This is a genomic window from Pseudomonas sp. MT3, assembly GCF_054720805.1.
Map to the genome: position 1 here is coordinate 54,856 of NZ_JBTVPY010000018.1, position 57,233 is coordinate 112,088.

Annotated in this window: 51 protein-coding genes (2 of these 51 only partly in view); 25 read left to right on the plus strand and 26 right to left on the minus strand. The window is 64.5% G+C overall.

The features are described from left to right. The 3 genes from ACYCAX_RS18635 to betT form a co-directional block, all read left to right on the plus strand. On the plus strand, window positions 1-1,180 hold the 3' portion of the coding sequence (locus tag ACYCAX_RS18635; protein WP_015479520.1) for an aminotransferase-like domain-containing protein. Its footprint begins 269 nt before the window's first position; the window shows 1,180 of its 1,449 coding nt (coding positions 270-1,449); the start codon falls outside the window, past its left edge; the stop codon is at window positions 1,178-1,180. Window positions 1,181-1,289: 109 nt separating this feature from the next. Continuing rightward, window positions 1,290-2,093, plus strand: a complete 804-nt coding sequence (locus tag ACYCAX_RS18640) for a redoxin family protein (protein WP_460248570.1) — start codon at window positions 1,290-1,292, stop codon at window positions 2,091-2,093. A gap of 566 nt (window positions 2,094-2,659) precedes the next feature. Beyond that, window positions 2,660-4,636 (plus strand): choline BCCT transporter BetT, encoded by a 1,977-nt coding sequence (gene betT / locus ACYCAX_RS18645; protein WP_460248571.1) that lies wholly within the window; start codon window positions 2,660-2,662, stop codon window positions 4,634-4,636. 596 nt (window positions 4,637-5,232) lie between these two features. Here betT and ACYCAX_RS18650 read toward each other — a convergent pair. From ACYCAX_RS18650 to ACYCAX_RS18670, 5 genes are all read right to left on the minus strand, one after another. Continuing rightward, window positions 5,233-5,610 (minus strand): hypothetical protein, encoded by a 378-nt coding sequence (locus tag ACYCAX_RS18650; RefSeq protein WP_460248572.1) that lies wholly within the window; start codon window positions 5,608-5,610, stop codon window positions 5,233-5,235. A gap of 3 nt (window positions 5,611-5,613) precedes the next feature. Beyond that, entirely contained in the window at window positions 5,614-6,534 is a 921-nt protein-coding gene (locus ACYCAX_RS18655; RefSeq protein ID WP_460248573.1) for an RHS repeat domain-containing protein, read from the minus strand. A 15-nt stretch (window positions 6,535-6,549) separates the two neighbouring features. Continuing rightward, the gene (locus tag ACYCAX_RS18660; RefSeq protein ID WP_460248574.1) at window positions 6,550-10,200 is read right to left on the minus strand and encodes an RHS repeat protein; all 3,651 of its coding nucleotides are present in this window, start codon (window positions 10,198-10,200) and stop codon (window positions 6,550-6,552) included. 213 nt (window positions 10,201-10,413) lie between these two features. Continuing rightward, window positions 10,414-11,433, minus strand: coding sequence for an HAD family hydrolase (locus ACYCAX_RS18665; protein WP_294973685.1), 1,020 nt, complete (start codon window positions 11,431-11,433; stop codon window positions 10,414-10,416). Window positions 11,434-11,627: 194 nt separating this feature from the next. Beyond that, window positions 11,628-12,548: a LysR substrate-binding domain-containing protein gene (locus tag ACYCAX_RS18670; protein WP_460248586.1), complete on the minus strand. Its 921-nt coding sequence runs from the start codon at window positions 12,546-12,548 to the stop codon at window positions 11,628-11,630. A 148-nt stretch (window positions 12,549-12,696) separates the two neighbouring features. On the opposite strand from ACYCAX_RS18670, the gene ACYCAX_RS18675 reads away from it, so the two are divergent. After that, complete coding sequence (locus ACYCAX_RS18675) at window positions 12,697-14,082, plus strand: NorM family multidrug efflux MATE transporter (RefSeq protein WP_460248575.1); 1,386 nt, start codon at window positions 12,697-12,699, stop codon at window positions 14,080-14,082. A 157-nt stretch (window positions 14,083-14,239) separates the two neighbouring features. On the opposite strand, the gene ACYCAX_RS18680 is transcribed toward ACYCAX_RS18675, so the two are convergent. Next, window positions 14,240-15,919 carry a putative bifunctional diguanylate cyclase/phosphodiesterase gene (locus ACYCAX_RS18680; RefSeq protein ID WP_460248576.1) on the minus strand — a complete coding sequence of 560 codons (1,680 nt, stop codon included), beginning with the start codon at window positions 15,917-15,919 and terminating at the stop codon, window positions 14,240-14,242. A gap of 289 nt (window positions 15,920-16,208) precedes the next feature. Here ACYCAX_RS18680 and rep point away from each other — a divergent pair, with 289 nt between their 5' ends. Then, window positions 16,209-18,218 (plus strand): DNA helicase Rep, encoded by a 2,010-nt coding sequence (gene rep, locus ACYCAX_RS18685; RefSeq protein WP_460248577.1) that lies wholly within the window; start codon window positions 16,209-16,211, stop codon window positions 18,216-18,218. 241 nt (window positions 18,219-18,459) lie between these two features. Next, window positions 18,460-19,035: a xanthine phosphoribosyltransferase gene (locus ACYCAX_RS18690; protein ID WP_294973626.1), complete on the plus strand. Its 576-nt coding sequence runs from the start codon at window positions 18,460-18,462 to the stop codon at window positions 19,033-19,035. Between the two features lie 245 nt (window positions 19,036-19,280). Here the strand turns inward: ACYCAX_RS18690 and ACYCAX_RS18695 are convergent, their stop codons facing one another. The 8 genes from ACYCAX_RS18695 to ACYCAX_RS18730 all read right to left on the minus strand — a co-directional run bounded on the left by ACYCAX_RS18695 (window position 19,281) and on the right by ACYCAX_RS18730 (window position 26,869). Continuing rightward, on the minus strand, window positions 19,281-19,709 hold the full coding sequence (locus ACYCAX_RS18695) for a c-type cytochrome (protein ID WP_015479531.1): 429 nt from the start codon (window positions 19,707-19,709) through the stop codon (window positions 19,281-19,283). Window positions 19,710-19,885: 176 nt separating this feature from the next. Further along, window positions 19,886-20,434, minus strand: coding sequence for a cupin domain-containing protein (locus tag ACYCAX_RS18700; protein WP_015479532.1), 549 nt, complete (start codon window positions 20,432-20,434; stop codon window positions 19,886-19,888). A gap of 164 nt (window positions 20,435-20,598) precedes the next feature. Next, entirely contained in the window at window positions 20,599-21,678 is a 1,080-nt protein-coding gene (gene alr / locus ACYCAX_RS18705) for an alanine racemase (RefSeq protein WP_294973623.1), read from the minus strand. Window positions 21,679-21,757: 79 nt separating this feature from the next. Then, window positions 21,758-22,111, minus strand: coding sequence for a RidA family protein (locus ACYCAX_RS18710; RefSeq protein ID WP_294973621.1), 354 nt, complete (start codon window positions 22,109-22,111; stop codon window positions 21,758-21,760). Then, entirely contained in the window at window positions 22,086-23,381 is a 1,296-nt protein-coding gene (gene dadA, locus ACYCAX_RS18715; protein ID WP_015479535.1) for a D-amino acid dehydrogenase, read from the minus strand. The genes ACYCAX_RS18710 and dadA overlap by 26 nt, the downstream gene beginning before the upstream one ends. A 361-nt stretch (window positions 23,382-23,742) precedes the next feature. Beyond that, window positions 23,743-24,087 carry a YdbL family probable chaperone protein gene (locus tag ACYCAX_RS18720; RefSeq protein ID WP_015479536.1) on the minus strand — a complete coding sequence of 115 codons (345 nt, stop codon included), beginning with the start codon at window positions 24,085-24,087 and terminating at the stop codon, window positions 23,743-23,745. A 14-nt stretch (window positions 24,088-24,101) separates the two neighbouring features. Then, the gene (locus ACYCAX_RS18725; protein ID WP_015479537.1) at window positions 24,102-24,293 is read right to left on the minus strand and encodes a YnbE family lipoprotein; all 192 of its coding nucleotides are present in this window, start codon (window positions 24,291-24,293) and stop codon (window positions 24,102-24,104) included. A 17-nt stretch (window positions 24,294-24,310) separates the two neighbouring features. Then, complete coding sequence (locus tag ACYCAX_RS18730) at window positions 24,311-26,869, minus strand: intermembrane phospholipid transport YdbH family protein (RefSeq protein WP_294973617.1); 2,559 nt, start codon at window positions 26,867-26,869, stop codon at window positions 24,311-24,313. Window positions 26,870-27,029: 160 nt separating this feature from the next. On the opposite strand from ACYCAX_RS18730, the gene dadR reads away from it, so the two are divergent. The 3 genes from dadR (at window position 27,030) to ACYCAX_RS18745 (ending at window position 30,608) form a co-directional block, all read left to right on the plus strand. After that, window positions 27,030-27,518 (plus strand): transcriptional regulator DadR, encoded by a 489-nt coding sequence (gene dadR / locus ACYCAX_RS18735; RefSeq protein ID WP_015479539.1) that lies wholly within the window; start codon window positions 27,030-27,032, stop codon window positions 27,516-27,518. Window positions 27,519-27,665: 147 nt separating this feature from the next. Beyond that, window positions 27,666-28,985, plus strand: a complete 1,320-nt coding sequence (locus ACYCAX_RS18740) for an NAD(P)/FAD-dependent oxidoreductase (RefSeq protein WP_294973613.1) — start codon at window positions 27,666-27,668, stop codon at window positions 28,983-28,985. A 69-nt stretch (window positions 28,986-29,054) separates the two neighbouring features. Then, entirely contained in the window at window positions 29,055-30,608 is a 1,554-nt protein-coding gene (locus ACYCAX_RS18745; RefSeq protein WP_294973611.1) for a phospholipase D family protein, read from the plus strand. On the opposite strand, the gene ACYCAX_RS18750 is transcribed toward ACYCAX_RS18745, so the two are convergent. Then, the gene (locus ACYCAX_RS18750; protein ID WP_294973609.1) at window positions 30,605-31,774 is read right to left on the minus strand and encodes an MFS transporter; all 1,170 of its coding nucleotides are present in this window, start codon (window positions 31,772-31,774) and stop codon (window positions 30,605-30,607) included. The genes ACYCAX_RS18745 and ACYCAX_RS18750 overlap by 4 nt on opposite strands. Window positions 31,775-31,973: 199 nt before the next feature. Beyond that, the gene (locus ACYCAX_RS18755) at window positions 31,974-33,467 is read right to left on the minus strand and encodes an aldehyde dehydrogenase (protein ID WP_460248578.1); all 1,494 of its coding nucleotides are present in this window, start codon (window positions 33,465-33,467) and stop codon (window positions 31,974-31,976) included. A 304-nt stretch (window positions 33,468-33,771) separates the two neighbouring features. Between ACYCAX_RS18755 and ACYCAX_RS18760 the strand changes: the two genes are divergently transcribed. After that, window positions 33,772-34,134: a cupin domain-containing protein gene (locus tag ACYCAX_RS18760; protein ID WP_460248579.1), complete on the plus strand. Its 363-nt coding sequence runs from the start codon at window positions 33,772-33,774 to the stop codon at window positions 34,132-34,134. 344 nt (window positions 34,135-34,478) lie between these two features. On the opposite strand, the gene rpmG is transcribed toward ACYCAX_RS18760, so the two are convergent. Both rpmG and rpmB read right to left on the minus strand, forming a co-directional pair. After that, on the minus strand, window positions 34,479-34,634 hold the full coding sequence (gene rpmG / locus ACYCAX_RS18765) for a 50S ribosomal protein L33 (RefSeq protein WP_009614117.1): 156 nt from the start codon (window positions 34,632-34,634) through the stop codon (window positions 34,479-34,481). 12 nt (window positions 34,635-34,646) lie between these two features. Continuing rightward, window positions 34,647-34,883 (minus strand): 50S ribosomal protein L28, encoded by a 237-nt coding sequence (gene rpmB, locus ACYCAX_RS18770; RefSeq protein WP_015479545.1) that lies wholly within the window; start codon window positions 34,881-34,883, stop codon window positions 34,647-34,649. 365 nt (window positions 34,884-35,248) lie between these two features. On the opposite strand from rpmB, the gene ACYCAX_RS18775 reads away from it, so the two are divergent. Then, the gene (locus ACYCAX_RS18775; RefSeq protein WP_294981060.1) at window positions 35,249-36,820 is read left to right on the plus strand and encodes an ABC transporter substrate-binding protein; all 1,572 of its coding nucleotides are present in this window, start codon (window positions 35,249-35,251) and stop codon (window positions 36,818-36,820) included. A 21-nt stretch (window positions 36,821-36,841) separates the two neighbouring features. On the opposite strand, the gene radC is transcribed toward ACYCAX_RS18775, so the two are convergent. Beyond that, on the minus strand, window positions 36,842-37,516 hold the full coding sequence (gene radC / locus ACYCAX_RS18780) for a RadC family protein (protein WP_015479547.1): 675 nt from the start codon (window positions 37,514-37,516) through the stop codon (window positions 36,842-36,844). Window positions 37,517-37,658: 142 nt separating this feature from the next. On the opposite strand from radC, the gene coaBC reads away from it, so the two are divergent. The 5 genes from coaBC to ACYCAX_RS18805 all read left to right on the plus strand — a co-directional run bounded on the left by coaBC (window position 37,659) and on the right by ACYCAX_RS18805 (window position 43,470). Next, complete coding sequence (coaBC, locus tag ACYCAX_RS18785) at window positions 37,659-38,867, plus strand: bifunctional phosphopantothenoylcysteine decarboxylase/phosphopantothenate--cysteine ligase CoaBC (RefSeq protein ID WP_015479548.1); 1,209 nt, start codon at window positions 37,659-37,661, stop codon at window positions 38,865-38,867. A 7-nt stretch (window positions 38,868-38,874) separates the two neighbouring features. Next, window positions 38,875-39,330 carry a dUTP diphosphatase gene (gene dut / locus ACYCAX_RS18790; RefSeq protein WP_015479549.1) on the plus strand — a complete coding sequence of 152 codons (456 nt, stop codon included), beginning with the start codon at window positions 38,875-38,877 and terminating at the stop codon, window positions 39,328-39,330. Between the two features lie 1,264 nt (window positions 39,331-40,594). Beyond that, complete coding sequence (gene algC, locus ACYCAX_RS18795) at window positions 40,595-41,986, plus strand: phosphomannomutase/phosphoglucomutase (protein WP_460248587.1); 1,392 nt, start codon at window positions 40,595-40,597, stop codon at window positions 41,984-41,986. A gap of 20 nt (window positions 41,987-42,006) precedes the next feature. Beyond that, window positions 42,007-42,912, plus strand: coding sequence for an acetylglutamate kinase (argB, locus tag ACYCAX_RS18800; RefSeq protein ID WP_015479551.1), 906 nt, complete (start codon window positions 42,007-42,009; stop codon window positions 42,910-42,912). A 111-nt stretch (window positions 42,913-43,023) separates the two neighbouring features. Beyond that, window positions 43,024-43,470, plus strand: coding sequence for an acyl-CoA thioesterase (locus tag ACYCAX_RS18805; RefSeq protein ID WP_015479552.1), 447 nt, complete (start codon window positions 43,024-43,026; stop codon window positions 43,468-43,470). A gap of 9 nt (window positions 43,471-43,479) precedes the next feature. Here the strand turns inward: ACYCAX_RS18805 and ACYCAX_RS18810 are convergent, their stop codons facing one another. Both ACYCAX_RS18810 and pyrE read right to left on the minus strand, forming a co-directional pair. Next, complete coding sequence (locus ACYCAX_RS18810) at window positions 43,480-44,106, minus strand: hypothetical protein (RefSeq protein ID WP_041712264.1); 627 nt, start codon at window positions 44,104-44,106, stop codon at window positions 43,480-43,482. A 19-nt stretch (window positions 44,107-44,125) separates the two neighbouring features. After that, entirely contained in the window at window positions 44,126-44,767 is a 642-nt protein-coding gene (gene pyrE, locus ACYCAX_RS18815; RefSeq protein WP_015479554.1) for an orotate phosphoribosyltransferase, read from the minus strand. A gap of 81 nt (window positions 44,768-44,848) precedes the next feature. On the opposite strand from pyrE, the gene ACYCAX_RS18820 reads away from it, so the two are divergent. Then, window positions 44,849-45,628 (plus strand): exodeoxyribonuclease III, encoded by a 780-nt coding sequence (locus tag ACYCAX_RS18820; RefSeq protein WP_015479555.1) that lies wholly within the window; start codon window positions 44,849-44,851, stop codon window positions 45,626-45,628. Window positions 45,629-45,701: 73 nt separating this feature from the next. Here the strand turns inward: ACYCAX_RS18820 and ACYCAX_RS18825 are convergent, their stop codons facing one another. Both ACYCAX_RS18825 and rph read right to left on the minus strand, forming a co-directional pair. Further along, window positions 45,702-46,073, minus strand: a complete 372-nt coding sequence (locus ACYCAX_RS18825) for a DUF4870 domain-containing protein (protein WP_015479556.1) — start codon at window positions 46,071-46,073, stop codon at window positions 45,702-45,704. A gap of 49 nt (window positions 46,074-46,122) precedes the next feature. Further along, window positions 46,123-46,842 carry a ribonuclease PH gene (gene rph, locus ACYCAX_RS18830; protein ID WP_416751264.1) on the minus strand — a complete coding sequence of 240 codons (720 nt, stop codon included), beginning with the start codon at window positions 46,840-46,842 and terminating at the stop codon, window positions 46,123-46,125. Window positions 46,843-47,032: 190 nt separating this feature from the next. Here rph and ACYCAX_RS18835 point away from each other — a divergent pair, with 190 nt between their 5' ends. From ACYCAX_RS18835 to ACYCAX_RS18860, 6 genes are all read left to right on the plus strand, one after another. Continuing rightward, on the plus strand, window positions 47,033-47,896 hold the full coding sequence (locus tag ACYCAX_RS18835) for a YicC/YloC family endoribonuclease (RefSeq protein WP_015479558.1): 864 nt from the start codon (window positions 47,033-47,035) through the stop codon (window positions 47,894-47,896). A 51-nt stretch (window positions 47,897-47,947) separates the two neighbouring features. After that, window positions 47,948-48,559 (plus strand): guanylate kinase, encoded by a 612-nt coding sequence (gmk, locus tag ACYCAX_RS18840; RefSeq protein ID WP_015479559.1) that lies wholly within the window; start codon window positions 47,948-47,950, stop codon window positions 48,557-48,559. A gap of 100 nt (window positions 48,560-48,659) precedes the next feature. Next, window positions 48,660-48,926, plus strand: a complete 267-nt coding sequence (gene rpoZ / locus ACYCAX_RS18845; RefSeq protein WP_015479560.1) for a DNA-directed RNA polymerase subunit omega — start codon at window positions 48,660-48,662, stop codon at window positions 48,924-48,926. Between the two features lie 60 nt (window positions 48,927-48,986). Continuing rightward, complete coding sequence (gene spoT, locus ACYCAX_RS18850) at window positions 48,987-51,095, plus strand: bifunctional GTP diphosphokinase/guanosine-3',5'-bis pyrophosphate 3'-pyrophosphohydrolase (protein ID WP_015479561.1); 2,109 nt, start codon at window positions 48,987-48,989, stop codon at window positions 51,093-51,095. A 20-nt stretch (window positions 51,096-51,115) separates the two neighbouring features. After that, window positions 51,116-51,496, plus strand: a complete 381-nt coding sequence (locus ACYCAX_RS18855; RefSeq protein ID WP_015479562.1) for a RidA family protein — start codon at window positions 51,116-51,118, stop codon at window positions 51,494-51,496. A gap of 58 nt (window positions 51,497-51,554) precedes the next feature. After that, a complete protein-coding gene (locus ACYCAX_RS18860) occupies window positions 51,555-52,289 on the plus strand; it encodes a putative periplasmic lipoprotein (protein ID WP_015479563.1) in 735 nt (244 codons plus the stop codon). A gap of 37 nt (window positions 52,290-52,326) precedes the next feature. Here the strand turns inward: ACYCAX_RS18860 and ACYCAX_RS18865 are convergent, their stop codons facing one another. From ACYCAX_RS18865 to ACYCAX_RS18875, 3 genes are all read right to left on the minus strand, one after another. Continuing rightward, window positions 52,327-52,950 carry a LysE family translocator gene (locus ACYCAX_RS18865; RefSeq protein WP_015479564.1) on the minus strand — a complete coding sequence of 208 codons (624 nt, stop codon included), beginning with the start codon at window positions 52,948-52,950 and terminating at the stop codon, window positions 52,327-52,329. 66 nt (window positions 52,951-53,016) lie between these two features. After that, window positions 53,017-53,817 (minus strand): helix-turn-helix transcriptional regulator, encoded by an 801-nt coding sequence (locus tag ACYCAX_RS18870; protein WP_015479565.1) that lies wholly within the window; start codon window positions 53,815-53,817, stop codon window positions 53,017-53,019. A 1-nt stretch (window position 53,818) separates the two neighbouring features. Continuing rightward, complete coding sequence (locus tag ACYCAX_RS18875; protein WP_460248580.1) at window positions 53,819-54,688, minus strand: NAD-dependent epimerase/dehydratase family protein; 870 nt, start codon at window positions 54,686-54,688, stop codon at window positions 53,819-53,821. Window positions 54,689-54,780: 92 nt separating this feature from the next. Here ACYCAX_RS18875 and oxyR point away from each other — a divergent pair, with 92 nt between their 5' ends. Together oxyR and recG are read left to right on the plus strand one after the other, a co-directional pair. Further along, complete coding sequence (gene oxyR / locus ACYCAX_RS18880) at window positions 54,781-55,713, plus strand: oxidative stress transcriptional regulator OxyR (protein ID WP_015479567.1); 933 nt, start codon at window positions 54,781-54,783, stop codon at window positions 55,711-55,713. Continuing rightward, on the plus strand, window positions 55,710-57,233 hold the 5' portion of the coding sequence (recG, locus tag ACYCAX_RS18885; RefSeq protein WP_460248581.1) for an ATP-dependent DNA helicase RecG. Its footprint extends 552 nt past the window's final position; 1,524 of the gene's 2,076 nt are visible here — the first part of the coding sequence; the start codon lies at window positions 55,710-55,712; its stop codon lies off the right edge, out of view. The genes oxyR and recG overlap by 4 nt, the downstream gene beginning before the upstream one ends.

The window sequence follows — 57,233 nt, forward strand, 5'->3', positions numbered from 1 at the left end:
GTGGGATCAGGTACTGGAACAGGTACGGCGCGCGCCGGGCGGCGATTTCGTCCAGCTCGGACGCGGCACGCCGGATATCGCCAGCCCGTCGCTCAAACCGCTGCAGCGCGCAATGGTCCAGGCGGCCCGGCGCACCGATATGCACAGCCTCGGCTACGAAGGCATCCAGGGTTCGCTGGCGCTGCGCGAGCAGATCGCCCGACTGATGCTCGACTCCGGCTGCCAGGTACCGCCCAGCGAAATCGTCATCACCACCGGCTGCCAGGAAGCCCTGGCCATCACCCTGCGCGCCATCTGCCAGCCAGGGGACATCGTGGCCATCGACTCGCCGAGCTTCCACGGCGCCATGCAGGCGCTCAAGGCGTACGGGCTCAAGGCGCTGGAAATCCCCACCGACCCGGTCAACGGCGTCAGCCTGGAAGCGCTGGAGCTGGCGATGGAACAGTGGCCGGTGAGGCTGATCCTGCTCACCCCCAACTGCAACAACCCGCTGGGCTACATCATGCCCGACGCCCGCAAGCGCGCCCTGCTGTGCCTGGCGGCGCGCTACGACGTGCCGATCCTTGAGGACGACGTCTACGGCGAGCTGGCCTACGCCTACCCGCGGCCACGCAGCATCAAGTCCTTCGACACCGACGACCGCGTGCTGCTGGCCAGTTCCTTCTCCAAGACCGTGGCGCCCGGACTGCGTACCGGCTGGGTGGTGCCGGGGCGCTACCTGGACCGCATCCTGCACTTCAAGTACATCGCCAGCGGCACGTGCGCGCCACAGCCACAGATGGCCCTGGCCGAGTTCGTCGGCGGCGGTCACTACGAGCCGCACATCCGCCGCATGCGCGCGCAGTACCAGCGCCAGCGCGACCTGATGAGCGAATGGGTCGGCCGCTATTTCCCCGAAGGCACCCTGGCCAGCCGCCCACGCGGCGGCTTCATGCTCTGGGTGGAGCTGGACGCGCAGTTCGACAGCGTGCGGCTCAACCAGGAACTGCGCCGCGACAACGTGCAGGTGGCGGCGGGCAGCATCTTTTCCGCCTCGGGCAAGTACCGCAACTGCCTGCGCATGAACTACTCCAGTCGCGACCTGGCGCGTATCGAGGACGCCGTACGCAAGGTCGGCGCCTGCGCCACGCGGCTGACCACCGAGCTGCGCGCACAGGACGAGGCGCTGCTGCCGGCCTGAGACGAAACATTTATCCACAGCCTGGCGCTGCCGCGCGGCGCCGGGCTGCGGTACCTTGACGGTCCTTTGCCAAGCGCCGTCGTGCGCTCCCGACCCAAGGCGATTCGCGTTGACCAGTCTCACCCTCGGCTCCCTGGCCATTCCCCTGCCCCACGTCCTGCTCTACCTCGGCTTCTTCGCCGCGCTCTTTGCCGGCTGGCTGGCCGGGCGCAAACGTGGCGCCAACCCCGAAGGCGCGCTGTTCGCCATGTTCCTCGGCGGCCTGCTGGTGGCGCGGCTGGCCTTCGTCGCCCGCTATGCCGGACAGTACGGGGCCACGCCGCTGAGCATCGTGGATATCCGCGATGGCGGCTTTCTCGCCCTGCCGGGCATCCTGGCGGCGGTGCTGATCGGCGGGCTGCTGGCCTGGCGCAAGATCGCGCTGCGCCGGCCGCTGGCGGTCGCCGCGGTGGTGGGCGCCTGCGTCTGGGGTGGCGGCAATGCCGTGATTTCGGCGCTGGAACGCAGTCAGCAGATCCCGGAGCTGACGGTGCTGGACCTGGGCGGCCAACCGGTCGATCTGCGCGCGCTGGACGGTCGGCCAATGGTGGTCAATCTCTGGGCCAGTTGGTGCCCACCGTGTCGGCGCGAGATGCCGGTGCTGGAAGCCGCGCAGCAACACCGCAGCGACGTGCGCTTCCTGCTGGTCAACCAGGGGGAATCCGCCGAAGCCGTACGAGGCTTCCTGCGCGACCAGGGCCTGAGCGACGCGGCGATACTGCTCGACAGCGGCAACCGCCTGGGCCAGGCCACCGGTTCCTACGGCATGCCCACCACACTGTTCTACGACGCCCAGGGGCGCCTGAAGCACAGCCAGATGGGCGAACTCTCCGCCGCCAGCCTGGAATACGGCCTGGGCCGGCTCAAGGATTGATCCAGCCATACCCGCAGGGCGGATAACGTTCGACGTTATCCGCCCGACCTTCCCTACCCACCCCACACCTGTAGGAGCGAGCTTGCTCGCGAGCCCTGGTATTCCGCCGAGCCACCCGGCGTGCGCAGGTAGTCTTTCGCGAGCAAGCTCGCTCCTACAGGCAAAGCTACAGAGCGCTGTACAGCGGATAACGCTGCCAACCAGGATCGGGCGCTTCCACGGGTCGATGCGGGAGAAGCTCGCGGGCTGCTTGCCGGCCATCCCACTCACCGGTCTTGCGATCCGTCGCCGATGCTCTCGGGCTTCACGTTGTAGCCGTGCTTCGGATCGCCGGCAGCGCCGTTCCGGCCAGGAATTGCCGTCCCTCTCGCCGTGGTCTTGAGTAAAGGCAGCCACTGCTGGCACGCAGCCTGAACACAACCTCGAAAATATTCGAGATCGACTAATGAATACCAAAAAACTATCGAATCAATAATCTCAAATCAAAAAAGCTATCGATCTATGCTAGAATGCTGCGTCTTCCGCCCTCAGGGTGGCAATCCGATAACAAGGAGAGCTAGCTCAAGATGGAGACACCTTCCCGCCCCCGGAGCACCTTGAACCCTCCGGTTTTCTATACCTCCGCCATACTCATCCTCGCCCTCGTCGCCTTCGCGACGCTGCTGCCGGAGCAGGCCCAGTCACTCTTTGGCCTGGTGCAGAAATGGATCATCAGCAACGCCAGCTGGTTCTATGTCCTCACCGTGGCCCTGGTGCTGATCAGCGTGGTCTTCCTCGCCGTCAGCCGTTACGGCGACATCAAGCTCGGCCCTGACCACAGCCACCCCGATTACCGCAACACCACCTGGTTCGCCATGCTGTTTTCCGCCGGCATGGGCATCGGCCTGATGTTCTTCGGCGTCGCCGAACCGGTGATGCACTTCATCGCGCCCCCCGTCGGCGAGCCGCACACCGTGGAAGCGGCGCGCGAAGCGATGAAGCTGACCTTCTTCCACTGGGGCCTGCACGCCTGGGCGATCTATGCCATCGTCGCGCTGATCCTGGCGTTCTTCAGCTTCCGCCACGGTTTACCGCTGACCCTGCGCTCGGCGCTCTACCCGCTGATCGGCGAACGTATCTACGGCCCCATCGGCCATGCGGTGGATATCTTCGCGATCATCGGTACCGTATTCGGCGTGGCGACCTCGCTGGGCTACGGCGTGCTGCAGATCAACAGCGGCCTGCACTTCCTGTTCGGCTGGCCGGTGAACCAGACGGTGCAGGTGATCCTGATCGCCGTGACCTGCGGCCTGGCCACCCTCTCGGTCGCCAGCGGCCTCGACCGGGGTATCCGCATCCTCTCCGAGCTGAACCTGGGGCTGGCGGTCGTCCTGCTGCTCTTCGTGCTGGTCTTCGGCCCCACCGTGTTTCTGCTGCAGACCTACGTGCAGAACACCGGCGCCTACCTCTCGGATATCGTCAACAAGACCTTCAACCTGTACGCCTACCAGCCTACCGACTGGATCGGCGGCTGGACCCTGCTCTACTGGGGCTGGTGGCTGTCCTGGTCGCCCTTCGTCGGGCTGTTCATCGCGCGCATCTCGCGCGGCCGGACCATCCGCGAGTTCGTCTGCGGCGTGCTCTTCGTCCCGGCCGGCTTCACCCTGCTGTGGATGACCGTGTTCGGCGACAGCGCCATCCACATGATCCTGCAGGACGGCTTCACCCGACTGGCGGACGTGGTGAACCAGGACAGCTCGGTGGCGCTCTTCGCCTTCCTCGAACACTTCCCGCTGGGCAGCGTGATCTCGCTGGTCGCGGTGGCGATGGTGGTGGTGTTCTTCGTCACCTCGGCCGACTCCGGCGCACTGGTGGTGGACATGCTCGCCTCCTCCGGCCACGACCATTCGCCGCTGTGGCAGCGCGTCTTCTGGTCGGTGCTGATGGGCGTGGTGGCCATCGCGCTGTTGCTGACCGACGGCCTGAAAGCGCTGCAGACAGCGACCATCGCCAGCGCGCTGCCCTTCGCGATCATCCTGCTCGCCTCGATCTGGGGGCTGTTCAAGGCCCTGCGCCTGGACGCCACCAAGCGCGGCATCCGCTACCAGGCGCTGAGCTTCTCTCCCGCCCGCCACCGCAGCAGCGGCGAAGGCTGGCAGCGCCGCCTGCGCAACATCGCCATGTTCCCGCGGCGCAGCCACGTCAACCGCTTCATCGAAGAAGTGGCGCGCCCGGCCTGCGAGGATGTCGCGGCCGAACTGCGCAAGCAGGGCTACGACGTCGGCGTGACGACCGGCGACGACAGCCGGGTGCGACTGGAGGTCGGGCATGGCACCGAGGTCGACTTCATCTACGAGGTCCGTCCGCGCGCCTTCACCACCCCCAGCTTCGTCATGCGCGACACCGAGGACACCAGCGAATCCCGCAAGTACTTCCGCGCCGAGGTGCACCTCAAGGAAGGCGGCCAGGACTACGACGTCATGGGCTGGAGCCGCGACGGGGTGATCAGCGACATCCTCGACCAGTACGAACGGCACCTGCACTTCCTGCACGTGGTGCGCTGAATGAAAGAGGCCGGCAAATGCCGGCCTCTTCAACTTCAGGGTAACGGGATCGGCGTACTTCAGGCATTCACCCACAAGAACCCCAAATCATCAATTACGCTCCCCATCCAGTCGACAACCCACTCTTTATTACCAACCCCATCTACCACCATACAATTCATTTACTGGAAGTCTTCAGGTTTGAGCGGTCAGCGGCTGGCCCAGCGCAATTACTCGGCCCTGTATGTACTATATGGACCATTTGCCCCGTAATAATATCCATCCAAACCTTTAACTCCAAAAACAAGATAAACTCCCGCCACCTCACAGCATAGTGCCGCATCATTCTCCGACACACTACGAGCAGGAATAATCAACATAAAGCCTGCAAGGACTCGCAGAAGATACTTATTCACTCTCAAGCTCCGGAAAATGACGGAGATCGAAGCGGAGCGATCTGCAATTGCTGCCTCATCTTGCTTTCATTCAATACTCCGTCTCCCGTGCCGCCTCCAAGACAAAAAGCTTAACAAATGAGAACTTCACCCGGCTCGATCTAACCAGCAATTAAACCCCTTGACGCCTGACTGGAAGAGCTCTTTAATCCTTCCCACCCTCTAATCATTCTCTATAGGATAAACACCATACGGTCCATTTATTGGATAATAATCTCCAATTTTATTTCTAGCTAGAAACAACAAATAAACCTTTCCTTTTACACAACAAGCCGGAAGTTCTCCAAGCATGTTACTATTGAACGCAAAATTAATAAGCCTTCTCTCATCCCCCTTCAAGGTACTCATAACTCTTATTATTGCTCGATCATAAGGATAATCTGATTTTTCTATACCAACCACCCGACCAATTACTACCAAATCAGAGCCATGAACAATCTCTTCGAAAGATTGCCTTGTGATATTATTTGCACCAACATCCATCGAAAAGATCAAAATCAGAAGAACAGCAAAAGACCTTATACTCACTATACTCTTCATAGCTCACTCCACGTGATTAGGATTGGCTAAACGAGGAGCAAGACCTTTTATCTGTTTGAGAGCTTTATTTTCATTGGAAATTGCATTACCCGTGTCTGCGCCAACCATATGTGGAATTGCATGCCCAACGAGTTCATGCATCAAAGCCTCAGACGGATCATAGCCCGTCCATCCGCCCCCCTCCAAAGCAGCAGCAGAATTATCCTCACTCGCACTAACAGTCACAAACATTGTAGAGCTATCCCCACTCAACCCGCTAGTGACTGCACCGCCTTGCATGGATATATCCTCATCCTTTAAAGTTCCTCCATCAAAATATCTTTCGCCAACCCTTATATAGATCACACCTTCATTATTAATAGCCTTCTTAATTCGATCAGAATAATAACCAGATCCACTATTGTTTTTTCCACCAATATACTGCAATTGATTATTCCCATTAAAGCCGAATCTCACGGACGCATAATTATTAATCCAAGACGCAATTCTTCCATTATCTTTTGCATCAACTGACACAATCTGTCGCCCATCAGGATCAATATACGCATAAGGATTTCCGACTGCATATATATATCGATTTAAAGTCTTTGGCTTTCTCGCATCAACTCCGAATGGATCCACCGACAAAAACCGTCCAATTACCGGATCGTAATACCGCGCGCCCATATAAACCAATTCGTTGGACTGGCTCTGCAGGTGCCCGGTAAACCCTATCGAGCCATACCCCCGGTAAGCCGGCGTGTCCTGCCGTTCACCATAGGGACGGAAATGTTCTCGCCAGAGAACCTTGCCACTCTCATCGGTTGCCGCTACGGGCGAGCCGAGGAGATCGTTGTGGTAGTAGGTCACGAAGACTTCGGCGGAGTGAGCCGCGCCGCAGATCGACAGCAGACACAAGCCAAGCAATTTCATCCACTGATGCATGGTTGTTCTCCCTATTCAAAAAACGGTCCCAGAGCGTCCAGCAACTGGATATCGGCGCTCCTGGCAGTTGGAAACGCCATTGCCATTGCTATCAACGAACTCACACTGCATTCGCGAGGCGACTCGCTCGCCAGCCAGGTAGATGTGCTCGACGAACCCGCCATCGGCGGGGAAGTCCTCGCGCAGCAGGCGACCGTCCTGGCCATACAGAGCCAATTCCTGGATACCAGTGGCGAAGGTAGTGACGCTGCGGTAACCGCGAGGGTCGTAGATGTAGCTCTCGGTGGGAGACGGGCAGTCCCATTTCGGATCGATGCAGAACTGCATCATCTGGTTGGCACTGTTATAGGTGTAGCGCGAGCGCCCCTGGGTGGTGTTGCCACGGTTGTTGTAGGTCAGCGCGAAATTGAGCGTACCGCCTATGGATGCCAGGCGCCCCTGGCTGTCATAGCCGTAGTTCAACTGCCGCCCGCCGATATTCTGGGCGGTCAAGTCATTGCGGTTGTTATAGGCGAAAATAGCGTTACCCCAGATGCCACTGGAGCCGGTCAAACGATCGAGCCCGTCATAGCTCATTACCTGGTTGTAGCGGCCATCCACTTCGTCCACCTGCTGCGTCAGGTTTCCAGCGCCGTCATGGAGGTAGCGCTGCGCCATGGGGACGGGAAGCTGCGTGAGGCCACCGACTCGCCGATCGGTTGGATGCAGTCGCTGTGGATCCTGCCCGACCGTCAATGTCCGCCCACTGGCAAAGGTCAGGGACTTCAGTGCACCGTTTGGGTAGTACGCTACGGTGCTGGCAAAACTACCGGCCTGGGTGGGTCGACCATAGATGTCGGGGTTGTAGAACACCTGCAGCCCGCTGGGATAGGTGATGGTGTGCAACTGGTCCAGGGAGTTGTAGCCATAACCGATGCTGAAACTGCGGCGGGGAGTGGATAGCGTCAGGGTTTCCTGGATGATCTGGTCATGGGCGTTATAGGTGAAGTCCCACACGGTCCCCTGATAAGAGGTTTGCCTCAGCAACCGGCCGCCGAGATCGTACGAGAATGCGAAGATCTGGCCTCCCGCGAGGTTTCTGGCGGTTAGGCGGTTCATCGCGTCATAGGCGAAGTAGTCCGCATCCGCGGCGCCCACCTTCTGGCTCGTGCGGTTGCCTACCGCATCGTAGCCATAGGTTGTGGTTTGCGTTTCCGGATTGAATTCACTCGCCAGGAAGCCTCGCGAGTCATAGGTATAGGTACGCTTCAGACCGCCTTGCTCAAGGGCAGTGACGCGCCCCAGATGGTCGCGGGTGATGATCGTGGTGACACTCGCCGGTTGCTCGATCCGAATGAGTCCACGCTCCACTGGGTCACCATAGGAAGCATAGGTTCGGCGGGTCTGATTGCCTCGTTCATCAACAGAGGTTTCTGAGTTGCTCCCGTAGGAAACCGAGACACTCGTCCCATCCGCATGCCGGGTGAGCTTGCGACGTCCCAGGCCGTCGTATTCGAAACGCTCACCATTGCTGCTGGCAGCGCCGTATCCAGGCAGGGAAAGGAAAACTTTCTGCCCATCCGCCTGGTAGGTCGCATTGCTCACGATGGGAGACGGACCACCCTGCTCCTTCTGGCTGATCAGATGCCCCAGGGAGTTGTACTGACGGACCCGGGTGTAACCCACTCGCGTCGCCGTCTCCGTGACGCCAGTGGAGGTAAAGTTGTAGCCGATGTCGTAACGAGTAACGCTGCTCTTGGGGAGCTGGATCATGGTGACGCGGTTCATCGCATCGTAGGCATAGCTGGTGACTCGCCCCAGGGGATCGGTCAGCGAAGCCAGGGTACCCGTTGCATTGACCGCACGCCCAATGATGCCGCCATCAGGCTGTACCGTCCGCTTCGCAATGCCCCTGTAGTAATCGGAATGCTGGGCGACTCGACCATTGGCGTCGGTCTCGCTGGCCAGATCGCCTTTGGGGGTATAGGTATATCGAGTGGCGACACCATACCGGGAGGTATGAGATAGACGACCGGAGTTCGTATAGCTGTTGCTGATCGAGCCCGGAATACCGGATACGGTCTTGTTTGCCACCTTGCCGAGCATCCATAGCCCGCCCGGCCGAGTGTAGGTATAGCTGGTAGTGCGACTACCCTGGCCCTGCTCCGAGACCGTCAACGGCTGTCCGTAACGGTCGTAGGTGTAACCCGTGATATAGGTGCTGCCATCCTGAGTAATCACACGTTGCTTGAGGATTGGCGCCCGCGTGCTGTTCTCGACCAGCAGGTTGTAGCGCCGCATTTCCTTCTGCCCGGAGATATCCTGGCGATCCCAGGTGTAAGTCTCTGTTCGCAGGGCAGCGCCACATCCTCGCGCTGCAACACTCTTGCGAACCAGATTACCCACCTTCCAGAGCCCTTGGTCCACCCCGGATGCACCATTGGCTATGGTATTGGTACCAACGTGTTCGTAAGTGATGCATTGCAGTGGTCCGCGTTCTACTGTCTGATCATTTCCGGGTGAATAACCCTTGGTGTACGTGTACTCCCATACCAGGTTGCCAGGCTGTACACCGGTTACACCCGACAGTGTCCGGCGCTTGATGACGTTGAGCTTTTCCGCCACATCCACACCCAACTGCAGGACGTCATAGTCATAGCTCGTCTTCAATCCGGCGGGACTGGTCATGGCAGTCATGGAAAAACGCCCCGGGACAGTTCCCACAATCGAGTTCGAGTTGTTGTAACTGTAGGTCCAGCGCGTACCATCCGGGTATTTGACAGCCGACAAGTAGTGTGGCTTTGCCCCCTGGCCCCAGTTCGCATCGACATAATCGAAATCTATGTAGCGACCATTGGCGGAAATCCTGCTCAGGGTCGCGCGCGTCCCACTTTCATCGGAATACGAAAAGCTGACCGTACGGCCATCCGAAGCGCTGATTCGTTTGAGTAGATGATGCGGCGCCAGTTGGTTTGAGGAGGTGATGTTGTAGCTGAAGTCCAGGGCATTGCCATCCGCATCCTCGATACGGGTGACGAAGTAGCTGCGCAGTTGCTGATCGGGAGAGACCGTTCCTTTCAGGTTGAAGATATATTTTCGCCCGTCAGGTGAAAACACCAACAGACCGCCATCGCCCTTGTTCTGACTAGTCGGCAAACAGCGACCGATCCAGCGCGACTTGGTAATGAACGCATAATCGTTACCGTCACCGTTGGCCAGTACTTGCCGCGAGCCATCCGGCAATTCGAGAATCGGATTAAGACTGGAGGAGATTTCAGATATCTGACAGCCGTGGTTGGTATCTGCCTGGTTGAGATAGTTGTATTTCTGCGAAACCCAGATCCGGCCGAAATGCAAATCCCATCCGGTACCAAAAGGTGTACGAGCCGCATACCCGTTGCTGTATGGACCAACGCTATTCGTCACACTCTGGTAGTTACGCAGTATCTCGATATCCATGCCGCCGTTGCCGGGAATCACCAGATCCCGAACCTGGATCTTGAGTGCGCCGCTGAACGGGTCGACACTGTCTACCTGGCCATCGCTGGCATAGTTTCGGTCTGCATTGAAACCTGGGTCCTGGTATGACCCCACTGCCGCACTATTGAACTCTTCAGCTGCAGCCAGGTATTGGGAGCCGGCAAGGCACACCATCCATGTGACAGCGATTGCACGTTTACTGACCATAGGTTTCTCCTTGATTCCGCACGCCCGGTCAGCTCTCGCAGCCAGGCATATCAAGGTCAAACCTATATAAAAGTTCCCAGGAACATGGATGGGAACGCCTCAGCCAATTTCCCACTTTTGCAGTGGAATTAGTCGTCCGTCAGACTATGTCCCCAATTACGTCTGTCAGTAGGCGCGCATGGAATGCGCGCCTGCTTGAGCCATATCGCAGAATTACTGGATCTGCTCGGGCGTCACGATCACCCAGTTCTTGTCGGCGGTGACCGGCAGGCCAAGTTTGGCCTGGGCAGCCGCGTTCTGCTTGATCATCCCGTTGAGCTGGTCCATGTACTTGGGCTTGCGGTTGATCCACAGATGGATGCCGTTGTCGGCGGTGCCGTTGAACAGCATGTAGCCGTCGCTGCTGGGGGTATCGCCGCCGACCAGGATCGGGCGCTTCCACGGGTCGATGTAGGTGAGGATCGCGGCCTGCTTGCCGGCCATCCAGGTCGCCGGGGTCCACAGGTAGGGGGTGACCTCCAGGTCCAGATTGGCTTCGGGATCGTACTTTCCGGCGCTGATCTGCTTGCGTGCGGTGGTCAGCTCGCCGGTCTTGCGGTTCTTCAGCAGGGTGGTGACGCCGATGACGTTCTCCGGCTTCACGTTGTAGCCGTACTTCGGATCGGAGGCGACCATGCGCACCAGTTCTTCATGGGCGGCGGTCATCACGTAGACCTCGATACCGTTCTCCATCAGCTTGTTGTACAGCTCGGCCTGCCCGGTGAAGACTTTCGGCGGGTTGATCTCGATGGCCTTCACCGCGTCCCCCTCGTAGTAGGTGCTGGGGACCGGCTTGCCGTAGGCCATCAGCTCATCGACGTAGCCCTTGAGCTCCTTGAGGGTGAAGCCGGAGAACACCTGGGCGACCCAGGGGTAGCAGACCAGGTCGTCGATCTCGCACAGGCGGTAGTAGTAGCTGTTGAGACTTTCCTTGTGGCCGTTGACGTCCTTGAACGGGATCAGCTTGAGCGACGGGTCGAGCTTCTCGCGGGTCAGCACGCCCTTCATTTCCAGGAACGGCAGCAGCGACTCTTCCAGATCGTACCGGTAGCTGGTGTTGTCCATGTCGAAGACCGCGAAGGCGCCCTGGTTGGCGTTGGCGGCGATCAGGGCGTCGAGCTGCTTGGCGGCGGCTTCCGGCCAGTGCTTGAGCTCGGTGGCGGCGAAGGCGGTGCTGGCGAGGCCGCCGAGCATCAGGCCGGCGATCAGGGAGCGGAAGGGCTTCATGGGGTTCCCCCGGTGGTGGTCTGGAAGGTTGGGGAAGTCCGCCTCGCGGCCCTTCCCTGGACTAGTCCACCTCTGACCCTAGCAAAGCCCTGTTTCAACTCGACGACCGAAGCCGACACGGAACGTCGTGTCCGCGCCAGGACATGTCTGTTCGCGGCGCCCTAGTCGAGCAGCTCGACCGCCGGCAACTGCATGGCCTGGACCTCGGCCTGGAGGAAGTCGCGCAGCCGACGCAGGCGCTCCTGATGCCGGCGCGCCCGTGGCCAGACCAGGTAATAGCTCTCGCCGCTGGCCACCGCGCTGGGCCAGGGCAGCGCCAGGCGGCCCTGGTTGGCATCCTCGGCGACCATCACCAGGTCGCCGATGGACACGCCGTAGCCGCGAGTCGCGGCGACGATGCCCAGTTCCAGGGTGTCGAAGACCTGGCCGCCCTTGAGCGAAACCTGCTCGCTCAGCCCCATGCGCTGCAACCAGCGACGCCAATCGCGGCGGTCCGGCGTCGGATGCAGCAGCTCGGCGCCGGCCAGGCGTTCGGCGTCCCAGGGGCCGTCCGCCAGCAAGGCGGGCGAGCCCACCGGAATCAGGTACTCGGGGAACAACAGCGTGGCCTCCCAATCCGGCGGGAAATGCCCGGCGCTGAGCAGCACGGCGCAGTCGAAGGGCTCGTGAACGAAATCCACCCGGTCCACGTCCATCCAGGCGCTGGTCAACTGCACTTCGACATCGCTGTTGCGCATGCGGAAGTTGCTCAACCGCGCCAGCAGCCAGCGCATGGTCAGAGTCGAGGGCGCCTTCAGACGCAGAACACCTTCCTCCGCGCGCAGGCTGGAACAGGCGCGCTCCAACGCATCGAAGCCGTCGCGCAGGCCGGGCAGCAGCAGGTGCGCCGGCTCGGTCAGCTCCAGTTGCCGGCCGCGCCGCTGGAACAGGCGGCAGGCGAAGTGCTCTTCCAGGGTCTTGATGTGCCGGCTCACCGCGCTCTGGGTGATCGCCAGTTCCTCGGCGGCGCGGGTGAAGGAGGCATGCCGGGCGGCGGCCTCGAAGGCGCGCAGGGCATAGAGGGGCGGCAACTGACGGTTCATCGCGGACTCCAGGGACAACCAGACATGAGTATGACTCATGAATGGCATCGTTTTTTTCCTTTTGTGCCCACCCGTACAGACACCGGAAAATGAGGAACTTTCCATTCGGACGGCCCCACTGCGGGCTACTGCTGACTGAGCCTGACTCATGAAACGCCTGTACCGTGACGAACTCGCCGCCATCCTCCGCCTGGCCGGCCCGCTGATCGCCGCTCAGCTGGCCTACGTGGCCATGGTGTTCACCGACACGGTGATGATGGGCAAGCTCGGCCGCGAGGCCCTGGCCAGCGGCGGCCTGGGCGCGTCCAGCTATGCGCTGGTCTCCACCTTCTGCGTCGGCGTGGTGGCCGCCACCGGCAACCTGGTCGCCATTCGTCACGGGGCGCGGGACACATCTGGAGTAGTCCAGGCCACCCAGGCCGGCCTGTGGATCGGCCTCGCGCTGTCGCTGCTGGCGGGGCTGCTGCTGTGGAACCTGGGGCCGATCCTGCTGACGTTCGGCCAGGCGCCGGAAACCGTCACCGGTACCCTGAGCTTCCTGCGCAGCATCGTCTTCGCCCTGCCCGGCTACATGGTCTTCATGGTGCTGCGCGGCTTCACCAGCGCCATCGAGCGTACCGGCCCGGTCATGGCGATCAGCGTGATCGGCGCGCTGGCCAACTTCGCCCTCAACTACGCCTTCATCGAAGGCCTGTTCGGCCTGCCGCGCCTGGGGCTGGCGGGGATCGGCCTGGTCACCGCCGTGGTGATGAACGCCCTGCCGGTGATCCTCGCGCTGTACCTGCGCTGGCACCCGGCCTACAGCGCCTATCCGCTGCTGCGCGGGCTGTCGCGGCCGGACTTCAAAGTGATCGGCGAGTCCCTGCGCCTGGGCCTGTCCATCGGCGGTACCTACGCGGTGGAGTCGGGGATGTTCACCGTCGCCACGCTGTGCATGGGCGCCATCGGCAGCACCGCGCTGGCCGCGCACCAGATCGCCATCCAGTCGGTGTACGTGGCCTTCATGGTGCCGGTGGGGATTTCCTACGCGGTGACCTTCCGCATCGGCCAGCACTACGGCGCCGGTCGACTGGTCGAGGCGCGCCGGGCCGGACGGCTGGGAATCAGCTTCGGCGCCAGTTGCATGTTCGCCTTCGCCGCACTGTTCTGGCTGGCGCCGGAAGTGGTCATCGGCCTGTTCCTCGACCATGACGACCCAGCCAACCAGGAGGTGGTGAAACTGGCCGTCAGCCTGCTGGCCATCGCCGCCTGGTTCGAGCTGTTCGACGGCACCCAGAGCATCGCTATGGGCGCGATTCGCGGCCTGAAGGATGCGCGCACCACCTTCCTGGTCGGGCTGGCCGGCTACTGGCTGGTGGGTGTGCCGATGGCGCTGCTGCTCGCCTTCCCGCTTGGCTGGGGACCTGGCGGCGTGTGGTGGGGACTGGCATCGGGGCTGGCGTGCGCGGCGATCGGCCTGTGCCTGGCGTTCGAAGCCAAGACCGCCCGGCTGCTGCGGCCGCAGGCGGCGGGCAACGCCCTCGGCACCTGCTAGTGACCTGTACGGTTAATTCGGCAATTGAAGTTCGAGTGCCAGGGTTTGCCAGACAAGGCGCCGCGACGAGTCGTAGCAGGGCTACGGTGAGGAGCGGCAACGCAGTATGGCGAAGCCTGGCGCCGAAATTGATTAGTCGAATTAGCCACACAGGCCACTAGCTACTGATCGGATCCTGCAGGCGCAAGGCGCGATTGGCGCCGAACACCAGGAAACGCGTCAACTCCGCCAGGGGCAGCGGGCGGCTGATCCAGTAGCCCTGGGCCTGGTCGCAACCGAACTGGTTCAGTTGGTTCTGCTGCTCGATGGTCTCGACCCCCTCGGCCACCACCTCGAGGTTCAGGTTGTGCGCCAGGTTGATCATCGCCCGCACCAGTTGCAAGTTCTCGGGGCGCTCGTGCATGCCGCCGACGAAGCTCTTGTCGATCTTCAGCAGAGTGATCGGCAGGCTGTTGAGGTGCACGAAGGACGAGAAACCGGTGCCAAAGTCATCCAGCGAGAAGCGCACACCCAGCCGGCCGAGAACCTGCATGGTCTGCAGCACCTGGTCGCTGCGGCGCATCACGGCGGTTTCGGTGAGCTCGAACTCCAGCCACCGGGCGTCGACGCCGCGCTCGCGGATCAGGCGCTCCAAGGTCGGCAGCAACTGGCTGTCCTGGAACTGGCGGAACGACAGGTTGATCGCCATGTGCAGCGGCGGCAGGCCGCGCCCGCGCAGCCACTGCATGTCGCGCAGGGCGCGGGAGATCACCCAGTAGCCGAGCGGCACGATCAGCCCGCTCTCCTCCGCCAGCGGTACGAAGTCCCCCGGCGTAAGCAGGCCACGGTCGGGGTGGCGCCAGCGCACCAGCGCCTCCAGGCCGACGATGCGGCCATCGTGCAGGTCCAGGCGCGGCTGGTAGTGCAGCTCCAGCTCGTCGCGCCGCAGGGCTCGGCGCAGTTCGCTCTCCAGGTCCGCAAGGCTGCGCGCGCCGCGGTTGATGCGGTCATCGAACACATGGAAGGTACAGCCCTGGCGAGACTTGGCCTGCTGCATGGCGATGTGCGCGTGCCACATCAACGGGTCGGCGCTGTCGCCGGCGCGGGCGTTGGCCATGCCCAGGCTGCAACCCAGCAGCAGGCTTTCGCCCTCGACCCAGTAGGGCTCGCCCAGGACCTCGATGATGTGTTCGGCGATCTTCTCCACCCGTTCCGGGTCACGGCGGGTATCCAGCAGCAGGGCGAACTCGTCGCTGCCCAGGCGGGCAATCTGGTCACCGTTGTCCAACTGCGCCTTGAGACGGCCGACCACCTGCAGGATCAGCCGGTCGCCGGCCTGGTGGCCGAGGGCATCGTTGACGTGGCGGAAGTTGTCCAGGTCCAGATGCCCCAGCGCCAGGCCACGGCCGCCGCACTCGCTGAGGCGGGCGGCGAGCAGGGTCTGGAAGCCCTGGCGGTTGGCGATGCCGGTCAGTGGGTCCTGTTCGGCCAGGCTCTGCAGGGTGTGTTGCAGCGAGGTGCGCTCGCGCACGTAGCGCAGGCAACGGCGCAGTACTTCGGCATTGAGACTTTCGGCAGCCAGCCAGTCGGCGACGCCCACCGGATCCTCCGAGGGCTCGCGTTCGAGCAGCAGGACCATCGGCAGGTGACACTGGTGTGGACACGGCAGCTTGCCAGGCGTGGCCAGGACCAGGCCGACCTGTTCCTCATCGAACAGGCTGCTGGCGGCCTCCCAGGAGGGCGCGGTGATCAGCGAATAGCCCTGTCCCAACGCGGCCAGGTGCCCGCGAAGTAGCTGGGCCCACTGCGGCGTTTCCGCCAACAGGAGCAGGCGCGCTGGTTCGACCGACGCTACCAAGCGACCCCCATGTCCATGCGATGGGAAGAAACATGGCGCCGTCCCTGTGCCTGCCCTCCCGGTTTTGAAGCCTCCGTCGTATCCGGCTCCCCCGATACGGACGCGGCTTCCGAGAAACTCTTAAGAGTTTTCTTCAACTATTGCCTTCACAAGCCTAATACAAGTACGGATTTATCCAAAACCAGGAAGCACGATCCCGTCACAGATCGCCGCTATTCCGAGCGGCACCCCGGCGCCCGGCATGGCCTGCTAGAATACGCGCCCGCTCCACTACAGACCCCCGCCTTTCATGTCCCGACTCAATCCCCGGCAGCAAGAGGCCGTGAACTACGTCGGCGGCCCGCTCCTGGTGCTGGCCGGCGCCGGCTCCGGCAAGACCAGCGTGATCACCCGCAAGATCGCCTACCTGGTGCAGCAGTGCGGCATCCGCGCCCAGTACATCGTCGCGGTGACCTTCACCAACAAGGCCGCCCGCGAGATGAAGGAGCGCGTCAGCACCCTGTTGCGTCCCGGCGAGGGCAAGGGCCTGACCGTCTCGACCTTCCACAACCTGGGCCTGAACATCATCCGCAAGGAACACGCGGCCCTGGGCTACAAGCCCGGCTTCTCGATCTTCGACGAGAGCGATGTGAAGGCGCTGATGACCGACATCATGCAGAAGGAGTATTCCGGCGATGACGGTCTGGACGAGATCAAGGGCCTGATCGGCAGTTGGAAAAACGACCTGATCCTTCCGGAAGAAGCCCTGGAAAAGGCACGCAATCCCAAGGAACAGACCGCTGCAATGGTCTACCTGCACTACCAGCGCACGCTCAAGGCGTACAACGCGGTGGACTTCGACGATCTCATCCTGCAGCCGGTGAAGCTGTTCCAGGAGCACCCGGAGATCCTCGACAAGTGGCGCAACCGCGTGCGCTACATGCTGGTGGACGAATACCAGGACACCAACGCCAGCCAGTACCTGCTGGTGAAGATGCTGGTGCAGCAGCGCGCGCACTTCACCGTGGTGGGCGACGACGACCAGTCGATCTACGCCTGGCGCGGCGCGCGCCCGGAAAACCTGATGCAGTTGAAGGAAGACTTCCCGTCGCTGAAGGTGGTGATGCTGGAGCAGAACTACCGCTCCACCAGCCGCATCCTCAAATGCGCCAACATCCTCATCGCCAACAATCCCCACGTGTTCGAGAAGCAACTGTGGAGCGAGATGGGCGAAGGCGACCCGATCCGGGTGATCCGCTGCCGCAACGAGGAGTCCGAGGCCGAGCGGGTGGCGATGGAGATCCTCACCATCCACCTGAAGACGCAGCGACCCTATAGCGAATTCGCCATCCTCTACCGGGGCAACTACCAGGCGAAACTGATCGAACTGAAACTTCAGCACCACCAGATTCCCTATCACCTGTCAGGCGGCACCAGCTTCTTCGGACGCCAGGAAGTGAAGGACCTGATGTCCTATTTCCGCCTGCTGGTGAACCCGGACGATGACAACGCCTTCCTCCGGGTGATCAACGTGCCGCGTCGGGAAATCGGCTCCGCCACCCTGGAAAAGCTCGGCAACTACGCCACCGAGCGCGGTTCCTCGATGTTCAACGCCATCGAGGAAATGGGCCTGGCCGAGCATCTGGATGCCCGCTACGTCGAGCGCCTGCAGCGCTTCAAGCGCTTCATCGACAAGGTCCGCGAGCAGTGCGCCGGCAATGATCCGATCGGCGCGCTGCGCAGCATGGTGATGGACATCGACTACGAGAACTGGCTGCGGCAGAACGCCTCCAGCGACAAGGTCGCCGATTTCCGCATGGGCAACGTGTGGTTCCTCATCGACGCGCTGAAGAACACCCTGGAGCGCGACGAAGAAGGCGACATGACCATCGAACAGGCCATCGCCAAGCTGGTATTGCGCGACATGCTGGAGCGCCAGCAGGAAGAGGAAGAAGGCGCCGACGGCGTGCAGATGATGACCCTGCACGCGTCCAAGGGTCTGGAATTCCCCTACGTGTTCATTCTCGGCGTGGAAGAGGAAATCCTCCCGCACCGCTCCAGCATCGAAGCCGACACCATCGAGGAAGAGCGGCGCCTGGCCTACGTGGGCATTACCCGGGCGAAAAAGAACCTGGCCATGACCTTCGCCGCCAAGCGCAAGCAGTACGGCGAGATCATCGACTGCTCGCCCAGCCGCTTCCTCGACGAGCTGCCGCCCGAGGACCTGGTCTGGGAAGGCCAGGAAGACGCGCCGCCGGAGGTCAAGGTGGCCAAGGGCAACTCCGCGCTGGCGGATATCCGGGCGATGCTCAAGCGCTGATCTAATTACCTGTAGGAGCGAGCTTGCTCGCGAACAGGATTTTCCGGCAGCTCCGACGCCGACCGGGTTCGCGGGCAAGCGCGCCCTTACAGAAAGGCAGCGCACCGGGATCACGCGCGGCCGCCCATCGAAAAACTGTCCATTAGATCAGCAATTGCACTGGTCGGAACGTCGCGCAGAACCCCGCCGGCATTGTAGAATTACGCGCTTCATCAGCGACAGCCGCTCCGGAAGCACCCCCGTGAACACTCTCAAAGACAAAATTCGCAGCGAAGGCATCGTTCTTTCCGAACAGGTCCTCAAGGTAGACGCCTTCCTCAACCACCAGATCGACCCGGCGCTGATGAAGCAGATCGGCCACGAGTTCGCCGAACGCTTCAAGAACCAGGGCATCACCAAGATCGTCACCATCGAGGCCTCGGGTATCGCCCCGGCGGTCATGGCCGGCCTCGAACTGGGCATCCCAGTGATCTTCGCCCGCAAGTTCCAGTCGCTGACGCTGAAGAACGATCTGCTGATCTCCAAGGTCTTCTCCTTCACCAAGCAGACCGAAAGCACCATCGCCATCTCCGCCAAGCACCTGACCAGCGCCGACCACGTGCTGGTGGTGGACGACTTCCTCGCCAACGGCCACGCCGCCAAGGCGCTGATCGATCTGATCCAGCAGGCGGGCGCCAGTATCGCCGGCTTAGGGATAGTCATCGAGAAGTCCTTCCAGGAAGGCCGCGCCCTGCTGGAAAGCGAAGGCTACCGCGTAGAATCCCTGGCCCGGGTGAAGTCCCTGGTCAATGGTCAGGTCGAGTTCCTCGAAGACTGATCGCCCCACGCGTATAGAAGGCGGGTACCGCAAGGGCCCGCCTTTTTTCATGCCCGTGTCCCGGCGGATCTTGTCCGCGATCCGCCGGCAGACGGCCGTGCGGTTCGCGCGCAAGCTCGCTCGTTCCGTACTGACCGTCAGCCCCGCCAGCAGCAGGCGCTGGAGCGGTTTCGCCGCGCAGTGCTGCACAGATCGCAGGCATGAAAAAGCCGCCCGGAGGCGGCTCTTTCGGCACAGGCCGGCGCTTACAGGCCAGACATGTTATGAATCGCGGCTTTCAGCTCGTCATCCGAGCAGTCGGCACAGGTGCCTTTCGGCGGCATGGCGTTGAAGCCGGAGATGGCCTTGGCCAGCAGGCCATCGATACCACCCTGCTCCTTCGCACGCTTGTCCCATTCAGCCTTGTCGCCCACTTTCGGCGCGCCCAGCAAGCCGGTGCCGTGGCAGTTGGTGCAGACCTTGCCGACGATCTCTTCACCCGAACGCGGAGCACCGCCGCCACCGGCCGATGCGACGGCGCCAACGCCTTCGCATTCCTGACCCTGTACGCAGACTTTCCCCACTGGTTCGAGACGCTTGGCAATGGCGTCATCGTTGGTCGCGGCCTGAGCGCTTACAGCCCACAGGGCCAGCACGGCAGCTTGGGCTGCCAGCATTTTTTTAATCAGGTTCACCCTTTCACCCTCATCGTGGCTTATCACACCCAGGCGCGGTAGCAGTCATCACAGTCTCGGGCCGCGCGGGCGGGCGCAAGTATAACGGCAAAGCCGGCAAGCTCGAAACAATTGCACTACCTTGTCGGGCCTTGCGGCATTAGGTCGCAGCTGGTCTGGCCGGTCCTACCGGCTGTTCAAAAATTTGCCGGTGTGGTGGCGCTGATCAGCCGCGCCGGGGCATCGAATGGATTGCGGAAACGGTGGGGCTTGGTGCTATCGAAATAGTAGCTGTCGCCGCGTTCGAGCACGAAGATCTCATCGCCGACAGTCAGCTCCAGGCGGCCTTCGACCAGTACGCCAGTCTCTTCGCCTTCGTGGGCGTACATGTCGTCGCCAGTGTCGGAGCCCGGCGGATAAGTCTCGTCGAGGAGGGTGATGGCGCGACTGGGATAGTCCTTGCCGACCAGCTTCATGATGATCGAGCCGCTGGACAGGTCGCTGAGTTCGTCTGCCTTGTAGACCACCGGGGTATTGCTGTTCTGTTCCAGATCCAGGGAGAAGAACTCGACCAGGGACATCGGAATACCACCCAGCACTTTCTTCAGCGAGCTGATGGAGGGGCTGACGCTGTTCTTCTCGATCATCGAGATCGTGCTGTTGGTCACACCCGCCCGTTTGGCGAGTTCGCGCTGGGACAAACCTTTGAGCTTACGGATGGCTTGCAGACGAGCACCGACGTCCAAGGGTGGGGTCCTCCTTATTCTTGTGTTCAGGCAGGCTCTGAAAGGCAGAACCCGCAAACGGCTTGAGCCGAGCGGGTTCCAAGTGCCACGTATCATGGCAACACCGTTCAGTATTTACAACAGATCGACTGTCGATCCTGCGCAAACTTTACGGACGGTCCCCGTCACTCGCCGCTATAGACCCTCGGCACGCGCTTGAGGTTGCAGAACAGCTGGTAGGGAATACTGCCGCAGAGTGCAGCGAGCTGGCTGGCGGGAACGTTCGGCCCCCAGAGCTCGACGCGACTGCCCAGGCCGGCGGCCGGCAGGTCGGTCAGATCGACGGTGAGCATGTCCATCGACACCCGGCCGATGATGCGGCTGGGCTTGTCGTCGATGAACACCGGCGTGCCATCCGGCGCATGGCGCGGATAGCCGTCGGCGTACCCCATCGCCACCACGCCGACGCGTACCGGACGGTCGGCGACGAAGCGCGCGCCGTAGCCCACCGGCTCGCCGGCCGGCAGTTCGCGGAGGCTGATGATCTTGGATTCCAGGGTCATCACCGGGCGCAGCTGGTCGGCCAGCGGGTGCGCCTGTTCGAACGGGGTGGCGCCGTAGAGCATGATGCCGGGGCGCACCCAGTCGCTGGGCACTTCGGACCAGCCGAGGATGCCGGGGGAATTGCGCAGGCTGACTTCATGGCCCTGGCCCACGGCTTCGCGCACTGCCTGGAAGGCCGCGACCTGCTCCTGGGTACGCACGCAGCCCAGTTCGTCGGCGCGGGCGAAGTGGCTCATCAGTACCACCTTGGCCACATGGGGCAGCGCCTTCAGGCGCGCCAGGGCGGCAGCGTAGTCCTGCGGGAAGAAGCCGACGCGGTGCATGCCCGAGTCCATCTTCAGCCAGAGGGTCAGCGGCTTGTCCGGACGGGCGCGCTCGATGGCCTCCAGTTGCCAGGCCGAGTGCACCACGCACCACAGGTCATGCGCTTCGATCAGTTCCAGCTCGCTGGCTTCGAAGAAGCCTTCGAGCAGCAGGATCGGCGCGCGGATGCCGGCGTCGCGCAACTCCAGCGCTTCCTCGATGCAGGCTACGGCGAAACCGTCGGCCTCGGCTTCCAGAGCGCGGGCACAGACCACGGCACCGTGGCCGTAGGCATCGGCCTTGACCACCGCCAGCGCTCGCGCGCCGCTGACTTCACGGGCCAGACGGTAGTTGTGGCGCAGGGCGGCAAGATCGATCAGGGCACGGGCGGGACGCATGGCGAGGCTCTCTTGTGGGGTGGATCAAGAACAGAAGGCGAAAAAAACCCGGCACTGCGGCCGGGCCACGCAAAAACAATCAGGGCAGGGCGGCGATGACCGAGATCTCGACCCGGATCTCCGGGTAGCACAGCCGGGCCTCGACGGTGGCGCGGGCCGGGCCGGCACCCTGCGGCAGCCACTGGTCCCAGACGCTGTTCATCCCGGCGAAATCCACGGCGACGTTCTTCAGGTAGATGGTCGCCGAGAGGATCCGCGAGGTATCGGTGCCGGCCTCTTCGAGCAGACGCTCGATACTGGCCAGGACCTCGCGGGTCTGCTGCTCGACGTCACCGGAAAGATCGTCCGCCACCTGTCCGGCGAGGTACACCGTGCCGTTGTGGACAACGGCCTGGCTCATCCGCTGATTAGTGTGCAGGCGCTGGATGGCCATTCTGAGCCTCCGAGGCGGAACCGTAGCGGGAGATGTCCAGACCTTCGGTGCTGATCTGCGGACGCTTCTTCGCCATCAGGTCGGCGAGGTAGCGACCCGAGCCGCACGCCATCGTCCAGCCCAGGGTGCCGTGGCCGGTGTTGAGGAACAGGTTGCGGTAGCGGGTGGCGCCGACGATCGGGGTGCCATCCGGGGTCGCCGGGCGCAGGCCGGTCCAGAACTCCGCCCGGCTGACGTCGCCGCCTTCCGGGTAGAGGTCGGTGGTGATCATTTCCAGGGTGGCGCGGCGGCGCGGGTTCAGCGACAGGTCGAAGCCGGCGATTTCCGCCATACCGCCCACGCGGATGCGCTGGTCGAAGCGGGTGATCGCGACCTTGTAGGTCTCGTCAAGGATGGTCGAGGTCGGTGCCATGTCCGGGTTGGTGATCGGCACGGTCAACGAGTAGCCCTTGAGCGGGTAGACCGGGGCGTCGATGCCCAGCGGCTTGAGCATCTGCGGCGAGTAGCTGCCCAGCGCCAGCACGTAGCGGTCGGCGGTGACCAGTTCGCCATCGACCCAGACGCCGTTGATGCGGTCGCCGGCGAAGTCCAGGCGCTGGATGTCCTGGCCGAAGCGGAACTCCACACCCAGGGCCTTGGCCATCTCGGCCAGCTTGGTGGTGAACATCTGGCAGTCGCCGGTCTGGTCGTTGGGCAGGCGCAGGGCGCCGACCAGCTTGTCGGCCACCTTGGCCAGGGCCGGCTCGACGCGGGCGATGCCGGCGCGATCGAGCACTTCATAGGGAACGCCGGTGCTTTCCAGGACGGCGATGTCCTTGGCGGCGGAATCCAGCTGGGCCTGGGTGCGGAACAGCTGGGTGGTGCCCAGGGAGCGGCCTTCGTAGGTGATACCGGTCTCGGCGCGCAGTTCGTCGAGGCAGTCGCGGCTGTACTCGGACAGGCGCACCATGCGCTCCTTGTTCACCGCGTAGCTCTTGGCGTTGCAGTTGCGCAGCATCTGCCACATCCAGGCGTACTGGCTGGGGTCGCCGGTCAGCTTGATGGCCAGCGGGGCGTGGGTCTGCATCAGCCACTTCATGGCCTTGAGCGGAATGCCCGGGGCGGCCCAGGGCGAGGCATAGCCAGGGGACACCTGGCCGGCGTTGGCGAAGCTGGTTTCCAGGGCCGGGCCGGGCTGGCGGTCGACGACGACCACTTCGAAGCCGGCACGGGCGAGATAGTAAGCACTGGCGGTACCGATCACACCGCTGCCGAGCACCAGAACACGCATTCTTTGCCTCCCACGCCGCGTCAGAACGCGGACGTTTTTTATTCTGAACGTAGATGCGCGCAGTATAGGAAGACAGCGTCAGTGATATTCACTATTTAACAATTGGTATTTGTCGAAAAATCCTGGCAAAAGCCGCAATTGTGGAGGGACATCCACCAGGATAAAGCGCTTTTCACCTGAGACCGAATGGTCGAGGATCTGGCGAAATTTTCGCCAGATCAGGAAGAAATATCGAACGACGATCAATCTGCCGGAACTTCTCTCGCCAGAGCCCGACCAGGCACGACTTACCTGCCTCCGATGGCCCTCTCCCCGCCCTCCGCCACGGGCGACGGCGGGCAGGGAAATTCCCTTGGAAGGCCTACTTGCGCACCCACTGACCATTGACCTGCACGTACTGCCCCGAAGGCGTGCGCTCGATGGCCTTCTTCCCGGCCAGGGTTTCCACGTCCTTGAGGGTGGCGCCGCTCTGGCTGGCGACCTTCTGGTACTCGGCACGGCGCGCGGCGTTGATCTGCGCGGCGATGTCGGCGGCCTGGCCGCTGTTGCTGACGACGCCCAGGTAGCCGTCGGCCTGCTCGCCGACCAGTCCCTGGGACTTGGCGCCGCCGAGGGCGGACATGGCCTGCTCCAGGCTCATCGCCATGACCGGCAGGCTGAGGCAGAGGGCAACCAGCGCGGTACCCAGTTTGCGGTGCAATTTCATGAAAAGGCTCCTTCTCAGAACAGGCCGCTGTTCTCGTTGATGATGCCGTCGAGCGCCTTGTCGACCTTGATATAGATCTCGTGCTCGATCTTCACGTTGAGGTTGATGTTGATCGGCTCCTTCGGGGCGGCCAGTTGCACGGTGGGCGTGCAGCCCTGGGCGAGGCCGGCCAGGAGCAGGAATGGGAGTAAGGCGCGAAGGCGCATTGGGGTTCTCCTTGCGGTCATGGCGCGGCGGCCGGGTCGTTGCGCAGGCGCTCCTGCACGCGCTGGCGAATGGTGTCGCTGACCCGCTCGCTCAGTTGCAGGCTGGTGAGCAGCTTGGGCACGTTCTCCTCCAGGTTGACGTTGAGGTTGATCGGCCGGCCCTGCTCCAGCGCGGGGTTGTGCCCGCTCAGGCTCAGGGCGAGCAGCAGCTTGCCGGTGTCATCATAATCCACTGTGCTGGACAGCTTGTCGTAGCGGAAATCGTCGATGGCGGTCGCCAGCAATTGCATGGCCGGGTTGCTCCGTCCCAGGGAGCGGATCTTCTCCGAACGGAACTGCAGCACCCCCGGCTCGCGTGCGGCGACCTGGCCGCCGCGAATATTCAACTTCCCCTTCTCCAGACGCAGCGGCAGCGTGCCGTCGAGGATTCCCGTGCCGGTCAGTCCTTCCGCCGGATAGGCCTTGAGGATCGCCTCCAGCGACAGGCCTTCGAGCTTGAGCATCTGACCCTGGCCCGGTGCGGAAAGATCCACCGCGCCAGCCGGCAGCCAGGCGCGCCCGTCGAACAGCGCCAGCTCCGCCTGGCGCCAATCGATACGGCCAGCCAAGGGTGCCGCCAATGCGGCCTTGTAGTTGCCCTGCAGGATCAGCGGGCCGAGTGTCACACCGGGGTTGAGCGTGGCGATCTTCAGCTGCGGCAACTGCAGCTCCAGCTGCGTGCCTTTCAGGCCGAGCTTCGCCTGCAGGTCGAGCCCGTGAACTTCGCTGCGGTCATAGACGCCTTCCAGCCCCTGCCCGCGCAGTTGCAGATCGAGGTTCTGCGGCGCGCTGCCCGGTGGTAGACGCCAGTTCAGCGCGAGACTCGCCTTGCCGTTGTTCAGGCTGAGCAGCGGCGGCCAGTCAGCCAGGGACTTCTCCAGCGGGTTGCCGGTACGCAGGAAAAACTCCGGCAGCCGCGCGTCGAGACTCAGCCCCGTGTTCGCCGCGTTGCTCAGATCGACCGTGGCGTTCAGCCCGCCGCCGTTCTGCAACCGCCCCTTGAACTGCTGGACATCGAGGCTGACGGACAACTCACCCTTGGCACTCCAGGCCAGCGGCTTGACGCGGGGTTGGCGCAGTTCGCCCAGTGCCAGTTGCAGTGGCGCGGCCAGTTGCAGGCCCAGTGGGGCATCGGCGGGATAGGCCAGGTTGAAGGCGCCCTTGCCGAGGATGGCGCTGAGCTTGCTGATCCTGAGCGCTGCCGGCCCGCTCAGGGTACCGACCTGCACGTGCGGGCCGGCAGCGAAGGCCAGGGTCGCCGACTGCCTGTCCACCCGGCCGTCGAAGCGCATATCGAGACGGCTGTTGGCCGCGCGCAGGCCAGCCACGTCCAGGTGCGGAACCTTGCCCTCCAGTCGCGCCTCATTCAATTGCAGCGCCAGAGGGGTCGCTTCCAGCAGCGCCACCCGCGAGCGCAGGCGCAGGTCGGCGGCGCCGATGGCGCGCAGGTCGGCCCGCACGCTGCCGGCCTCGTCGTCCACGCCGGGCTCCAGGCGCAATGTCAGGCGCGCCGGGCGCAGGCCGACCGGCAGCGCCTGCAGCCAGTCGCCGTAGAGATCGGACAGGCGCAGGTCGCCGCCGATCACCGAGGGCCGCCAGCCCGTTTCACCGGCGCTGGCGACCAGCCGCAGGTCCCCCTGCAGGTTACCCAGGCCGGGCAGTGGCCAAGGCTGGGGGAGTTGCAGGGCAAGATCGACGCTGCCGCGGCCATCGCGCAGCCCCGGCCAGTCCGGCCAGGCGGCATCACCGGCCAGGGTGGCGTCCCAGCTCAGGCGCAGGCGGCCGGCTTCGGGAATCGGCAGCGGCAGGTTCGGCGTGGGCAGCCACATGCCGAACCAGTTGCGCACCGCCTGGACCGGTGGCACCGCGGGGCTGGCCAGGGTTCCGGCAAGCTGGCGGCTAGCCGGCGCCCAGCTCGATTGCAGGGACAGCAGTGGCTCGTTATCCAGATAGCTGTCCAGTTGCAGGCGCCATTGTCCCTCGCCGGGCTGCAGCAACCCGTTGAAGGCCATTTGCTGGCCGCCCTGGCGCAACTCGCCACCCAATGCGGCGGCGCCACCCGGCAGTTGCTCCCAGTGCGCGCTGCCGTTCAGCGAGCAGCGCTGCTCGCGGGCGCAGGGCAGTTCGACGCTCACCCGCTCCAGGGCCAGACGGCCGGGCAACAACGCCAGCCAGCGCCCCAGTTGCTCTGGCGCCGGCAGTGCGCCCGAGCTTTCCACCGCGTCCGGCCACTGCCGCACGTCCAGAGTCTGCGCCGACACTTCCGCCAACCGCCAACGACCATCCGCATACTGCGGCCAGCCCACCCGCAGTCGTTCGAGGCGAACCGCGAGCCGGCCGCCCTCCGGGGTCTGGCGCTGCAGCGCGAGGTGCTCCAGCCGCAGTCCGGTGCGCGAAACACCCAGGCCCTGCCACTGCTCGATGCTCACGCCGGCGCCGGCCAGCAGCCGCGGGACCGCCAGCCACACGCCGCCCGCCGCCAGCGCCAGGATCAGCAACAGCAGCAACAGGGCAGTGCGCAGACGCGGTAACGACATGCCGGGCTCCAGGGGAAAAACGTCTGGCTCCGACCTTACAGTGGGAGCATGGGTCTACAGGCTGGCCAACGACCGCCGGAAGTTCAAGCGCAACCAGTGATATTCCCTGCACAACCGACTATATTGCCGACATTCCCCCAAAGCCGACGCCGGTCCCCCGATGAGAACCCAACACCAAAGCCGCCGCGAACTGGACAAGATCGACCGCAATATCCTGCGCATCCTGCAGGAAGAAGGCCGAATCTCCTTCACCGAACTGGGCGAACGGGTCGGCCTTTCCACCACGCCCTGTACCGAGCGTGTACGGCGGCTGGAGCGCGAAGGGATCATCATGGGCTACAACGCCCGCCTCAACCCGCAGTACCTCAAGGCCAGCCTGCTGGTATTCGTCGAGATCAGCCTGGACTACAAGTCCGGCGATACCTTCGAGGACTTCCGCCGTTCGGTGCTCAAGCTGCCCCACGTGCTGGAATGCCACCTCGTCTCGGGCCACTTCGACTACCTGGTGAAGGCGCGCATCTCGGAGATGGCCTCCTACCGCAAGCTGCTGGGCGACATCCTGCTCAAGCTGCCGCACGTGCGCGAATCCAAGAGCTACATCGTCATGGAAGAAGTAAAGGAAAGCCTGACTTTACCCATCCCGGATTGAGAGCGGATTGAATTCCGGCTGATCGCGGCAACCTGCCAGACTTTTACAACTTTCCAGCTCTTTTTACGGCTCCGGCTATTGGCGTGGCGGGAAGTCGGCGTTTATCCTGCGTAAAATTTTAACAACATAAAAATCAGGATATCGCACATGAACGCCCGCGTTCACCAGCCGGTGCACACCGACCATCACGCCCCTTCCTACTACGCCGCAAGCGTCAATCGACGCCTCGAAGTGCCTCCCCTGGCCGGTGAGGAAAAGGCTGACGTGTGCATCATCGGCGGTGGCTTCTCCGGGTTGAGCACCGCTATCGAACTGGCCGAGCGCGGCCTCTCGGTGGTGCTGCTCGAGGCCCACCGGATCGGCTGGGGCGCCAGCGGGCGCAACGGCGGCCAACTGATTCGCGGGGTCGGCCACGGCGTCGAGCAGTTCGAACCGGTGATCGGTGCCGACGGCGTGCGCGAACTCAAGCTGATGGGCCTGGAAGCCGTGGAGATCGTCCGCCGCCGCGTCGAACAGTACTCCATCGACTGCGATCTGATCTGGGGCTACTGCGACCTGGCCAACAAGTCGTCGGACGTCGAAGGCTTCCAGGAAGATTTCGACGAACTGAAAAGCCTCGGCTACCGCCACGAACTGCGTATGGTCCCGAAAGAGGAAATGCGCTCCATCGTCGGCTCCGACCAGTACGTCGGCGGCATGGTGGACATGGGCTCCGGCCACCTGCACCCGCTCAACCTCGCCCTGGGCGAAGCCGCCGCAGCGCAGAGCCTGGGCGTGCGCCTGTTCGAAAATTCGAAGGTCACGGCGATCGACTACGGCAGCGAAGTGCGCGTGCGCACCGCCGGCGGCAGCGTACGCGCCAAGACCCTGGTGATCGCCTGCAACGCCTACCAGAATGGCCTGAATCACTACCTCGACGGCAAGGTGCTGCCGGCCGGCAGCTACGTGATCGCCACCGAGCCGCTGTCCGCCGAGCAGGCCCACGCCCTGTTGCCGCAGAACATGGCGGTGTGCGACCAGCGCGTAGCGCTGGACTACTACCGACTCTCCGCCGACAACCGCCTGCTGTTCGGCGGCGCCTGTCACTATTCGGGCCGCGATCCGGCGGACATCGCCGCCTACATGCGGCCGAAGATGCTCAAGGTGTTCCCTCACCTGGCGAACGTCCGCATCGACTACCAGTGGGGCGGCATGATCGGCATCGGCGCCAACCGCCTGCCGCAGATCGGCCGCCTGCCGAACCAACCCAACGTGTACTTCGCCCAGGCCTACGCCGGCCACGGGGTGAATGCCACGCACCTGGCCGGCAGGCTGCTCGCCGAAGCCATCGCCGGCCAGCACGGCAGCGGTTTCGAACTGTTCGCCAAGGTGCCGCACATCACCTTCCCCGGCGGCAAGCTGCTGCGCTCGCCGCTGCTGGCCTTAGGGATGGCCTGGTACCGCTTCAAGGAAACCCTCGGCGGCTGACCGCCCACGCGATCCAGCGGCTAGAATCTTCCGCAGCCCGTCACCGGCGGGCTTGTCGGAGACTTCTCATTGCTTCATCGCCTGCTCCTGCCGATCCTGCTGGTCCTGGGGGGTTGCGCCAGTGCGCCACCGCCCGAGCCTTCGCACGTGCTGCCGGTGCAGGGCACCCGGCTGGACAACCAGATCAGCGAGCAGGCCGCGGCCCATCCCGGCCAGTCCGGCTTCCACCTGCTGGCCTCCAGCATCGACGCCTTCCTCGCCCGCGCCGAACTGATCCGCAAGGCCCAGCGCAGCCTCGACATCCAGTACTACATCGTCCACGACGGCCTCACCACCCGCGCCGTGATCCGCGAGTTGCTGCGCGCCGCCGACCGGGGCGTGCGCGTACGCGTGCTGATCGACGACACCAGCAGCGACGGCTGGGACTACGAGCTGGGCACCCTCGCCGCCCACCCGAACATCCAGATCCGCCTGTTCAACCCGCTGCACCTGGGCCGCAGCACCGGTTTCACCCGCAACATGGGGCGCCTGTTCAACCTCTCCGAGCAGCACCGGCGCATGCACAACAAGCTGTGGCTGGCGGACGACAGCGTGGCCATTGTCGGCGGCCGCAACCTGGGCGACGAGTACTTCGGCGCCAAGGCCGAGATGAATTTCAGCGACCTCGACCTGCTCGGCGTCGGGCCGGTCGCCCAGTCCCTCGGGGTGAGCTTCGACCAGTACTGGAACAGCACCCTGAGCCGCCCCATCGAGGACTACCTCTGGAGCCGGCCGGGCAAGAAGGAGCTGGACGGCGTCCGGCGCCGCCTCGACCGCTACCTGGAGCGTGCGCGGGTCAAGCGCTCGGGCTATATCGCACGGCTCAACCTCAGCAGCAACCGGCCGCACCTGGACAACTGGCTGGACGACCTGGTGTGGGCGCCCGCCCACGCCATCTGGGACGCTCCGCTGAAAGTGCTCGACCAGGGCGACTCCCGGCCCGAGCAACTGCTGAGCACCCAACTCGCCCCGCTGTTCGACGGGGTTTCCCATGAGCTGATCCTGGTTTCGGCCTACTTCGTACCGACCCGCGCCGGGGTCGACTACCTGACCCGGCGCGCCGACCAGGGCGTCAGCGTGCGCCTGCTGACCAACTCGCTGGAGGCAACCGACGTACCGGCCGTCCACGCCGGCTACGCGCCGTACCGCATGGCCCTGCTGGAGCACGGAGTGAAACTCTTCGAACTGCGCGCCGAACCGGACCAGCGCATCGCCGGCGCCCCCTGGATGGTGCGCGGCTCCAGCAGCGCCAGCCTGCACAGCAAGGCGGCGGTGTTCGACCGCCGGCAGGTGTTCGTCGGCTCGCTGAACTTCGACCCGCGCTCGGTGCTGTGGAACACCGAAGTCGGGGTCATCGTCGACAGCCCGGAACTGGCCGAACAGGTTCGCCGCCTGGCACTGACCGGCATGTCGCCCAACGTCAGCTACCAGGTGAAGATCGACCGCAGCGGCGCGCGGCCCCGGTTGGTCTGGATCGACGAGCGCGACGGCCAACGCCACACGCGGCACCATGAACCGGGCAACCTCTGGCGCCGCTTCAATGCCTGGGTCGCCGGTGCCATCGGGCTGGAGAAGATGCTTTAGAAACGCTCCCGCTGCAGCTCGGCGTCGGTCGCCTGCATGGCCGGCGGCAGGCCGCGGTAGGACACCAGCACGACGAAGCCCGCCGCGCCCAGCGCCATTACCATCGGCAATGCATGACCGCTGATCCACTGGCTCGCGGCGCCCGTGGCCAGCGGACCGATCAGGCAGCCGATCCCCCAAAGCTGGGCGATGTGCGCATTGGCACGAACCAGGGCATCGTCCCGGTAACGCTCTCCGATGAGGATCAGCGACAGGGTGAACAGCCCGCCCGCGCTGGCGCCGAACAGTACCAGCACCGGCCAGATCACCGGACCGTGCAGCAATGGCGGAATGCCCAGGCTGCTCGCCAGCAGCACCAGGCCGCAGCCCTTGAACAGCGTCTGCCGGGAGATGCGATCCGCCAGCCAGCCGATGGGCAGTTGCAGCAGCGCATCGCCGATGACCACCGTGCTGACCATCGCCAGCGCCACTGCCTGGGTGAAGCCCTGTTGCACGCCGTAGACCGGCAGCAGGGTGAGGATCATCGCCTCGAAACCGGCGAACAGCACCACCGCCCAAGCGATCGCCGGCAACTGCGCGCAGAAGCCGAACAGCCCGCGCCCGGAAGCGCTGTGCGGATCGACCTTGGGCGCGCCGCCACGGCCGAGCAGCAGCAGCGAACCGCCGATCAGCAGGCACCCGCTGAACCAGAAGCCACGGTCATCGGCAGTGCCGATGAAGGTCAGCAGCACCGGGCCGGACAACTGGCTCAGCGCATAGCCGGTGCCATACAGCGCCACCAGGCGACCACGCCATTTCTCGATGGCCAGCTGGTTGATCCAGCTTTCACCGAGGATGAACACCACGGTCAGTTGCACGCCGATCAGCAGGCGCAGCAGCAGCCAGACCGGATAACTCTGCAGCAACGCCAGCAGGCCGACCGAGAAGGCCCCCGAAATCAGGCACAGCTGCATCAGCCGCGGCGTACCGATACGCGCCGCGAGCCGGCCGGCCAGTGCGGCCCCCAGCAGCACACCCACCGCGGGCGTCGCCGCCATGACGCCAATGGCGAAGCTGCCATAGCCCCAGCTTTCGAGGCGCAGCGACACCAGCGGCATGGTCAGCCCGAGGGCCAGGCCGATACTGATGACCGACAGGCAGACCGCAGAATAGGCACCCCAACGCATTGTCTTTCTCCCGTTCCATCCGGAGCGCACGCCGGGCCCGTCAGGTTGCCCGATGCGCAATGCACAACGGCCGGGCTTCCCAGAGGGAAACCCGGCCGCAGGTTTGGCTCTTGTCAGAGCGACCCCTGAACGGGGCCGACCTGGCCAGGCCTGGATCGATAAGGTCGTTACGGAGGGAGCGAGCTCCCCCGCGCCGTCCTTAGAGTTTGATCCAAGTGGCCTTCAGCTCGGTGTACTTGTCGAACGCGTGCAGCGACTTGTCGCGGCCGTTGCCGGACTGCTTGAAGCCACCGAACGGTGCGGTCATGTCTCCGCCGTCGTACTGGTTCACCCACACGCTGCCGGCGCGCAGCGCCTTGGCGGTCAGGTGCGCCTTGGACAGGTCGCTGGTCCATACCGCAGCGGCCAGGCCGTACGGAGTGTCGTTGGCGATGCGGACGGCTTCCTCGGCATCGGTGAACTCGATGACCGACAGCACCGGGCCGAAGATCTCTTCACGGGCGATGCGCATGGCGTTGGTCACGCCGTCGAAGATGGTCGGCTCGACGTAGGTGCCGCCGGTCTCTTCCAGGGTGCGCTTGCCGCCGGCCACCAGCCTGGCGCCGTCGTCGTGGCCCGCCTGGATGTAGCTCAGCACGTTGTTCATCTGGGTGGTGTCGACCAGCGCACCGACGTTGGTTTCCGGGTCCAGCGGGTTGCCCGGCTTCCAGGCCTTGATGGCTTCGACGACCAGCGGCACGAACTCGGCCTTGATCGACTTTTCCACCAGCAGGCGCGAGCCGGCGGTGCAGACTTCGCCCTGGTTGAAGGCGATGGCACTGGCGGCGGCTTCGGCGGCGGCCTTCAGGTCCGGCGCGTCAGCGAAGACGATGTTCGGGCTCTTGCCGCCGGCTTCCAGCCAGACGCGCTTCATGTTCGATTCGCCGGCGTAGACCATCAGCTGCTTGGCGATCTTGGTCGAACCGGTGAACACCAGAGTGTCGACGTCCATGTGCAGGGCCAGGGCCTTGCCCACGGTGTGGCCGAAGCCCGGCAGGACGTTGAACACGCCTTTCGGGATGCCGGCCTCGATGGCCAGCTGGGCGATGCGGATGCCGGTCAGCGGGGACTTCTCGGAGGGCTTCAAGATCACCGAGTTACCGGTGGACAGCGCCGGGCCGAGTTTCCAGCAGGTCATCAGCAGGGGGAAGTTCCACGGCACGATGGCAGCAACCACGCCTACCGGCTCGCGGGTCACCAGACCCAGTTCGTTGTGGGCGGTGGCGGCGACTTCGTCGTAGATCTTGTCGATCGCTTCACCGCTCCAGCGCAGGCTGTTGGCGGCGCTGTTCACGTCGATGCTCAGCGAGTCGCTGATCGGCTTGCCCATGTCCAGGGTTTCCAGCAGGGCCAGCTCTTCGGCGTTTTCCAGCAGCAGCTCGGAGAAGCGGATCATGACCTTCTTGCGCTGGGCCGGGGCCATGCGCGACCACACCCCGGAGTCGAAGGTGGCACGGGCGACCTGCACGGCACGCTCGGCATCGGCGAGGTCGCAGCTGGCGACCTTGGCCAGGAAGCGGCCATCCACGGGGCTGATGCAATCGAAGGTGGCGCCGGATACGGCGTCGACGTATTCACCGTTGACGAAGGCGCGGCCTTCGATCTTCAGATCCTTGGCGCGAGCTTCCCAATCGGCGCGAGTGAGGGTACCCATGACAACGTGTCCTCTTATTAATGTACTTATCTAAGGTCCAGGCGCCCGGTGCGGGCGCGCTGTCAAATATTCCGCAAGGCGGAGCAAACGCATGCTGTCCGCCACCCTAAACCGGAGCCTGGCAATTTTCAATATTTTTTACACTATGCGGCCAAATTGCCTTGTCACGTTCGTTTTATTAAACATAGACTGCCTTGATTCATCGGCTGATGGTTTTCCGACAGCCGTATCGGAGTAAATATCCAACAGCGCTGCGCGTGCCCGCACGCACTCTCGCCAACAACTCTAAAGAACCGAGACCGCCATGAACGTCGAGCAGATCGTCGATTTCGCCCAGGCCACCACCGCCCCCGAACACTACCGCCCCGCCCCGGACCGCATCATCAAGGGCGACCCGGCGCAGAGCGTGCGCAACCACTACACCAGCGACTGCGGCCAGTTCAACGTGGGCATCTGGGAAGGCGAGCCGGGCCACTGGAACGTCAGCTACACCGAGCACGAGTACTGCGAGATCCTCCAGGGCGTATCGGTGATCCGTGATGCCAACGGCGGCGCCAAGACCGTGCGCGTCGGCGACCGCTTCGTCATCCCGGCCGGCTTCAGCGGCACCTGGGAAGTGCTGGAGCCTTGCCGCAAGGTCTACGTGATCTTCGAGCAGAAGGCCTGATCGCCCGACCATGAAAAAGCCCGTCGATTGGCGTAATGCTGTTCACTTAAGCATTTAGTGGACAATCGCGAGCTCTGATATACCGATACCAGGTGCTCTGGTATCGGTTTTTTGTTCCTTTTTCAGAGCCACAGAGGGAACAACCCATTCAAAATCTCCGCTTGAGGCGACCTGCGGAGCAAAGAAACGCCGCGATCCTGGCAAAGGAGTCGCGGCGTTTTTCTTAAGTGAACAGCATTACGTCGATTGGCGGGCTTTTTTGTACCTGCCGCGTCACGCGGGAAACGGCAGGCAAGAAAAAACCCGCCACGAGGGGCGGGTTTCTTCACAAGGGCGAAGATCAATTACTTGATCTTGGCTTCCTTGTAGATCACGTGCTTGCGAACAACCGGATCGAATTTCTTGATCTCGATTTTCTCAGGCTTGGTGCGCTTGTTCTTGTCGGTGGTGTAGAAGTGGCCGGTACCGGCGCTGGACACCAAACGGATCAGTTCACGCATGACTGCAGCTCCTTAGAATTTTTCGCCGCGGGTGCGCAGGTCGTTCAGAACGGCCTCGATACCACGCTTGTCGATGATACGCATGCCTTTGGCGGAAACGCGCAGACGTACGAAACGCTTCTCGGATTCTACCCAGAAACGGTGGTGCTGCAGGTTCGGCAGGAAACGGCGACGGGTTTTGTTGTGTGCGTGGGAAATGTTGTTCCCGGTAACCGGACCCTTACCGGTCACTTGGCAAACTCTCGACATGGCTCAGCCCTCTGTAAACCACATGCCAAACCCGGCATGGGTTGGCTGCTTAACTCAATTGGATTCTCAGTTTCACCAGGGTCTTAACTGCCACATCGCCGCGAACGGGTCGCAAGATCAGAGCAGGGCCCCAGAAAAGAGCGCAGCTTTATATCAGAAAGACACTCCGCGCTGCAAGGGCGGGCGCCACTCCGGGAACGCAACGCCAGCCCCCGTGGGGCGTGGCACTCGTGCCGTTCGTCGCCTGTCATCGTTGTCGCTGCGGGCATGTTGGTCTAGGGTAGCGCCTTCGAGGCTGCCAACAGCCTTGCATGACTCGCCCAACCCCGCGGATGGGCATCTTGCCACCCTGTACGGAGTCCGTCATGCGTCTCGCCCTGCTCGCCCTCCTGATCTCCCCGGCGCTCGCCAGCGCCGCCTCGCTGAGCGTCTGCACCGAAGCCAGCCCCGAAGGCTTCGACGTGGTCCAGTACAACTCGCTGACCACCACCAACGCCTCGGCCGACGTGCTCATGAACCGCCTGGTGGACTTCGACGCCACACGCGGCGAGCTGGTCCCCAGCCTGGCCGAGCGCTGGACGGTATCCGCCGATGGCCTGACCTACGATTTCCAGCTGCGCGATGCGGTGAAGTTCCACCGCACCGACTATTTCAACCCCAATCGCGCGCTCGACGCCGACGACGTGGTGTTCAGCTTCCAGCGCATGCTCGACCCCGCGCAGCCCTGGCACAAGGTGGCGCAGAGCGGCTTCCCCCACGCCCAGTCGATGCAACTGCCGAGCCTGGTGAAGTCGGTGGAGAAGATCGGCGCCCACCAGGTGCGCTTCACCCTGAACCACCCGGACGCCACGTTCCTGCCGATGCTGAGCATGGGTTTCGCTTCTATTTATTCCGCCGAATACGCCGACCAGTTGATGAAGGCCGGCACCCCGGAAAAGCTCAACGCCCAGCCGATCGGCACCGGCCCCTTCGTCTTCAAGCGCTTCCAGAAGGACGCCGTGGTGCGCTACACCGCCAACCCCGACTACTTCGGCGGCAAACCGGCGGTGGACAACCTGGTGTTCGCCATCACCCCGGACGCCAGCGTGCGCATCCAGAAGCTCAAGCGCGGCGAGTGCCAGATCGCCCTGTCGCCCAAGCCGGTGGACGTGGAGACCGCTGCCAAGGCCGCCGACCTCAAGGTCGAGCAGACTCCCACCTTCATGACCGCGTTCGTCGGCATCAACAGCCAGCACGCGCCGCTGGACAATCCCAAGGTGCGCCAGGCGATCAACCTCGCCTTCGACAAGCGCAGCTACCTGCAGGCAGTCTTCGCCGGCAGCGCCACCCCCGCCGACGGCGTCTATCCGCCGAACACCTGGAGCTACGCCAAGGACATCCCCGGCTATCCGCACGACCTGGCCAAGGCCCGCACCCTGCTGGCCGAGGCCGGGCTGAAGGACGGCTTCAAGACCACGATCTGGACCCGCCCCTCCGGCAGCCTGCTCAACCCCAACCCCAGCACCGGCGCGCAACTGCTGCAGTCGGACCTGGCGCAGGTCGGCATCCAGGCCGAGATCCGCGTGATCGAATGGGGCGAGCTGATCCGCCGCGCCAAGGCCGGCGAGCACGACCTGCTGTTCATGGGCTGGGCCGGCGACAACGGCGACCCGGACAACTTCCTCACCCCGCAATTCTCCTGCGCCAGCGTGAAGTCCGGGCTGAACTTCGCGCGCTACTGCGACGACAAGCTCGACGGCCTGATCAGCCAGGGCAAGGCGGTGGCCGACCAGGCCAAGCGCAGCGAGCTGTACCACCAGGCGCAGCAGATCATCCATGACCAGGCGCTGTGGCTGCCGCTGGCGCACCCAACGGCTTCGGCGATCATCCGCAAGGACGTGAAGGGCTACGCGGTGAGCCCGTTCGGCCGCCAGGATTTCTCCAGGGTCACCTTCTGAGGCACGGCCTGGGCACGGCGGCTACAGCCAGCCGTGCTCGGCCATCGACAGCGGCTCGCCCTCGCCAACGATGAAGTGATCGAGCACGCGTACGTCGATCAGCGCCAGCGCATCGACGATGCGCCGGGTCAACAGGCGATCGGACTGGCTCGGCTCGCAGACGCCGGACGGATGGTTGTGCGTGAGGATCAGCGCAGCCGCATTGTGCGCCAGCGCGCGCTTGACGATCTGCCGGGGATAGACGCTGGCATTGTCGATGGAGCCGTGGAACAGCACCTCGAAACTCAGCACCCGGTGCCGATTGTCCATGAACAGGCAGGCGAACACCTCATGGGGCTCGTGGCGCAGCCGCGCCTTGAGGAAATCCCGCACGGCCTGCGGACTTTCCAGCACCGAGTCGCGGCGCAACTGCTCGGCGAGGTGGCGCCGGGCGATCTCCAGCACGGCCTGCAACTGCACGTACTTGGCGACACCCAGGCCCAGATGGCTGCAGAAGGAGTCCAGATCGGCCTCCAGCAGCGCGCGAAGGCTGCCGAACTCGCCCAGCAGCCGCCGCGCCAGATCGACGGCGCTGCATCCGGCGACGCCGGTGCGCAGAAAGATGGCCAGCAATTCGGCGTCGCTCAGGCTCGCCGCACCCCGCTCGAGAAGCTTCTCCCGCGGGCGCTCCGCCGCGGGCCAGTCACGAATGCTCACAAGACCTCCCAGTCATGCCAGCCCGCTGTTCCCATGCGGGCGCTGTGTTATCTTAGCTGTCTCGCTTCGCGCAGCCGGAGGCCTGGGGAGGCGTCGCCGGCTTCAGCGCGCGTCATCCATTTCCGTAAATTAAGGCTGGCCTATGCAGCGGCTCTATCGTAAACGCATCGTCCTGGGCGTCGGCGGCGGCATCGCGGCCTACAAGAGCGCAGAACTGGTTCGCCGCCTGCGCGACCAGGGCGCCGAGGTGCGTGTCGTGATGACCCACGGCGGCCGCGAGTTCATCACCCCCCTCACCCTCCAGGCGCTGTCCGGGCACCCGGTGCATCTGGACCTGCTCGACCCCGCCGCCGAAGCGGCTATGGGCCATATCGAGCTGGCCCGCTGGGCCGACCTGGTACTGATCGCGCCGGCCACCGCCGACCTGATGGCACGCCTGGCCCAGGGCATCGCCAACGACCTGCTGACCACCCTGGTACTCGCCACCGATGCGCAGATCGCCCTCGCCCCGGCCATGAACCAGGCCATGTGGCGCGACCCGGCCACCCAGGTCAACGTCGAGCTGCTGCGTTCGCGAGGCATGCACCTGTTCGGCCCCGCCGCCGGCAGCCAGGCCTGCGGCGACGTCGGCCCCGGCCGCATGCTGGAAGCCGAGGAGCTGGCGCAACGCGCCGCCGACTGTTTCGAAGTCAAGGACCTGACCGGCCAGCACGTGCTGATCACCGCCGGGCCCACCCAGGAAAACATCGATCCGGTGCGCTACATCACCAACCACAGCTCCGGCAAGATGGGCTTCGCCCTGGCCGAAGCCGCGGCCGAAGCCGGCGCCCGCGTAACCCTGGTGACCGGCCCGGTGTACCTGCCGACCCCGGACCGAGTCAACCGCGTCGACGTGGTCAGCGCCCGCGACATGCTCGCCGCCTGCGAAGCCGCGATGCCAGCGGACATCCTGATCGCCGCCGCCGCCGTGGCCGACTACCGCCCGGAAGTGGTCGCTTCGCAGAAGCTCAAGAAAGACCCCACCAAGGGCGACGGCCTGCTGTTGCAGCTGGTGCGCAACCCCGACATCCTCGCCACCCTCGCGCAGCGCTGCGATCGCCCCTTCAGCGTGGGCTTCGCCGCCGAGACCGAGAACCTGCTCGAGTACGCCTCGCGCAAGCTCAAGGACAAGAATCTCGACCTGATCGTCGCCAATGACGTTGCAAATCCGTCGATCGGCTTCAACAGCGAAGAGAACGCCATCACGGTCATCGACCGCGAGCTGCACGAAACTGCGTTCGCCCAGACCAGCAAGGGCAAGATCGCCCGCCAGTTGATCGCCTTCATCGCTGACCGCATCAAACGACACTGAGAACTCAATGCACTCTCTGCAAGCCAAGATCCTCGACCCCCGCCTGGGCAACGAATTCCCGCTGCCGCAGTACGCCACCCCGGGTTCCGCCGGCCTCGACCTGCGCGCCATGCTCAAGGAGGACTGCGTCCTCGAACCGGGCCAGACCGTGCTGATCCCCACCGGCCTGTCGATCTACATCGCCGACGAGGGCCTCGCCGCGCTGATCCTGCCGCGCTCGGGCCTGGGCCATAAGCACGGCATCGTGCTGGGCAACCTGGTGGGGCTGATCGACTCGGACTACCAGGGCGAGCTGATGGTGTCCTGCTGGAACCGTGGCCAGAGCGCCTTCACCATCGCCGTGGGCGAACGCATCGCCCAACTGGTGCTGGTGCCGGTGGTACAGGCGCATTTCGAGCTGGTCGAGCACTTCGACGAGACCCAGCGTGGCGCCGGCGGCTTCGGACATTCGGGCAGCCACTGATCGCTCACTTCAGGATGAATCGCCGAGGAGACGTTGCATGAAACTTTTCCAACGCACCGCCAAGGACGCAGGTGACCTGTCGGAGCTCATACCGGCAGGCAAGGCAGCCAAACGCGTGCCCGCTGCCGCGAAATCCGATCTGAAACCCCTGGCGCCCGCGTTCGCCGTCAGCGTGGCGGGCGTCGTCGCGGCCGGCGCCCTGCTCTGGCTCAGCCTGTTCGGCAGCGCCGAGCAGGTCCATCGCCAGCAACTGGCGAGCGCCTGGTCGGAAGGCCAGGCCGGCGCCCTGCGCCAGTCTCTGAACCAGCTGTCCGCGGACAACCGCACCCTCGCCGGCAACCCGGAGCTGCTGCCGACCCTGCAGAGCCATGACCCCGCTCGCATCGCCGCGCTGGAGAAGACTCTCGCGCAATGGCATCTGGATGGCCTGGTGGATGTCTACCTGAACGCCAACGGCCAGGCCGTGCAGGATACGCAGCGCCCCGGCCCGCTGAACTATGCGGCGCTGGACATGCTGCACCGCGTCGAAAGTGGCCAGGTCGTCGCCCCGGAGGCCTACAAGGTCGGTCAGCGCTGGCTGGTCTACAGCGCCACTGCGCTGCGCGCCGCGGACAACTCGATCCAGGGCAGCCTGTTGCTGGTGGTCGATCTGAAGCGCCTGCTCAATAGCCTGCCGCCGATGCCCGCAGATGTCGGCCAGTTGCGCCTGGCGCAACAGTTCGGCAGTTCGCCGGCACAGGTGCTGCTGCAATCCGGCGAGGCTGCCGACGCACCCGCCCAACCGCTCAGCAGCGGCAACCCGAACTGGAAACTCAGTTTCACCGCCGGCCCGGCGCTGCTCGCACCGCTGTACTCCCCCGTTCTGCTGGGCCTCGCCGGCCTGCTCGCGCTGGTCGGCTCGCTACTCGGCGTCTACCTGGCGCAGAGCGCTCTGCAGCGCCGCGTGAACAAGGACGCCCAGAGCCTCGGCCAGTTCGCTCAGGAACTCGCCGGCCAACGTACTGCCAAAGTTCCTGAGCTGAGCCTGCCAAGCCTGCAGGCAGTGGCTCAGGCACTGGCCCGCCAGCCACGCCGCAAGGCCGAAACCTCCGGTGCCAGCAGCCCCGACGCCCCTGTCCGGCCGTCCCCCGTGGCCGCCGCGGCGCGCGCCCCGGCTGCCACCGAGACGCCATTGGTCGATCCGTTGTTCCAGAGTACCGACATTCTGGATATCGACATACTTGATGAAGACCAGGACCTCCTGGGATTGGAGCAAACCACCGCTATGAGCACGCCTAAAGCCCCGCAACTGCCCGCCAGCATCTTCCGCGCCTACGACATCCGTGGCGTGGTCGGCGACACCCTGACCGCCGAAACCGCCTACTGGGTCGGCCGTGCGATCGGTTCCGAAAGCCTGGCGCGCGGCGAGCCGTGCGTTTCCGTGGGCCGCGATGGCCGCCTGTCCGGCCCCGAGCTGGTCCAGCAACTGATCCAGGGTCTGCTCGACTGCGGCTGCCAGGTCACCGACATCGGCATGGTGCCGACCCCGGTGCTGTACTACGCGGCCAACGTCCTGGAAGGCAAGTCGGGCGTGATGCTCACCGGCAGCCACAACCCGCCGGACTATAACGGCTTCAAGATCGTCGTCGCCGGCGAGACCCTGGCCAACGAACAGATCCAGGCCCTGCGCCAGCGCATCCAGAGCAACGACCTGGCCAGCGGCGTGGGCAGCGTGCAGCAGGTCGACATCCTGCCGCGCTACTTCCAGCAGATCCGCGACGACATCGCCCTGGCCAAGCCGCTGAAAGTGGTGGTGGACTGCGGCAACGGCGTGGCCGGCGTCATCGCCCCGCAACTGATCGAAGCCCTGGGCTGCACCGTGATCCCGCTGTACTGCGACGTCGACGGCACCTTCCCCAACCACCACCCGGACCCGGGCAAGCCGGAGAACCTGGAAGACCTGATCGCCAAGGTGAAAGAGACCGGCGCCGACCTGGGCCTGGCCTTCGACGGCGACGGCGACCGCGTGGGCGTGGTGACCAACGAAGGCACCATCATCTACCCCGACCGCCTGCTGATGCTGTTCGCCAAGGATGTGGTCTCCCGCAATCCGGGCGCCGACATCATCTTCGACGTGAAATGCACCCGCCGCCTGATCTCGCTGATCAGCGGCTACGGCGGCCGTCCGGTGATGTGGAAGACCGGTCACTCGCTGATCAAGAAGAAGATGAAGGAAACCGGCGCCCTGCTCGCCGGCGAGATGAGCGGCCACATCTTCTTCAAGGAGCGCTGGTACGGCTTCGACGACGGCATCTACAGCGCCGCGCGCCTGCTGGAAATCATCAGCCTGGACAAGCGCGACGCCGAGCGCGTGTTCGCTGCCTTCCCGCTGGACATCTCCACCCCGGAAATCAACATCACCGTCACCGACGAGGGCAAGTTCGCCCTGATCGAGGCGCTGCAGGCCCGTGGCCAGTGGGGTGAAGCCAACCTCACCACCCTCGACGGCGTGCGCGTGGATTACCCCAAAGGCTGGGGCCTGGTACGCGCCTCCAACACCACCCCGGTGCTGGTGCTGCGTTTCGAGGCGGACACCCAGGACGAACTGGAACGCATCAAGGACGTGTTCCGCACCCAGCTGAAAGCGGTCGACCCCGCCATCAGCCTGCCCTTTTGACCTATTTGCCGGAGCCCACCATGACCCAGAGCCGCGATGACGCCGCCCAGGTTGCCCGCGTCCTTGCTGAAGCCCTGCCCTACATCCGCCGCTTCGTCGGCAAGACGCTGGTGATCAAGTACGGCGGCAACGCCATGGAAACGGACGAGCTGAAGAACAGCTTCGCCCGCGACGTGGTGCTGATGAAAGCCGTCGGCATCAACCCGGTGGTGGTTCATGGTGGCGGGCCGCAGATCGGAGACCTGCTCAGCCGCCTGTCGATCGAGAGCCACTTCATCGACGGCATGCGCGTCACCGACGCGCAGACCATGGACGTGGTGGAGATGGTCCTCGGCGGCCAGGTGAACAAGGACATCGTCAACCTGATCAACCGTCATGGCGGCAGCGCCATCGGCCTGACCGGCAAGGACGCCGAGCTGATCCGCGCGAAAAAGCTCACCGTCACCCGCCAGACGCCGGAGATGACCAAGCCGGAAATCATCGACATCGGCCACGTGGGTGAAGTCACCGGGGTCAACGTCGAGCTGCTGAACATGCTGGTGCAGGGCGACTTCATCCCGGTGATCGCGCCGATCGGCGTGGGCGCCAACGGCGAGTCCTACAACATCAACGCCGACCTTGTGGCCGGCAAGGTGGCCGAGGCGCTGAAGGCCGAGAAGCTGATGCTGCTCACCAACATCGCCGGCCTGATGGACAAGCAGGGCGAGGTACTCACCGGCCTGACCACCGAGCAGGTCAATGAGCTGATCGCCGACGGCACCATCTACGGCGGCATGCTGCCGAAGATCCGCTGCGCCCTCGAAGCGGTCCAGGGCGGCGTGACCAGCGCGCACATCATCGATGGCCGCGTGCCCAACGCCGTGCTGCTGGAAATCTTCACCGACAGCGGCGTCGGCACCCTGATCACCAACCGCAAGTCGCGCTGATCGAAAACGACACCCGCCTGGAGCGATCCACGCGGGTGTTTTTCTGCCTGCTCGAGGCGTGATCAGCAGTCTTGGATGTCCAGCCCCGAACAGGTCATGAGGAGGTATCGCATGGCCGCATCCCCCGTCTCCCGCAACGACTTCAGCTTCTTCCACGGCCTGCGCGTGCGCTGGTCGGAGGTCGACCCGCAAGGGATCGTCTTCAACGGCAACTACCTGACCTACGCCGACGTCGCCACCACCGAATACTACCGCCACCTCGGCGTGACGTACCCGGCCGACCTGCTGCGTGGTGGCGGCGATCTGTTTGCTGTGAAAACCACCCTGGAATACCTGGCGCCGGCCCACTTCGATGAGTGGCTGGAGCTGGGAGTGCGGGTGAGCCGCCTGGGCCGCAGCAGCCTGACGTTCCAGGTGGCGATCTGGTGCGACGAACAGTTGCTGACGCTGGGGGAGCTGATCTACGCCTATGCCGGCGAAGACCGCACGAGCCAGCCCTTGCCGGACTGGCTGCGCGGGAAGATCAACGAATTTGAAAGGTGTTCGCCACAGCAGTGAGCCGCAGGCTCAATGGCTATCACCGAGCAGTTGCGCCAGGCGCGCGCGGTCGACGGCGAAGCCCTTGACCGCCTGCTCGCGCAGTTGCCCGTAGCGGTCGAGGTCCTGTATCAGGCGCTTCTCTTCGTCGCGCAGGTTGGACAGCTGGGCCTCCAGCTCTGCGGGCACCTGGCGGCCGGCGCGCTCCTGGTCAGCGGCACGGGACTGCAGGTTGGCCTGCTGAGTCTTGAGCGCCTGCAGGTTGCCCTTGGCCACGCTGCTCAAGGCATCCAGCTCCGTCAGCTTGCGATCGCGCGCGCGATCCACGTCCTTCACGCCGGTGTACAGGCGCAGCAGTTGCGCATCGGAACTGGCGCGCGCGGCATCCGCCTTGCGCTGCTCGATCTCGGCGGCCGTCGGTGCCGGCGGCACCACGCGGATCACCCGTCCCTGCTCGTTGAGCACCTCGTAGCCCTTGCCGATGTATTCGGACGGCACGCCCTGGCGATCAATGACGATCCCACCCGCGTCGTCGATGTAGCGGTACATCTCCACCGAAGAGCCCTTGGACTCTCCGGCGGCCAGTGCCTGGCCCGCGAGCATGGCCCCCAGAAGCCCCATCAATATCCTGTAGCGGAAAGCACCCTGCTCGGCCATGCCCGACACCTTGTTGCAGTTAGATACCGTACTGTGCGCGATACGCCTCGACAGCGGCCAGATGCTGTTTCAGCTGCGCATCACCGGCGAGATATTCCAGCACTTGCTCCAGCGACACAATGCTGACCACCGGGATCGAAAAGTCGCGCTCGACCTCCTGGATCGCCGACAGTTCGCCCTTGCCGCGCTCCTGGCGGTTCAGCGCGATCAGCACGCCGGCGGCCTGAGCGCCCTGGGCGTCGATGATCTGCATGACCTCGCGGATGGCGGTGCCGGCGGTGATCACGTCGTCGATGATCAGCGCGCGGCCGGTCAGCGGGGCGCCAACCAGCGTGCCGCCTTCACCGTGGTCCTTGGCTTCCTTGCGGTTGAAGCACCAGGGCAGGTCGCGGCCGTGCTGCTCGGCCAGCGCAATGGCGGTGGCGGCGGCCAGCGGGATGCCTTTATAGGCCGGGCCGAACAGCACATCGAAGGAGATGCCGCTGTCGACCACCGCGCTGGCGTAGAAACGCCCCAGCTGGGCCAGCGCCACGCCGGTATTGAACAGGCCGGCATTGAAGAAGTACGGGCTGGTACGCCCGGACTTGAGGGTGAACTCGCCGAAACGAAGAACGCCGCGCTCGATGGCGAAGCGGATGAAATCGCGTTGATATGCGTGCATGGGAGAGAACCGGCCGGTATGAATTTAGCTAAACCGTTTGAGCTCGGGTATCATACACACACGTGATTTTGGGGGCCATTTATGCGGATCATCAGTGTGAACGTGAATGGTATTCAGGCTGCAGCCGAGCGTGGATTGCTCAGTTGGCTGCAAGCCCAGAATGCCGACGTGATCTGCTTGCAGGATACCCGCGCCTCCGCTTTCGATCTGGATGACCCGTCCTATCAACTGGACGGCTACTTCCTGTACGCCTGCGATGCCGAAGTGCCCAGTCAGGGCGGCGTCGCAATCTATAGTCGTCTGCAACCCAAGGCTGTCATAAGCGGCCTGGGTTTCGAGATGGCCGATCGTTACGGGCGCTACCTGCAAGCCGATTTCGACAAGGTGAGTATCGCCACTCTCCTGCTGCCTACCGGGCAGGAAGGGGACGAGAACCTGAACCACAAGTTCAAGTTCATGGACGATTTCGCCCAGTACATGAACAAGCAGCGCCGCAAGCGCCGCGAATACATCTATTGCGGCTCGCTGTACGTCGCGCACCAGAAGCTGGACGTGAAGAACTGGCGCGAATGCCAGCAATCTCCGGGCTTCATGGCGCCGGAGCGCGGCTGGATGGATGAGATCTTCGGCACCATGGGCTACGTCGACGCCCTGCGCGAGGTCAACCGCGAAGGCGACCAGTACAGCTGGTGGCCGGAAAGCGAACAGGCCGAGCTGCTCAACCTGGGCTGGCGTTTCGACTACCAGATCCTCACGCCGGGTCTGCGCCGCTTCGTGCGCAGCGCCAAGCTGCCGCGCCAGCCGCGCTTCTCCCAGCATGCGCCGCTGATCGTGGACTACGACTGGACCCTGAGTATCTGAGTCCTGTCGTCCCGCCGTCAGGCGGACATGAAAAAGCCGGCTTCGAGCCGGCTTTTTCATATCCGCAGAACCGTCACTTGAGCGGGCGCCAGGTGAAGGGGTAGCGATACTCCACCCCTTCATTGGCCTTGATCCCGGCGATGATGGTCAGGACCAGCGCACCGATACTCACCAGTCCCAGCAGGAAGAAGCCGACCACCACCAGCATCAGCAGACAACTGATCAAGATCGCCAGGGTCACGGTGATCTGGAAGTTCATCGCCTCCTTGCCCTGCCGGTCCACGAACGGGTCCGACTCACGCTTGATCTGCCAGACGATCAGCGGCCCGATCAGGTTGCCGAAGGGAAAGACGAAACACAGGAATGCGGCGAAGTGGCAGAACATCGCCCATTGCCGGGCCTCCCGGCTCGGTTCGCTGTGTTCCACGGGCAATTCCTCGCTCATCCTTTCACTCCTTGCACTTGAAGATCGGCCGGGCGCGCCGCTCGTCGGTTCAGTCGGCCAGCGCGGCGCGCTGCAGTTCGAACAGCTCGCGCAGGCCCTGCTGCGCCAGTTCCAGCATGGCATTCAGCTCGGCCGGCTGGAAGGGCACGCCCTCCGCGGTACCCTGGACTTCGATGAAGCCGCCGGCATCGGTCATGACCACGTTCAGGTCGGTCTCGGCGGCGGAGTCTTCCAGGTAGTCCAGGTCCAGCACCGGCTCACCCTGGTACATGCCCACGGAAACCGCGGCGACCATCTGCTTGAGCGGGTTGCCCTTGAGCGCGCCGCGCTTCTTCAGCACGGCCAGCGCATCGATCAGCGCCACGGTGGCGCCGGTGATCGAGGCTGTGCGGGTGCCGCCGTCGGCCTGGATCACGTCGCAGTCGATGTACAGGGTGTTCTCGCCTAGCTTGGAGAGGTCCAGCGCGGCGCGCAGGGAGCGGCCGATCAGGCGCTGGATTTCCAGGGTGCGGCCACCCTGCTTGCCGCGCGCGGCTTCGCGCTGGTTACGCTCGCCGGTGGAGCGCGGCAGCATGCCGTATTCGGCGGTCAGCCAGCCCTGGCCCTGGCCCTTGAGGAAGCGCGGCACACCGGATTCGGCGCTGACGGTGCAGATCACCTTGGTGTCGCCGAACTCGACCAGCACGGAGCCCTCGGCGTGCTTGGTGTAATGGCGGGTGATACGGATCGGGCGCAGTTGGTCGGCGGCGCGGCCACTGGGACGGTTCATGGAGGCATCCTGTACAGAGTTGCTGGCGGGGGAATGACCGCCATTATAGAGGCCAGCGGACGGACGCAACCACCGCCGGCGTGCGGCTGCGCGCCACGCTGGGGTACAATTACCGGTTTCCGACGACCTGTCGGCCTTTTTCTTCAGACTGAAAACCTTCAGTCACGAACAGTCAGCGAGGTAGCTCCACATGGTGCACAGCATGACCGCCTTCGCCCGCGTTGAGCAGGCCGGGCCGCATGGAACGCTCAGCTGGGAGCTGCGCTCGGTCAACCACCGCTACCTCGAACCCAACCTGCGCCTGCCCGAAGCCTTCCGCGATCTCGAAGGCGCGGTGCGCGAAGCCCTGCGCCAGGGCCTGTCGCGCGGCAAGGTGGAGTGTACCCTGCGCTTCAACGAGGAAAACGCCGGCAAGGCGCTGCAGGTCGACCGCGAGCGCGCCGCGCAGCTGGTCGCCGCCGCCGAGACCGTGGCCGGCCTGATCCGGCAGCCCGCTTCGCTCGACCCGCTGGCCGTACTGGCCTGGCCGGGCGTGCTGGTGGCCGACGCCGCCGATCCGCAGGCGCTCAATGCCAGCGCCCTCGCCGCCTTCACCCAGGCGCTGGACGAGCTCAAGGCCGGCCGCGCCCGCGAAGGCGCCGAACTGGCGAGGATCATCGACGAACGCCTGGCTTCGATGCTGGAAGAGGTCGCCAACCTGCGCCAGCTGGTGCCGGAAATGCTCGCCAACCAGCGCCAGAAGATCGTCGACCGCTTCACCGAGATGAAAGCCGAACTCGACCCGCAGCGCCTGGAGCAGGAAATGGTCCTACTGGCGCAGAAGAGCGACGTCGCCGAAGAACTCGACCGCCTGACCACCCACGTCACCGAAGTGCGCCGCGTGCTCAAGGCTGGCGGTGCCGCCGGTCGCCGCCTGGACTTCCTCATGCAGGAACTCAACCGCGAGGCCAACACGCTAGGTTCGAAGGCGTTCGACCCGCGTTCCACCCAGGCCGCGGTCAACCTCAAGGTCCTGATCGAACAGATGCGCGAGCAGGTCCAGAATATCGAGTAAACCGGGCAACGCCCGGCTCGGAACCGTCAACCGCAACTCCAGGAAAGCGCCATGTCCGGCACTCTGTACATCGTTTCTGCCCCGTCCGGCGCCGGCAAGACCAGCCTGGTCAAGGCGCTGCTCGACGCCATGCCCGCCGTGCGCGTCTCCGTCTCCCACACCACCCGTGGCATGCGTCCGGGCGAGGTGGATGGCGTGAACTATCACTTCGTCGCTCGCGACACCTTCACCGCCATGCTCGAGCGCAATGAGTTCCTCGAACATGCGGAAGTCTTCGGCAACCTCTACGGCACCTCGCAGCGCTGGGTGGAGAAGACGCTCAAGGAAGGTTTCGACCTGATCCTCGAGATCGACTGGCAGGGCGCCCAGCAGGTGCGCCGGCTGATGCCCCAGGCGCAGTCGATCTTCATCCTGCCGCCGAGCCAGGAGGCCCTGCGCCAGCGCCTGACCAACCGTGGCCAGGACGCCGACGAGGTGATCGAGCAGCGCATGCAGGAAGCCGTCAGCGAAATGAGCCACTATGTCGAGTACGATCACCTGGTGATCAACGACGATTTCGCCCATGCGCTGGAAGACCTCAAGGCGATCTTCCGCGCCCGCCAGCTGCGCCAGGACGCCCAGCAGCAGCGGCACACCGAACTGTTGCAACAATTGCTGGCCTGAACGGGAAACGCGAAGGCCCTTCCATAAAGATTGGCGATTTTTTAAACTATTCAGTCCGCCCGGCATTCTCCGGGCATCCATTTTCGTAACGAGGAACACCATGGCCCGCGTCACCGTTGAAGACTGCCTGGACAACGTCGATAACCGTTTCGAGCTGGTCATGCTCGCCACCAAGCGCGCTCGCCAGCTGGCCACCGGCGGCAAGGAGCCGAAGGTAGCCTGGGAAAACGACAAGCCCACCGTCGTCGCTCTGCGCGAGATCGCCTCGGGCCTGGTGGACGCTGACATCGTTCAGCAGGAGGACGTGGTTGAAGAAGAGCCGCTGTTCGCTGCATTCGAAGACGAGGCCAACAACGAGGCCCTGTAAGTCGATGTCGGGCCGACGAAAAGGCGCGCCGCGACGGCCTGTTCGGCAGGGGGTGAACCCATGCCGGGCATAGATGCATTCGCCGACCGACTGTCGAGTTACCTGGGTCCGGATCAGGTCAACCTGGTCCGCCGCGCCTACTACTACGCCGAGCAGGCCCATGACGGGCAGCGCCGCCGCAGCGGCGAGGCCTACGTCACGCACCCGCTCGCCGTCGCCAATATCCTCGCCGACATGCACATGGACCATCAGAGCCTGATGGCGGCCATGCTGCACGACGTGATCGAGGACACCGGCATCGCCAAGGAAGCGCTCACCGCGCAGTTCGGCGAGACCGTCTCGGAACTCGTGGACGGGGTTAGCAAGCTGACCCAGATGAACTTCGAATCCAAGGCCGAGGCGCAAGCCGAGAACTTCCAGAAGATGGCCATGGCGATGGCACGCGATATCCGCGTGATCCTGGTCAAGCTGGCCGACCGCCTGCACAACATGCGCACCCTGGAAGTGCTGTCCGGCGAGAAACGCCGGCGCATCGCCAAGGAAACCCTGGAAATCTACGCCCCCATCGCCAACCGCCTGGGTATGCACAGCGTGCGCGTGGAGTTCGAGGACCTCGGCTTCAAGGCCATGCACCCGATGCGCTCCGAGCGCATCCGCCAGGCGGTGAAGAAGGCCCGCGGCAACCGCCGCGAGATCGTCGGCAAGATCCAGGAATCGCTGGTCAACTGCCTCGCCCGCGAGGGCATGGAAGGCCAGGTCCTGGGCCGCGAGAAGCACCTGTTCAGCATCTACAAGAAGATGCGCGGCAAGCGCAAGGCGTTCAACGAGATCATGGACGTCTACGCCTTCCGCATCATCGTCGACAAGGTCGACACCTGCTACCGTGTGCTCGGCGCCGTGCACAACCTGTACAAGCCGTTCCCCGGTCGCTTCAAGGATTACATCGCGATTCCCAAGGCCAACGGCTACCAGTCGTTGCACACCACGCTGTTCGGCATGCACGGCGTGCCCATCGAGATCCAGATCCGCACCCGCGAGATGGAAGAGATGGCCAACCACGGGATCGCCGCGCACTGGCTGTACAAGTCCAGCGAGGACGAGTCGCCCAAGGGCACCCACGCCCGCGCCCGCCAGTGGGTGAAGGGCATCCTCGAGCTGCAGCAGCGCGCCGGCAACTCGCTGGAATTCATCGAGAACGTGAAGATCGACCTGTTCCCGGACGAGGTCTACGTGTTCACGCCCAAGGGTCGCATCATGGAGCTGCCCAAGGGCTCCACGGCGGTGGACTTCGCCTACGCGGTGCACACCGACGTCGGCAACAGCTGCATCGCCTGCCGCATCAACCGCCGCCTGGCGCCGCTGTCCGAACCGCTGCAGAGCGGCGCGACGGTGGAAATCGTCACTGCGCCGGGCACCCGGCCGAACCCGGCCTGGCTCAACTTCGTGGTCACCGGCAAGGCACGCACGCACATTCGCCATGCGCTCAAGCTGCAGCGCCGTTCCGAATCGATCAACCTCGGCGAGCGCCTGCTGAACAAGACCCTGGCCGGCTTCGACAGCCACTTGGAGAAGATCCCGCAGGAACGCATCCAGGGCGTGCTCAACGAGTACCGCATGGAAGTCTTCGAGGACCTGCTGGAAGAAATCGGCCTGGGCAATCGCATGGCCTACGTGGTCGCCCGCCGCCTGCTGTCCAGCGAAGGCGAGGAAGCGCCGAGCGCCGAAGGGCCGCTGGCGATCCGCGGCACCGAAGGCCTGGTCCTGAGCTACGCCAAGTGCTGTACGCCAATCCCGGGCGATCCGATCGTCGGCCACCTGTCCGCCGGCAAGGGCATGGTCGTGCACCTGGAGAACTGCCGGAACATCAGCGAAATCCGCCACAACCCCGAGAAATGCATCCAGCTCAGCTGGGCCAAGGATGTCACCGGGGAATTCAACGTCGAACTGCGCGTCGAGCTGGAGCACCAGCGCGGCCTGATCGCCCTGCTGGCCACCAGCGTCAACGCCGCCGACGGCAACATCGAGAAGATCAGCATGGACGAGCGCGACGGCCGCATCAGCGTGGTCCAGCTCGTCGTCAGCGTGCATGACCGTGTGCACCTGGCCCGCGTCATCAAGAAGCTGCGCGCGCTCAAGGGCGTGATCCGCATCACCCGCATGCGCAGCTGATCCCACCCCAAGGAGTCGACATGACCAAGACCGTTATCCACACCGACAAGGCCCCGGCCGCCATCGGCACCTACTCCCAGGCGATCAAGGCTGGCAACACCGTGTATGTCTCCGGTCAGATCCCGCTGGACCCGCAGACCATGGAACTGGTCGAGGGCTTCGAAGAGCAGACCGTCCAGGTCTTCGAGAACCTGAAAGCCGTGATCGAAGCGTCCGGCGGCTACCTGCACGACGTGGCCAAGCTGAACATCTTCCTCACCGACCTGTCGCACTTCGCCAAGGTCAACGAGATCATGGGCAAGTACTTCACCCAGCCCTACCCGGCCCGCGCCGCCATCGGCGTCGCCGCCCTGCCCAAGGGTGCCCAGGTCGAGATGGACGCCATCGTCGTCCTGGAATAAGCCGCACCTCCCGAACGGGGCCTTCAGGGCCCCGTTCTTTTGTCTGCAAGGAGCAAACATGCGTCGCGCCCTGATCCTGAGCGCCCTGATCGGCCTGCTCACCGGCTGCGCCGGCACCCCGTCCGACCCTTCCGGCATCTGGGTCAACCAGGCCGCCATCGATGCCGCCGGCAAGGGCGGCAAGCTGCGCGAGGCGCTGCTGGCCTACGGCCCGAACCTGGAATGGAAGCTGGACACCAAGATCCAGCAAGCCACCTTCAGCAACGGCTTCGAGCTGGGCGAAGGCCAGTTGACCAGCGAAGACCCCACGCATTACCGCGTCGACTTCTACGGCAGCAACCAGGAAACCCTGGAGCTGGACGGCAAGGAACTGGTGCAGGTGGGCAGCGACAACTGGCCCGAGCAGCGCTTCATCCGCCCGAAGCAGCAACCCACCGCCCAGAGCCCCGCCGGCAGCACCTTCCAGAATGCCCTGTACGCGGCCTACCTCAACGGCACCTGGGTGATCGAGGAAGGCCAGGGCAAGGGCAGCAAGGTCAAGTTCCTGCCCAACGGCAGCCTCGAAGGCATGCCCGGTGCCGACCGCTACGCGCTGTGCCTGGCCGGCGACTGCGCGGCCATGAGCGGCGACAACGACAGCATCTGGCTGCAACAGGGCCAGCAGGGCCGCGAGTACCTGTTCGAACGCGACGGCGACAAGCTGGAACTGTTCGAGGCGGTGAACCGCGCCCAGGCCGACGAGATGCCGGAGTACGCGCCGGGCAACAAGGTCTGGACCCTGGAGCGCGACTGATCCGCGCGAGCGGGCTGGCGTGCTCGAATGGCAACAGTCAGCGCAGCCCGCTCCACAGCAGCCAGCCACCCAGCGCCAGCAACAGGCCGCCGCAGAGGCGGTCCAGCGCGGTGACCCGGCGCTTGAGCCAGCCGCGCCAGCGCGGACGATCCAGCAGGCGCACCAGCGCCATATCCCACACCAGCACCACCACGCCCATCCACAGCACACAGACGCCCAGCGCCCAGCCCGGCAGGTGGAACTGGCCGAGCACGCCGAACAGCCCGGTATAGAAGATCGGCAGCTTGGGGTTCAGGCTGCTGGCGAGCAGGCCTTCGCGCATGCCCCGCAGAAATCCCCCACTCCGCTGCTCACCCAGCTCCGTGGGAATCTCCAGCTCCCGCCGCGCCAGCAGCGCCTGGCCACCGAGCCAGACGAAGTAGGCGCCGCCCAGCAACTGCACGATGCGCAGCCCGTGGCTCGCCACCTCCGGCAACAGGCCGAGAACGAACAGCACCAGCAGCATGCTGGCGAGATTGGCCAGGGCGATACCCGCCGCGCAGCCATCGGCATGCCTTCGACCTCGCAACAGCGCAGCGCGGATCAGCAGGAAGAAATCCGGCCCCGGCGACAGCAGGGCGGCGAAGTGGGTGCTGGCGACCAGCGCGAAGGCGGCGAACATGGCGATCTCCCGAGAGTGGCGAGCGGCAGTCTGGAAGGACCGATGCAGCGCAGTCTTGGAAGAAACTCAGGTGCGTGTGGCGCGCAGGAAGTGCCCGGGCGTGACACCGGTGAAGCGACGGAAGGTGCCGGAGAAATGCGCCTGGTCGTAGAAGCCCAGGGCCAGCGCGACGTCCAGCGGCTTATCGCCCGCCACCAGCAAGCGCTTGGCTTCGCGGATACGCCGTTGCAGCAGGTAGGTGTGCGGCGGCACGCCGTAGGCGTTGCGGAAGGCCTCGATCAGGTGGCGTGGATGGCGTTGCAGGAGCGCGGCGAGGTCTTCGAGGCTGACCGCTTCACGGTAATGCGCTTCCAGGTAGTCCCGCAGCCGTGCGGTTACGCCGTTGTCGCGGCCAGCCGAGACGTTCGGGCGCATGCCGCCGTGGCGGACGAACACCAGCTCCAGCAGCGCCAGCAGTTCGCTCTCCAACGCCAACGCATCGTTGCACTCGAACTCCGTGGCGACACGCCGCAGCGCCTCCGCCACCTGCCCGTCATCGTGCGGATTGAGTGCCTGGAAGCCGCGCGGCAACTGCTTGCGCCCGAGCAACGGGAGCAGACGCGACTCCTCGATGTAGAGCATGCGGTAGACCAGCCGCTCGGACTCGGCATTGCCGGTGTGCGGCTCCTCCGGGTTCATCAGCGACAGGGTGCCGGCGGGCAGCACATGGTGCGCGCCGCGGCACTGGTAGCCGCCGGCGCCGTGGAGGATGGCGCCGATGGCGAAGGCATCGTGGCTGTGACGGCCGAACGGCTGGCCGGAGAAGTCCGCATGGAACAACTCCACCCCCGGCAACCAGGGGCGCGCCAGCAGCCGGTTGGCGTCCATCTCAGTCCTGTTTTCCGGCGAGGATGGCCGCGTAGCCTTCGCGGAAGCTCGGGTAGCGTGGCGCCCAGCCCAGCGCACGGGCGCGGGCGTTGCGGCAACGCTTGCTGCCGGCGCGGCGCACGCTCTGCTCGGCGGACCAGTGGGTGACGCCCAGCTGCTCGCGCAGCCAGCCGACTACTTCGTGCATCGCGGCGGGATCGTCATCGACGCCGATATAGCACTCGTCCAGCGCAACACCGCTGCGGTCGGCTTCCAGGAGCGTGGCCAGCAGGCCGGCGGCGTCCTCGGCGTGAATGCGATTGGCATACAACGGCGGCTCGCTGGCCACGCGGTAGCCGTCGCGCACCTGCTTGAGCAACCATTCGCGGCCGGGGCCATAGATACCGGTCAGGCGCACGATGCTGGCGGGAATGTCGCTGTGCAGCGCCAGCCGCTCGGCTTCGAGCATCACGCTGCCGGAGTAGCTTTCGGCCTCTGCGGGCGAGATTTCGTCGATCCACTCGCCCTCGCGCTGGGCATACACGCCGCTGCTGGAGACGAACAGCAGGCGCTTGGGCAATTGCCCGCGCTGCCGCAACCAGCCGAGGGTGTTGCGCAGGCCGTCGACGTAGGCGGCGCGATAGCCGGCTTCGTCATGCTGGGTGGCCGCCGCGCAGAAGACCAGATAATCCAGCCGGCCGATCGGCCAGGTGTCCGGGCATTCCAGTTGCGCCAGGTCGCCGGCCACCGGCAGCACCTCGAAGGGCAGCGCGGCGATGTTGCGGCGCAGGCCGTGGACGCGCCAGTCGCGCGCGGCCAGTTGGCGTCCCAGGCGGCTGCCGACGTCGCCGCAACCGACGATCATCAGGCTCGGGAAGGTGCTCGTACTCATGCTTGGCTCCGTGAATCGAGGGCTGGGAGTGTAGCGGTTGGTTCGCGGCGGTGCAGCCGCTATGCTTGGGCCACCTCAACGGATTCAGTGCCATGACCCTTACCGAACTGCGCTACATCGTCACGCTTGCCCAGGAGCAACATTTCGGCCGCGCCGCTGAGCGCTGCCACGTCAGCCAGCCGACCCTGTCGGTGGGCGTGAAGAAGCTGGAAGACGAACTCGGTGTGCTGATCTTCGAGCGCAGCAAGAGCGCGGTGCGCCTGACCCCGGTGGGCGAAGGCATCGTCGCGCAGGCGCAGAAGGTACTGGAGCAGGCCCAGGGCATCCGCGAACTGGCCCAGGCCGGCAAGAACCAGCTGACCTCGCCGCTCAAGGTCGGCGCCATCTACACCATCGGCCCGTACCTGTTCCCGCACCTGATTCCGCAGCTGCACCGGGTCGCTCCGCAGATGCCGCTGTACATCGAGGAAAACTTCACCCACATCCTGCGCGACAAGCTGCGCACCGGCGAGCTGGACGCGATCATCATCGCCCTGCCGTTCCAGGAAGCCGACGTGCTGACCCTGCCGCTGTTCGACGAACCGTTCTATGTGCTGATGCCCGCCGACCACGCCTGGACGGCGAAACCGAGCATCGATGCCGAACTGCTCAACGACAAGAGCCTGCTGCTGCTCGGCGAGGGCCACTGTTTCCGCGACCAGGTGCTGGAAGCCTGCCCGACCACCCGCAAGGGCGACGAGAACAAGCACACCACGGTGGAATCCAGTTCGCTGGAAACCATTCGCCACATGGTCGCCTCGGGCCTGGGCGTGTCGGTGCTGCCGTTCTCCGCCGTGGACAGCCACCACTATGCGCCCGGCGTGATCGAGGTTCGTCCGTTCACCGCGCCGGTGCCCTTCCGCACCGTCGCCATCGCCTGGCGCGCCAGCTTCCCGCGGCCACGCGCCATCGAGGTGCTGGCCGACTCGATCCGCCTGTGCTCGGTCGCCAAGCCGACCGTCAAGGGTGAAGCCGAGCCGGCATGACCGACCTGTCGAACGTCCCGGTCACCGCGCTCAAGGGCGTGGGCGCCGCGCTGGAAGAGAAGCTGGCGAAGGTCGGCCTGGAGAACCTCCAGGACATCCTCTTCCACCTGCCGCTGCGCTACCAGGACCGTACCCGCATCACCCCCATCGGCGCGCTGCGTCCGGGGCAGGACGCGGTGGTCGAAGGCGTGGTCTCCGGCGCCGACGTGGTGATGGGCAAGCGCCGCAGTTTATTGGTACGCCTGCAGGACGGAACCGGCACCCTGAGCCTGCGCTTCTATCACTTCAGCCAGGCGCAGAAGGAAAACCTCAAACGCGGCACGCACCTGCGCTGCTACGGCGAGGCGCGCCCCGGCGCATCGGGCCTGGAGATCTACCACCCCGAGTACCGCTCGCTCACCGATGCCGTCGCGGCGCCGGTGGAGCAAACGCTTACGCCGATCTACCCGACCACCGAAGGCCTCACCCAGCAGCGCCTGCGCCAGCTCAGCGAGCAGACCCTGGCGCGCCTGGGACCGTCGAGCCTGCCGGACTGGCTGCCGGCGGAACTGGCCCGCGACTACCGCCTCGGCCCGCTGGACGAAGCCATCCGCTACCTGCACCGGCCGCCGCCGGACGCCGACCTGGAAGAACTCGCCGAAGGCCGCCACTGGGCGCAGCACCGCCTCGCCTTCGAGGAACTGCTGACCCACCAGCTGTCGCTGCAGCGCCTGCGCGAGAGCGTGCGCTCCCAGGCCGCGCCGCAGCTGCCGCCAGCCAGGAAATTGCCGGCGCTGTACCTGAAGAACCTCGGCTTCAAGCCCACTGGCGCGCAGCAGCGGGTCGGCGCGGAGATCGCCTACGACCTCGCCCAGCCCGAACCCATGCTGCGCCTGGTGCAGGGCGACGTCGGCGCCGGCAAGACCGTGGTCGCCGCCCTCGCCGCCCTGCAGGCGCTGGAAGCCGGCTATCAGGTGGCGCTGATGGCGCCGACCGAGATCCTCGCCGAGCAGCACTTCCTCAACTTCACCAAGTGGCTGCAACCGCTGGGCATCGAAGTCGCCTGGCTGGCCGGCAAGCTCAAGGGCAAGGCCCGCGCCAGCGCGCTGGAACAGATCGCCGGCGGCGCGCCGATGATCGTCGGCACCCACGCGCTGTTCCAGGACGAAGTGAAGTTCAAGCGCCTGGCCCTGGTGATCATCGACGAGCAGCACCGCTTCGGCGTGCAGCAGCGCCTCGCCCTGCGCCAGAAAGGCGTCGATGGCCGGCTCTGCCCGCACCAGCTGATCATGACCGCCACGCCCATCCCGCGGACCCTGGCGATGAGCGCCTATGCCGACCTGGACACCTCGATCCTCGACGAGCTACCGCCCGGCCGTACCCCGGTGAACACCGTGCTGGTGGCCGACAGCCGCCGCATCGAAGTGATCGAACGGGTGCGTGCCGCCTGCGCGGAAGGCCGCCAGGCGTACTGGGTGTGCACACTGATCGAAGAATCCGAAGAACTCACCTGCCAGGCCGCGGAAACCACCTACGAGGAA

Coding starts and splice junctions, on each gene's coding strand:
- pyrE (WP_015479554.1), bottom strand. CDS start 44,767: ATGCACGCATATCAACGCGATTTCATCCGCTTCGCCATCGAGCGCGGC.
- ACYCAX_RS18825 (WP_015479556.1), bottom strand. CDS start 46,073: ATGAGCGAGGAATTGCCCGTGGAACACAGCGAACCGAGCCGGGAGGCC.
- ACYCAX_RS18875 (WP_460248580.1), bottom strand. CDS start 54,688: ATGAGTACGAGCACCTTCCCGAGCCTGATGATCGTCGGTTGCGGCGAC.
- ACYCAX_RS18675 (WP_460248575.1), top strand. CDS start 12,697: ATGAAACGCCTGTACCGTGACGAACTCGCCGCCATCCTCCGCCTGGCC.
- ACYCAX_RS18750 (WP_294973609.1), bottom strand. CDS start 31,774: ATGCGTTGGGGTGCCTATTCTGCGGTCTGCCTGTCGGTCATCAGTATC.
- rpmG (WP_009614117.1), bottom strand. CDS start 34,634: ATGCGTGAACTGATCCGTTTGGTGTCCAGCGCCGGTACCGGCCACTTC.
- ACYCAX_RS18835 (WP_015479558.1), top strand. CDS start 47,033: ATGGTGCACAGCATGACCGCCTTCGCCCGCGTTGAGCAGGCCGGGCCG.
- ACYCAX_RS18665 (WP_294973685.1), bottom strand. CDS start 11,433: ATGCTCGGCGGCCTCGCCAGCACCGCCTTCGCCGCCACCGAGCTCAAG.
- ACYCAX_RS18660 (WP_460248574.1), bottom strand. CDS start 10,200: ATGGTCAGTAAACGTGCAATCGCTGTCACATGGATGGTGTGCCTTGCC.
- ACYCAX_RS18725 (WP_015479537.1), bottom strand. CDS start 24,293: ATGCGCCTTCGCGCCTTACTCCCATTCCTGCTCCTGGCCGGCCTCGCC.
- rep (WP_460248577.1), top strand. CDS start 16,209: ATGTCCCGACTCAATCCCCGGCAGCAAGAGGCCGTGAACTACGTCGGC.
- dadR (WP_015479539.1), top strand. CDS start 27,030: ATGAGAACCCAACACCAAAGCCGCCGCGAACTGGACAAGATCGACCGC.
- ACYCAX_RS18650 (WP_460248572.1), bottom strand. CDS start 5,610: ATGAAGAGTATAGTGAGTATAAGGTCTTTTGCTGTTCTTCTGATTTTG.
- ACYCAX_RS18860 (WP_015479563.1), top strand. CDS start 51,555: ATGCGTCGCGCCCTGATCCTGAGCGCCCTGATCGGCCTGCTCACCGGC.
- ACYCAX_RS18810 (WP_041712264.1), bottom strand. CDS start 44,106: ATGGCCGAGCAGGGTGCTTTCCGCTACAGGATATTGATGGGGCTTCTG.
- alr (WP_294973623.1), bottom strand. CDS start 21,678: ATGCGTCCCGCCCGTGCCCTGATCGATCTTGCCGCCCTGCGCCACAAC.
- betT (WP_460248571.1), top strand. CDS start 2,660: ATGGAGACACCTTCCCGCCCCCGGAGCACCTTGAACCCTCCGGTTTTC.
- ACYCAX_RS18655 (WP_460248573.1), bottom strand. CDS start 6,534: ATGCATCAGTGGATGAAATTGCTTGGCTTGTGTCTGCTGTCGATCTGC.
- ACYCAX_RS18865 (WP_015479564.1), bottom strand. CDS start 52,950: ATGTTCGCCGCCTTCGCGCTGGTCGCCAGCACCCACTTCGCCGCCCTG.
- dadA (WP_015479535.1), bottom strand. CDS start 23,381: ATGCGTGTTCTGGTGCTCGGCAGCGGTGTGATCGGTACCGCCAGTGCT.
- ACYCAX_RS18755 (WP_460248578.1), bottom strand. CDS start 33,467: ATGGGTACCCTCACTCGCGCCGATTGGGAAGCTCGCGCCAAGGATCTG.
- ACYCAX_RS18760 (WP_460248579.1), top strand. CDS start 33,772: ATGAACGTCGAGCAGATCGTCGATTTCGCCCAGGCCACCACCGCCCCC.
- rph (WP_416751264.1), bottom strand. CDS start 46,842: ATGAACCGTCCCAGTGGCCGCGCCGCCGACCAACTGCGCCCGATCCGT.
- ACYCAX_RS18720 (WP_015479536.1), bottom strand. CDS start 24,087: ATGAAATTGCACCGCAAACTGGGTACCGCGCTGGTTGCCCTCTGCCTC.
- ACYCAX_RS18820 (WP_015479555.1), top strand. CDS start 44,849: ATGCGGATCATCAGTGTGAACGTGAATGGTATTCAGGCTGCAGCCGAG.
- rpmB (WP_015479545.1), bottom strand. CDS start 34,883: ATGTCGAGAGTTTGCCAAGTGACCGGTAAGGGTCCGGTTACCGGGAAC.
- ACYCAX_RS18870 (WP_015479565.1), bottom strand. CDS start 53,817: ATGGACGCCAACCGGCTGCTGGCGCGCCCCTGGTTGCCGGGGGTGGAG.
- ACYCAX_RS18710 (WP_294973621.1), bottom strand. CDS start 22,111: ATGGCCATCCAGCGCCTGCACACTAATCAGCGGATGAGCCAGGCCGTT.
- ACYCAX_RS18730 (WP_294973617.1), bottom strand. CDS start 26,869: ATGTCGTTACCGCGTCTGCGCACTGCCCTGTTGCTGCTGTTGCTGATC.
- ACYCAX_RS18740 (WP_294973613.1), top strand. CDS start 27,666: ATGAACGCCCGCGTTCACCAGCCGGTGCACACCGACCATCACGCCCCT.
- ACYCAX_RS18805 (WP_015479552.1), top strand. CDS start 43,024: ATGGCCGCATCCCCCGTCTCCCGCAACGACTTCAGCTTCTTCCACGGC.
- argB (WP_015479551.1), top strand. CDS start 42,007: ATGACCCAGAGCCGCGATGACGCCGCCCAGGTTGCCCGCGTCCTTGCT.
- ACYCAX_RS18775 (WP_294981060.1), top strand. CDS start 35,249: ATGCGTCTCGCCCTGCTCGCCCTCCTGATCTCCCCGGCGCTCGCCAGC.
- ACYCAX_RS18855 (WP_015479562.1), top strand. CDS start 51,116: ATGACCAAGACCGTTATCCACACCGACAAGGCCCCGGCCGCCATCGGC.
- coaBC (WP_015479548.1), top strand. CDS start 37,659: ATGCAGCGGCTCTATCGTAAACGCATCGTCCTGGGCGTCGGCGGCGGC.
- rpoZ (WP_015479560.1), top strand. CDS start 48,660: ATGGCCCGCGTCACCGTTGAAGACTGCCTGGACAACGTCGATAACCGT.
- algC (WP_460248587.1), top strand. CDS start 40,595: ATGAGCACGCCTAAAGCCCCGCAACTGCCCGCCAGCATCTTCCGCGCC.
- oxyR (WP_015479567.1), top strand. CDS start 54,781: ATGACCCTTACCGAACTGCGCTACATCGTCACGCTTGCCCAGGAGCAA.
- ACYCAX_RS18670 (WP_460248586.1), bottom strand. CDS start 12,548: ATGAACCGTCAGTTGCCGCCCCTCTATGCCCTGCGCGCCTTCGAGGCC.
- spoT (WP_015479561.1), top strand. CDS start 48,987: ATGCCGGGCATAGATGCATTCGCCGACCGACTGTCGAGTTACCTGGGT.
- dut (WP_015479549.1), top strand. CDS start 38,875: ATGCACTCTCTGCAAGCCAAGATCCTCGACCCCCGCCTGGGCAACGAA.
- gmk (WP_015479559.1), top strand. CDS start 47,948: ATGTCCGGCACTCTGTACATCGTTTCTGCCCCGTCCGGCGCCGGCAAG.